Below are 57671 nucleotides of genomic sequence, written 5' to 3' on the forward strand. Positions count from 1 at the left end.
CCGGCCTTTCGGCCGGGCTTTCCCTCCTCCTCAGGATGAATATGCTTATTCAGCCGCAATCTGGGTTGCAGGCGCTGCATCCCGCACGTCGTGATCGACATGGCTTTCGAATTTCTCGAAATTGGCTACGAACATATCGACAAGCTTTTGGGCCTGTGCATCGTAAGCGGTTTTGTCGGCCCAGGTCGAACGTGGATTGAGAATGGATGTATCCACGCCTGGCACTTCAACCGGAACCGCAAAGCCGAAATTCGGATCGGTACGGAACTCCGCATTGTTAAGCGAACCGTCAAGCGCTGCCGCAAGAAGTGCGCGGGTTGCCTTGATTGGCATACGCTTGCCGGTGCCATAAGCGCCACCGGTCCAGCCGGTATTGACCAGCCAGCAATCGACCTTGTGTTCGGCGATCAGCTTGCGCAGCAGATTGCCGTATTCCGATGGATGGCGCGGCATGAACGGCGCGCCAAAGCAGGTCGAGAATGTTGCTTCCGGCTCGGTCACACCCTTCTCAGTACCGGCAACCTTGGCGGTATAGCCTGACAGGAAGTGATACATGGCCTGTGCTGGCGTCAGCTTGGCAATCGGAGGCATCACGCCGAAAGCATCAGCGGTGAGCATGATGATGTTCTTCGGCTGACCGCCCTTGCCGCTCGCAGAGGCATTCGGGATGAAGGGAAGCGGATAGGCGCAACGGGTGTTTTCGGTGAGTGAGCCGTCATTGAAATCCGGCTGGCGATTTTCATCCAGCACAACATTTTCCAGAACCGTGCCGAATCGCTGCGTGGTCGCATAAATTTCCGGCTCGGCTTCTGCCGAAAGACGAATCGTTTTTGCATAGCAGCCGCCTTCGAAATTGAAGACGCCATGCTCGCCCCAGCCATGTTCGTCATCGCCGATCAGCGTGCGGCTTGGATCGGCCGAAAGCGTGGTCTTGCCGGTGCCCGACAGGCCGAAGAACACAGCCGTGTCGCCGTTCGGGCCTTCATTGGCCGAGCAATGCATCGGCATGACGCCCTTGGCGGGCAGAAGATAGTTGAGAACGGTGAAGACGGATTTCTTCATTTCACCGGCATAAGACGTGCCGCCGATCAGAACGATCTTGCGGGTAAGATCGACCGCAATCACCGTTTCTGTACGCACACCATAGCGGGCAGGATCAGCCTTGAAGGAAGGCAGATCAATGATGGTCAGTTCAGGCACGTAAGATGCAAGCTCTGCTTCTTCCGGGCGGATCAGCAGATTGCGGATGAACAGCGAGTGCCATGCATATTCGGTGACAACACGGGCATTGATCTTATTGTCTTTGTCGGCGCCGCCAATCAAATCCTGTACGAAAAGCTCCTTGCCCTTCGCATGTTCGATGAAATCGGCATGAAGAAGCTCAAAAGCTTCCGGCGACATCGGCTTGTTGTTGTCCCACCACACCTGATCATCGGTGTTGGCATCGCGAACCACGAATTTGTCTTTTGGCGAGCGGCCTGTGTGCTGGCCGGTGCGTGCAACAAGCGCACCCTGCGCAGAAAGCTCTGCTTCGCCACGGCGAATGGTTTCTTCATAAAGCCGTGCGGGTCCAAAATTATAAAAGACTGCGGACAGTTCCTTCAATCCTGAAGTCGCAATGGAAGCGGCAGTGTTGTGAATGCCGGTCTCTTTCATGGTCTCTCCGCCATCTGGTTCGAAAGTTGGTTGGCCCCTTTGTCATCGGGATGGCAGTCAGAAGCAGATTAATTAAATTAAATCAAATATTTAATCGATTTAAAAAAATTGAAAATTTTTTAAATCGTTTAATTTTTCGGTTACGATGACGATCTCCAGTCTGAAAATGTTCGGCTCAGCATGAACCAAGCAACACGATTCGAAAGATCGCATTTCTGTGAAGTTAAGCGGCTGCCACATTTTGTACCTAATTTGTACTGCAAAAGCGGCGTGACTATAATAAGATCAACGCTGACAGGCGTTTGTAATTTCTACCGCCACCGTGATCGGGGCGGTTTAAAAAAGGAGAAGGTCCGCATGAAGGAAGCTTCGGCAACGCAGACAATCGCGCTGGTCGACGATGACCGCAACATTCTGACCTCCGTTTCCATTGCTCTGGAGTCGGAAGGCTATCGCGTGGAGACCTATACCGATGGAGCGTCCGCTCTCGATGGTTTGATGACGCGTCCGCCCAACCTTGCAATCTTTGATATCAAGATGCCGCGTATGGATGGCATGGAACTGCTGCGTCGCCTGCGCCAGAAGTCTGACCTCCCCGTCATATTCCTGACGTCTAAGGACGATGAGATCGATGAATTGTTCGGCCTGAAGATGGGCGCGGATGATTTTATTACCAAGCCGTTCTCGCAGCGTCTTCTGGTCGAGCGTGTAAAGGCTGTTCTGCGCCGTGTTGCGGCGCGTGACGGCACTGCAAAGCCATCCGGTCAGCAGGCCAAGTCGCTGGAACGTGGCCAGCTGGTCATGGATCAGGAACGCCACACCTGCACCTGGAAGGGCGAGCCGGTCACGCTCACTGTCACCGAGTTTCTCATCCTGCATTCGCTTGCCCAGCGTCCAGGTGTTGTGAAAAGCCGTGACGCGCTGATGGATGCGGCCTATGATGAGCAGGTCTATGTTGATGACCGCACCATCGACAGCCACATCAAGCGCCTGCGCAAGAAGTTTAAGGCGACAGACGATGATTTCGAAATGATCGAAACGCTTTATGGCGTTGGTTATCGTTTCCGCGAAGCATAATATAGTTTACGAGGTTGCCGGGCCTGTCTCAAAGACCCGGCAACTTTTGACAAAGCTACTATTGAGAAAGTTAGATTGAAGCGACATGGTCGCCGAAACCCGCAAAGACAGTGCGATTAGCATGAGAGAGCGCAGGGCGCGGCGGCAACGCTCGCTTTTTCTGCGCAGGCTTTTTGCGCCTTTGAGCCGGTTTCTCGGTCAGTTTCTGTTTTCGAGCCTGACGCGCCGCATCCTGTTTCTCAATCTTGCAGCGCTGGCCGTTCTGGTCTCCGGCATTCTTTATATGAACCAGTTCCGTGAGGGGCTGATCGACGCCAAGATTGAAAGCCTGCTCACGCAAGGCAAGATTATTGCCGCCGCCATTTCGTCATCAGCAACTGTTGATACCAATTCACTGATGATTGACCCGGAAAAACTGCTGGAATTGCAGGCGGGGCAAAGCATCACGCCCTCACCCGATTCGCCTGATAACTGGGAATTCCCGATTAATCCGGAAAAAGTGTCGCCGCTGCTGCGTCAGTTGATTTCACCCACCAGCACCCGCGCGCGCATCTATGATCATTACGCCAATCTGCTGCTGGATTCCCGTTCGCTCTATGCGCCGGCTTTTGCATCGGGCGGCCCGGTTTTCCGTTATGATCTTCCGGCGATTGAGGAAGATACGCCCAGTGTATGGGAACGCTTTACCGGCTGGTTTTCACGCCTTTTCTATGGGGGCGGTCTGCCGCTCTATCAGGAGCAGCCGGGTGGCAACGGCCTCGCCTATCAGGAAATCGTGCGCGCATTGAGCGGCTCACCGCAAACCGCACAGCGGCGCAACCAGCAAGGCGAGCTGGTTGTTTCGGTGGCCGTTCCCATCCAGCAATCACGTGCCATCCTTGGTGTTCTGCTGCTTTCCACAGAGGGCGACGATATTGATAAGATCGTGCAGGGCGAACGCATGGCCGTGTTCCGTGTGTTCGGCGTTGTCGCAGCTGTCATGGTGATTCTGTCGCTGTTTCTGGCCTCAACCATTGCAAGCCCGTTGAGAAAGCTCGCCGCGGCGGCTGACCGCGTGCGCCTTGGCGTGAAAAGCCGTGAGGAAATTCCCGATTTCTCCGAACGTCAGGATGAAGTCGGTCATTTGTCCACCTCCATTCGCGCGATGACCGATGCGCTTTATACGCGCATTGAAGCGATTGAGAGTTTTGCAGCCGACGTCAGCCATGAGCTGAAAAACCCCCTCACCTCGCTTCGTAGTGCGGTTGAAACGCTGCCACTGGCCAAGAATGATGATTCGCGCAAACGCCTGCTCGACGTCATTCAGCATGACGTGCGCCGCCTTGACCGCCTGATCACCGATATTTCGGACGCATCGCGTCTGGATGCGGAGCTGGCGCGCGAACATTCCGACCGTGTTGATATGCAATCACTGCTCAACAACATCGTGACCGCTGCGCGTGAAGTCCGCCGCAACAAGGTTGGCACAGAGATCGTTCTCAATACCGGCAAATTACCCGCTGGCAAGAAAGGCTTTTTCGTGGCCGGGCATGATTTGCGTCTGGGGCAGGTGGTCAGCAATCTTATTGAAAATGCACGGTCTTTCGTGCCGGAAGATACCGGACGTATTGTCGTCACCCTGAGGAGGGAAGGCAATCGCTTGCAAGTCTTGGTCGAAGATAACGGTCCCGGCATTCCGATTGAAAACATTGAACGTATTTTTGAGCGTTTCTATACTGATCGCCCGGCTTCAGAAGCGTTCGGCCAGAATTCCGGCCTGGGGCTGTCGATCAGTCGCCAGATTATTGAAGCCCATGGCGGTACGCTGAGCGCAGAAAACATCATGGATTTGGATAATCGATCTGAAATGAAGGGTGCGCGCTTCATCATCGATCTGCCAGCGATTTCGTGATGCCGACATGACGCCCGAACAGGAAAAAAGCGGCCTTCATGCAACAACGGTTCAGTTGCGTGGCCGCGGTGTCATGCTGATGGGAAAGTCTGGTGCAGGCAAGACGGAACTGGCCCTCACGCTTATCGAACGCGCCACGCTGCGTGGTGAGCAGGCCGCGCTTGTTGCCGATGACCGAACCTTGCTGCATGTTGAAGACGGCAGACTGATCGCCAGCGTTCCCGAAGCGCTTGCCGGTGGTGTCGAGATTCGCGGTGCCGGGCTTTTCACGGTTGCTTATGTGAAACACACACCTCTTGATCTGGTGGTGATGCTTGTCGGCCCGGACGAGGCAGAACGCTATCCGGGCGATAAAAAATGGCATTTTGAGGGGATCGGGCTCAAGCGCCTGTTGCTGCCCGCCCTGTCGTCGAATGGTGATTCTAACGCGCTTTCGCGCGCAATAGAGGCCACTTTGTTCTCCAAACCATGGCCGTGAGAATATTCGGCACTGATTTTTAACGCTCTTGCTAAAAAATCTGCCTAACGCTGCGGCATTTTGCTTTTTTCAAGGCATCGCTGAGATTTTTCACTTGCTATCAGGATTTGCCCTGCCAAGATGCACAACTCACCGGCGATGTCCGGTAGGGTTTTTGTGTCATTTGCACCCGGCAGCGGGGTGAAGCGGCGGGCACACGACAGGAGCTTTGAAAGTATGATCGGACTCGTGCTTGTTACGCACGGAAGGCTGGCCGAAGAGTTTCTCCATGCTGTTGAGCATGTGGTCGGCCCGCAAGACAATTTCGAGACCGTATGTATCGGTGCCGAAGATGACATGGAACAGCGTCGCCGTGACATTGTTGATGCGGTGGAACGTGCCGATACGGGCAGTGGTGTTATCGTTCTCACCGATATGTTTGGCGGTACACCGTCCAATCTGGCAATTTCAGTGATGGAAGAAGGCAAGATCGAAGTGATCGCAGGTGTGAATCTGCCGATGCTGATCAAGCTTTCCAGTGTGCGCATTGGTGGCGATATTAAAGCGGCCTTGCGCGAAGCGCAGGATGCGGGGCGCAAATATATCAATGTTGCAAGCCAGGTGCTGACAGGAAAATAATTCATGCATCCCACTGTGGCCGTGACTGGCGAATATGATGCGGAAAGCGCTGTGTTCCGGTCTTTTGAGATCGTCAACAAGCGCGGACTTCATGCGCGCGCATCTGCAAAATTTGTGCAGCTTGTCGATAGTTTTAATGCACATGTACGCGTCAGCAAGGACGGCATGACTGTGGGGGGAACCTCCATCATGGGCCTGATGATGCTTGCAGCCTCGCCCGGTTGCTGCATCGATGTCAGCGCATCGGGCGAACAGGCTGAGGCCGTGCTTGATGCGCTTGGCGGCCTGATTGCCGATAAGTTCGGCGAAGAGGCCTGAAAGACCAATCTCCGCGATAAGTTGATATGCACACATAAAGAACTCTTTATGTGGCATTGTGCTGCGCATGCTGATCTGCTAATCAGGTCGCCAGCCGAGGCCCGTTCCCTTTTCCGGATCCGGGCTTCTCAAGCATGTTTGGGAACAGGGGCAACCGGTTTTCCGAGAACGACATGCGCAAAAGCAAGAAGATAGAGCGAGCGTATCGGCTACGATTATGCGCGACACGCTCTAAGCAAATTTGATTGGAGCAGATGATGACCGCAAGTCAGGATTTTGTCGTCAAGGATCTCAGCCTCGCGGATTGGGGCCGCAAGGAACTTGATATTGCTGAAACCGAAATGCCGGGCCTGATGGCTGCGCGTGAAGAATTCGGTCCGACACAGCCGCTCAAGGGCGCGCGTATTTCCGGCTCGCTGCACATGACGATCCAGACCGCCGTGCTGATCGAAACGCTGAAGGCGTTGGGCGCGGATGTCCGCTGGGCTTCGTGCAACATTTTCTCGACACAGGATCATGCAGCCGCAGCAATTGCGGCCACCGGCACGCCGGTTTTCGCCATCAAGGGCGAAACGCTTGAAGAATACTGGACCTATACCGACAAGATCTTCCAATGGCCGGATGGCGAACCATCCAACATGATCCTCGATGATGGTGGCGATGCCACCATGTATATCCTGATCGGTGCGCGCGCTGAGGCTGGTGAAGACGTTCTTTCCAAGCCGGAAAGCGAAGAAGAAGAAGTTCTCTTCGCGCAGATCAAGAAGCGTATGGCTGAAACACCGGGCTTCTTCACGCGCCAGCGTGATGCGATCAAGGGTGTGACCGAAGAAACCACCACCGGCGTCAACCGTCTTTATCAGTTGCAGAAAAAGGGCCTCCTGCCCTTCCCGGCAATCAACGTCAATGACAGCGTGACCAAGTCGAAATTCGATAACAAATATGGCTGTAAGGAATCGCTGGTTGACGGCATTCGTCGCGGCACAGACGTCATGATGGCTGGCAAGGTTGCTGTTGTCTGCGGTTATGGCGATGTTGGCAAAGGCTCGGCAGCATCGCTCGCCGGTGCCGGTGCACGCGTGAAGGTCACGGAAGTTGATCCGATCTGCGCACTACAGGCTGCAATGGACGGCTTTGAAGTCGTAACGCTTGATGATGCGGCTTCGACTGCCGATATCGTGATTTCGACGACCGGTAACAAGGATGTCATCACGCTTGATCATATGCGCAAGCTCAAAGATATGGCGATTGTTGGCAATATCGGTCACTTTGACAATGAGATTCAGGTTGCAGGCCTGCGCAATCTCAAATGGACCAATGTGAAGCCACAGGTTGATCTGGTTGAATTCCCGGACGGCAAGCGCATCATTCTTCTGTCGGAAGGTCGTCTGCTGAACCTTGGCAATGCAACCGGTCATCCGAGCTTTGTTATGTCAGCCTCTTTCACCAATCAGGTGCTGGGTCAGATCGAACTCTTCACGCGCACCGATGCGTATAAGAACGAAGTCTATGTTCTGCCGAAACATCTTGATGAGAAGGTCGCGCGTCTGCATCTCGACAAGCTTGGTGCCAAGCTGACGGTTCTTTCCGAGGAACAAGCTGCTTATATTGGCGTCACTCCACAGGGCCCATTCAAGTCAGAACACTACAGGTATTAAGTATCTGTTAACCATACTGCTACATCTTGTAGGCCGGGCATCATAAAGTTGCCCGGCCTTTATTTTTACACCGAACACGCTTCACGTGGATTCACGGGGAGGGTATTGTGAAGACGAATCAATGTGTTTTGACGGGTGTTTGCGTTGGGCGTGTTTTGTCTGCAAAGACGAAAGACGGTCGACTTATTTATCCTCAAAACGGCTCTGGCTTTCAGCATTGTGGCGATGTGAGAGAGCCGGAATAAAGAATTTTGAAATACGGGGGCCCTCTTTTTGAGGGTGCTTCCGGGCGGCGGAGACAAGGGAAACATGCCAGAAGTCGGCTCAACGGGGAGCTTGCGGAGCAAATCCGCATTCAGCGCAGGCAGAGATCTGAAAGGCTCGCCTTCGCTTGGATTTCGCCCTCTCAAACGGGTCATCCTCAAGGCAACGGTTTCCTTTGCCGCACTGGTTGCGGCAGCGCCGGCTTTTGCGCAGGATGCGGAGCATTCCGCCCGTATCGCGCTGCCCTTTGGCGGCAGCGTCGGCGCTTTCGAAGTCATCCAGTTTTCCATCTTTCTGGGCGCAATGGGTGCAGCTCTTTTGTCGGCTGGCTGGCTCATTCGCGATCGGGCAAAAATTGCCCAAGAAAACAATGATTTGCGCTCGCGTCTCTCGGATATGGGGTTGATTGCGCAGCGCAATGACGCTCTGCTTAATCTCAAAGATCAGCGTATTGTTGTCTGGGACGCCCAGGGCACGCGGGCCGATGTTGTCGGCCAACTGCCCTTTGATTGCGGTGCACCGCAGGATCGTTCAACCTTTCTGGCTTTTGGACGCTGGTTGCGCCCGCAGGCCGTCACCGAGCTTGAACGTGCGGTTTCAGCCTTGCGCGAGCAGGCCCATGCCTTCGATCTGACGGTCGAAACTGTTAATGGCACGCTGCTTGATGTTTATGGACGCACGTCGGGCAGCTTTGCTGTGGTGCGTTTTCTGAGCCTTGAGGGGGTACAGGCCGAACGTGCCGCCCTTCAGTCGCAAAATCGCGAATTCTCCGAGAAGCTTGCACTTCTGCGTCATCTGCTTGATCGCATTGAACAGCCGGTCTGGGTGCGTGGCTCGGACGGGCATATCGAATGGGTCAATGGAGCCTATGCGCGCGCGGTCGATGCAGCAGATGGCACGCAGGCAAGTTCGGAAGGGCGCGAATTGTTTGGCGTTCAGGCGCGCCAGCGTCTGGAGCGTGATCGTTTTGCCGAGCCGGATCTTTATGAAAAACTGCCTGCCGTGGTGCGGGGCGACCGCCGCATCTACGATGTGACGGATGTGAGCACGGATGCAGGCTCCGCCGGTCTTGGCTTTGATCTGAGCGAAATCGAGCAGGTTCGCGAAGAATTGAGCCGCACGCTGAAAAGCCATGCTGAGACGCTCGATCAGCTTTCAACGGCAGTTGCCATTTTTGATCCTGATATGAAGCTGCAATTCTTCAATCAGGCTTTCGTTTCGCTGTGGTCGCTTGATACGGCCTGGCTCGAAACCCACCCAAGCAACACGTTGTTTCTTGATCGGCTCCGTTCCGAAGGCAAGCTTCCCGAGCAGCCGGAATGGCGCAAATGGAAGGATTCTCTGCTCGCAGCCTATCGCGCTGTCGAGCCGGAGGAACATATGTGGCACCTGCCGGATACGCGCATTCTGCGCGTGGTTGCCAATCCGCACCCGCAGGGCGGCGTGACATGGTTCTTTGAGAACATGACCGAGAAATTCGAGCTTGAAGGCCGTTACAACACGCTGATCAAGGTGCAGGGCGAAACGCTCGATCATCTGGCGGAAGCGGTTGCGGTGTTCGGCTCCGATGGCCGTCTGCGCCTTTCCAATCCGTCTTTTGCCGACCTCTGGGCGCTGCCAGCGGCCATTGCCGTTGAAGGCACACATATCTCGACCATTTCCAAGCTCTGCGGCCAGCGCGGCGGCGATGGCATCTGGGACGATTTTGTTTCTTCTGTCACCGGCTTTCTGGACGAGCGCAATGGGCGCATGGGGCAGGTGGAGCTGGATGACGGCATTATCCTGTCCTATGCTGTGGTGCCGCTGCCGAAAGGCCAGACCATGCTGACCTTTATCGATGTCAGTGATACCGTGCGCGTTGAGCGCGCGCTTAAGGAAAAGAACGAAGCGCTCTCACTTGCGCATCAGATCAAGAATGATTTCGTGCAGCATGTATCCTATGAGCTTCGCTCACCGCTGACCAATATTATCGGCTTTACCGAACTGCTGCAAACGCCTGCCTTCGGCTCGCTCAATGAGCGCCAGCTTGAATATCTGGATCACATCAGCACATCATCCGCAGTGCTTCTGACCATCGTCAACGACATTCTTGATCTTGCAACGGTGGATGCCGGTATCATGCAGCTCGATATTGATGATGTCGCCGTTATGACCGAGATTTCAGCTGCCGCGAAGCGGGTCAGCGAGCGCCTGCAGGAGCATGACATCGGGCTGAGCATCGATATTGCCGATGATGTCGAAACGTTCCGTGCTGATGCCAACCGCGTGCGTCAGGTGCTGTTTAATCTCCTGTCCAACGCCTCCAATTATGCACCGGAAGGTTCGACCGTTTCACTTGAGGTTAGACGTGATGGCACGGAGATCCTGTTTGCCGTGCATGATGATGGCCCCGGCATGCCAAATGATGTGCTGGATACGGTTTTCAAGCGTTTCCAGGCTTATCAGAATGGTGGTCGCAGACGCGGCGTAGGGCTTGGCCTTTCGATTGTGAAAAGTTTTGTCGAACTGCATGGCGGTCGCGTGGAAATCGAAACCGGCGCAGATATTGGCACGACTGTGATTTGCCGCTTCCCATCAGAAGCACGCAGCTTCCGTGTTGCTGCCGAATAGGGTAAATGGGGCTTTATGAGCACCCCCGTCTTTAACTTTGAATGTTTCCTGCCCGATGAGGCCGCCACCAGGCGCTTTGGCGAAGATTTCGCTTTGGCGCTGGTCAAGGGCGATCTTGTGACTTTATCGGGCGATCTGGGCGCGGGTAAATCTTCGCTCGCACGCGCGATCATTCGCGCGATTGCTGATGATGAGGGGCTTGAAGTTCCAAGCCCGACATTTACCCTTGTTCAAAGCTATGAGGGGCTGCGCTTGCCTGTCGCCCACGCCGATCTTTACCGGATTTCGCATGGCGAAGAGCTGGATGAGCTGGGGCTTGTCGAATTTCTCGACGATGGTGTTGTGCTGTCGGAATGGCCGGAGCAGGCAGAAGGCTTTTTGCCGGAGCCAAGCTTTGCCGTGACACTCACCCATGAAGGGGCAGGGCGGCGCATCGTAATCAGCGGACCAGAATCTGCCATTACGCGTCTAGAGCGCACGCTGAAAATCCGCGACTTTCTTGAAAAGAATGACCGGGTGGGGGCCATACGCCGCTATTTGCAGGGCGATGCTTCACCACGCAAATATGAGATCATCACAAGCGCGCATGGCGTGGAAATTTTAATGAATGCGCCCGCGATGCCCTATGATCCGCCATTGCGTGATGGAAAATCCTATCGACAGCTTGCGCATATTGCAGAGAATATTCAGGCCTTTGTTGCGATTGACGGTCTTCTTGCCAGTCATGGCCTGCGCGTGCCGCAAATGCGCGCCGTTGATATTGATGCGGGACTGCTGATCCTCGAAAATCTTGGGCTTGAAGGCATTCGCGCTTCATCGGGTGAGCCCGTGGCTGAACGCTATGAAGCGGCGGGACGGTTTCTCGCACATCTTCATGGGGTCAAGTGGCCTGATCATGCGCCGGTTGCAGGCTATCCAGATCACATCATTGCACCTTTTGATCGCGACGCGATGCTCATGGAAGTGAGCCTTGTCGGGCAATGGTATGCACCACGCATGATGGGCCGCAAGCTGACTGACAAAGAAGTGCAGGCCTATGAGGCGGCATGGCACAAGGTTCTCGACGCGATTGCCGATTGCGAGAAAAGTCTGCTGCTGCGCGATTATCATTCGCCAAACCTGTTCTGGTTTGAGACTGCGCAAGGCGCAAACAAAATTGGCACAATCGATTTTCAGGATGCGATGATCGGCCCTGCCGCCTATGACGTGGCTTCACTGGCGCTTGATGCCCGTGTGACGGTTACACCGGAGCTCGAAAAGGCAGTGGTGGAAGCCTATTTGGATGAACGCCGCAAGCTTGGCCATGTGCTCGACGAAACGGCTTTCCGCAAGGCCTATGCCGTTATGGGCGCACAGCGCAATTCGAAGCTTCTGGGTCTCTTCTTGCGGCTCGATGAGCGCGATGGTAAACCACATTATCTCGCGCATCTGCCCCGCATTCACGACTATCTTAGCCGTGTCTTAAAGCATCCGGTCATGGCGCCGGTCGCCAAATGGTTTGATGATCTCGCATTGCTGGAGAAACAATGACACGTCCTGACACAGCAATTATGCTTGCAGCCGGTCTTGGCAAGCGCATGCGCCCGATCACCGAAACCATGCCCAAGCCTTTGGTTAGGGTTTCGGGCAAGCTGCTGATCGACTGGGGTCTAGATGCGCTGGCAATAGCAGGCGTTGAGAATACAATCGTCAATGTTCATTATTTAGCCGACCAACTGATTGCCTATCTTGGCAGTCGCACAAAGCCGAAAATTACAATCTCTGACGAGCGTGATTTGCTGCTTGATTCCGCTGGCGGCATCATCAATGTGCTTCCGAAACTGGGCGGCAAGCCTTTCTATGTGCTCAATGCCGATACGTTCTGGGTGGGTGATGAAGCACAGCCGAATATTTCGGCGCTGGCGCATGTCTGGGACGATGCGCGCATGGACATTCTTCTCATGACCGCGCGGCTTGATCAGGCAACCGGCTTTGAAGGCAAGGGCGATTTCGTTGCCGATGATGAGGGCCGCTTGCGCCGTCTGCGGGATGTCGCGGGTGATCCCGTCATCTATGCCGGTGCTGCAATTCTGCATCCGCGTATTTTTGCAAAAGCTGAGCCGGGTGTTTCATCACTCAATCGCTATTTTGATGACGCCATTGCAGCCGGGCGCTTATATGGTATGCCCATGACTGGGCACTGGCTCACGGTGGGAACACCGGAAGCCATCGACGAGGCGGAGGCAGCACTTTCCGCTTTACGTATTTCTTGACGCGCATCTTTGTCCGAAAACAGTTTCACATTTTTCGGGACGCGCTCTGAATGGAGAACTGATTTGAGAGCACCAAAACTGTTTTCCATTCCATCCGGCACCGCATTTCTGCCAGCCTTTGCCAGAGCGCTTCTGGAAGGCCGTCTGGTGGAAGGTTTTCCGGGTGATGCCGCTGATCCGCTGGCGCTTGCCAACGCGACCATCTATGTGCCGACGCGGCGTGCAGCGCGTGCGCTCCGTTCCATTCTGGTCGATATGAATCCGGCTAAATCAGCGATCCTGCCCACCATCCGCCCGTTGGGTGACGTGGACGAGGATGCGGCTTTTTTCAACGCAGCCACAAGCGGCGCCTTCGATCTCAATCCACCAATCGGCAAGGCCGAGCGGCTGTTGCTGCTGGCACGGCTCATTCGTCCATGGCGTGAATCGCTGCCTGAACATGTGCGGGCGCTTTTTGGTGTTGAGGATGTGTCGGTTCCAGCCACCACTTCCGACGCGATCTGGCTGGCGCGTGATCTCGCAGGTCTGATGGATCAGGTCGAAACCGACAACGCCACATGGAGTGAGCTTGCAAGCATTGCACCCGATGATCTGGCCGACTGGTGGCAGGTCACGCTTGGCTTTCTCGATATTGTCACGAAACTCTGGCCGGAAATTCTGGACGAGCGCAAGCTGTCCAATCCGGCAGCGCACCGCAACGCGCTGATCTGGGGCGAGGTGCGGCGTTTGCAGGATCATCCGCCTCAAGGTCCTGTGATCGCGGCCGGTTCCACGGGTTCCATTCCTGCGACCGCCGAGCTTGTTTCAACGATTGCCAGACTGCCACAAGGGGCTGTGGTTCTGCCGGGGCTGGACCGTGATCTTGATGAAGGCGCGTGGAAGTTGCTGGGGGCATCGGATGATAATCCCTCCACCTTCGGCCACCCGCAATATGGTCTGCACAAGCTGTTGCAAGCCATCGGAATTTCACGCGACGATGTCGAGCATATCGAAGATATGCCGAAAGAGAAGCGCGTGCTGGAGCGTGTGGTCAGCGAAGCATTGCGCCCGGCGGAGACCACCGATGCATGGAGCCTGCTTAACCGCGATGCGGATATGCGCCCGCAAGCATTGCTGCACTCAGCACAGAAGATCGATCTGATTGAAACCGCCAATGAGCGTGAGGAAGCGCTGGCCGTGGCTCTGGCGTTGCGTGATGCGATCAGCGATGAAAACAAGACGGCGGCGCTCGTCACCGCGGATCGAAATCTTGCGCGCCGCGTGGTGGGCGAACTCGCGCGCTTTGGCATTGATGCCGATGATTCCGGCGGTCGGCATTTGCGGGATATTGAAACCGCAACGCTGATGCGTCTCATGGTCGAAACCGTGTTCAATCCCGGTGATCCGGTGGCACTCTTGGCACTGGTCAAGCACCCGATGTTACGGCTTGGTGGCAAGCGTATCGAGCGGCGACTGGCTGCGGAAACGCTCGAACTGGTGGCATTTCGCGGCGGCACGGGCAGGGCATCGATCATCGATCTGCCTTCATTTTTCGACCGCCGCATGGAAGAGAGTGCCAGCCAGTCATGGCGACCGGCATGGCACGCAACCGTCACGCCCGACATGATTGAAGCGGCGCGCGCGCTTTGCGTGAGCCTGTCAGAGGCTGTTGCGCCACTGGCACCATTTGCTGTGATTAACCGGCGAACAGATATCGGCGAGATCAGCCATGTAACTGTGGAAGCGCTTGAAAATCTGGCGCGTGACGAAAGTGGCAGTGTCACACGCTATTATTCCGGCGAGCATGGCGAGAAGCTGGCTTCGTTTTTGCGTCAGCTCGTATCGAGCGAAGCGGGACTTGATTTTGAGGCCATTGAATGGCCGGCAATTCTTGAAGCCCTGATGTCGGGCGAAACGGTCAAGCCACATCCGGGTGGCCATCCGCGTGTCTTCATCTGGGGTGCGCTGGAAGCGCGTTTGCAGACCATGGATACGCTGGTGATCGGTGGTTTGAACGAAGGCACATGGCCTGCCAAGACGCGCAATGATCCATTCATGTCGCGCCCGATGAAGGCGATGATCGCGCTTGATCCGCCTGAGCGCCGTACCGGCCTTGCCGCACACGATTTTCAGATGGCGCTCGGCATGGATCATGTGGTGCTGTCACGCTCGCAGCGCTCAGACAATGCACCGACCATTCCGTCGCGCTGGTTGCAGCGGCTTGAAACGGTGTTGGGTGCTGACGTGACAAAGGATATGCGCTCGCGTGGTCAGCGCTTCATCCATTGGGCGCGGGAGATTGATCAGGCACCCGATGTGCCGTTCGTCAAACGCCCGGAACCAAAGCCGCCTGTGAGCGCGCGGCCCAAGCATTTTTCGGTGACCGAAATTGAAACCCTGCGCCGTGATCCCTATGCGATCTTCGCCAAGAAAATTCTGAAGCTGCGTCCGTTGGAACCATTGATCCGTGATCCGGCAGCCGCAGAACGTGGAACGCTGTTTCACGATATTCTCGGACATTTTACAGAAGAAGGCATCGATCCGCTGGCAGCTGATGCGAGCGAACAGCTTGAAGAATTTGGCCGGCATTTCTTTGCAGATATGGATCTGCCCATTGAGATCGAAGCGGTCTGGTGGCCACGCTTTACCGCACTTATTCCGCAGTTTCTCGAATGGGAACGCGAACGCGCCTATAATGTTCAGACCCGCTTTGCCGAAATTGCATCGGATAAACGCGAGGTCGAAAGCCTTGGCATCACCTTGTCGGGCCGTGCTGATCGTATTGATCTGATGCGCGATGGCACGGCGGAAGTGATCGACTATAAGACCGGTTCCACGCCATCGCCAAGACAGGCGCATATCCTCTTGTCGCCGCAGCTTGCGCTTGAAGCAGCCCTTCTTGCGCGCGGGGCTTTCCGCGAATTGGGGTCGGTTCGTGCGTCCGATCTGACCTATGTGCGCTTGCGGGCAGGCGGAGAGGTGAAGCCGGAATCGATTTTGAAGATCGGTCGGCCGCCATCGGAAAAGACCGCACCCGCTCTTGGCGAAGAGGCATGGCAGCGTTTGGCGCAATTGCTCACAGAATATCAGAATCCGGCTAAGGGTTATCTTTCCCGCGCGTTGCCGTTCAAAGAAACGGAGCTTTCGGGCGATTACGATCATCTGGCGCGGGTGCTGGAGTGGTCGGCCGGTGGCGACGCAGGCGGCGAGGGCGGCGAATGAAAAAGCAACGTGTCATTCCACAGGAAACCATCGACGCGCAGGCCAGTGCCGCCAATCCTTTGGCATCCGTCTGGGTGTCGGCCAATGCAGGGTCCGGCAAGACCCACGTTCTGACCGAGCGCGTTATCCGGCTGTTGCTCGAAGGCACCGACCCGTCGAAAATCCTTTGCCTGACCTATACCAAGGCGGCAGCGGCCGTCATGCAGAACCGCGTCTTTGCGCGATTGTCCGAATGGGCGATGTTGCCGGATGCCGACCTTGCCGACAGGCTTATCAAGCTCGAAGGCAGGCGTCCGGGAGCGACACGGCTTGCCGTTGCACGCAGGCTTTTTGCGCGCGCACTTGAAACGCCGGGTGGGTTGAAAATCCAGACCATCCACGCATTCTGCGAAGCGATCCTGCATCAGTTTCCGCTTGAGGCGAATATTGCTGGTCACTTCGAAATGATGGACGATCTCATGCAGGTGGCGCTTGTCGGCGAAGCCCGCCGCACCCTGCTTGAGACTGCACATGGCGGCGGCGATGCCGAGCTTGCGAGCGCCTTTGCCGATGTGATGCAGGCGGCGGGCGAGATGGGCTTGCAGGCGCTGCTTGATGAGGCCGTGGGGCGACGCAATGGCTTGCAGCAATACATTGCAGCGCTTGGCAATGTGGACGAGCGCAGCGAGACTTTGCACCGGCATTTCGGTTTCAGGCCCGACACGCGCGAGTCCGATCTGCTGGATGATATGTGGCCTGTACCGGAATTTTCCGACGATACGCTTGATCTCATTTTGTCGATCCAGAAGGGTGCGGCGCGTGCGCATGATTTTGCGTTGCAGCTCAAGCAATATGACAAGGTCAAAAGCAGTTCGGATAAGCAAGCGGTATTGCGCGCAGCATTTCTGAAAGCGACGGGCGAGGCAAAATCCGGCTCCTATGTCGGCTCGGCTGCGGTCAAAAAGCTGCTGCCGGATTTCGAGGAAGATTTTAACTCAGCTGCTTCTCGTGTCGAACTTGGTCTTGATAAGATCAAGGAGCTGCGGCTTATAAGGCTTAATCTGAGCGCACTCACGCTGATTGATAATCTGCTGCAACGCTATCATGATTTAAAGCGCAGGCGCGGTCTGCTCGACTTTGAAGACCTGATTACCCGCACCGTGGCGCTACTGGCGCGCAATGGTGCAGGGCAGTGGGTGCAGTATAAGCTAGATCGCGGCATTGATCATATTCTCGTCGATGAAGCACAGGATACCAGCCCCGATCAGTGGCAGGTCATCCGCATGTTGTCGGAAGAGTTTTTCTCAGGCCTCGGTCAGCGCAACGTGCAGCGCACACTGTTTGCGGTGGGCGATGAAAAGCAGTCGATCTATTCGTTTCAGGGGGCGGTGCCAGAGGATTTTGCAGCGCAGGGCAGGGCGGTCAGCCTTCGTGCCGCTGATGCAGAGCTTAAATTCGAACGCGTCAGCCTCAACTTCTCGTTCCGTTCAGCGCCTGATGTGTTGCAGGCCGTGGATGAGGTGTTTGCACGCCCAGAAGCCAATCGCGGCTTGTCAGGTGCCACTGTTCACTCGGCCATTCGCGATCAAGAGCCGGGCGAGGTGGAAATCTGGGATATGCTGACGCCGGAAGAGGTGGAGGAGCCGGACGACTGGCGTGTGCCGGTCGATCATTTGCAGGCACCTGCCATAAAACTTGCCGAGCAGATTGCAGCAACCATTCGCACCTGGCTGGATCGCGGTGAAACCATTCCGGGCCAGAACCGCAAACTTGCGCCCAAAGACATTATGGTGCTGGTGCGCAAGCGCGATCAGTTCATGCCAGCACTCTCGCGTGCGCTCAAAGAGCGCCATGTGCCGGTGGCTGGTGCCGATCGCCTCAAGCTTACAAGCCATATCGCCATTCAGGATTTGATGGCGCTGGGGCGTTTCGTGTTGCAGCCGTCAGATGATTTGTCATTGGCCTCTCTTCTCAAAAGCCCTCTGTTTGGCTGGGATGATGACAGGCTGTTTGCGCTCGCTCATCCGCGCAAGAGCGGCGAAACGCTGTTTGAGCGCCTTTATCATGCGTCCCTTGAAGACCCGGCTTTGATCGGCGTGCATAAGACATTGAGCCGCTGGCGCAATATGGCCGATACCATGCCGATCTTCGAATTCTATGCGCGGATTCTGAGTGCGGATGGCGCAAGGCGTAAGCTTCTGGCGCGGCTTGGACCGGAAGCTGGCGATATTATCGATGAATTCCAGAACTACGCGCTTTCGGCCGAACGCGCAGGTCTGCCGGGCATGCAGGCCTTTCTCGAAACGCTCGATGCTGCCTCGCCGCAAATCAAGCGCGAGCTTGATCAGGGGCGCAATGAAGTGCGCATCATGACGGTTCATGCCGCCAAGGGGCTTGAGGGCGCTGTGGTGTTTCTGGTTGATCCGGGCAATGCTGTGTGGAGCGGGACGCGCGCGCCAAAGCTGATCCCGTTTGACCTCACCAATACTGGCCTGCAGGTGAAAGGCTATCTCTGGCAGCCCAACGCTGGCTATCAAACCGGCTTTCTTGCGTCACAGATTGACGGCCTCAAGGCCCGTGCCGAAGAAGAATACCGCCGCCTGCTCTATGTGGGCATGACGCGTGCGGAAGATAAGCTGATTGTCTGCGGTTATCGCGGATCGCGTGAAAGCGGCGAGACATGGCACAGGCTGGTCGAAGATGCGCTGACAACCAAGGCAGAAACCTTTGTGCATCCGGTATCTGGCGTTGCAGCGCGTCGCTATCGCAACACGCCGCGCGGTCTGACAGAAATTGCAGAGCCTGAAGTGGCGCAAGCAGCAGAGCTTCCACCGTTGCCGCTCGCCTATCTGAAGCCGATAAAGCCGGAACCGGGCCTGCCGCGTCCGCTTGCGCCATCGGGCGCATCGGCGCTGATTGAAGCAGATGAGGAGCCACCGCTCGATATCGTGTCGCCGGTTCTGGGGCAGAGCGGCGAGACGTCCGCCTTTGCTCTTCGCCGCGGGACGTTAATCCATATGCTTTTGCAATATCTGCCGGAAGTCGGGGCTGATGAACGCGAGACGCTTGCACAGGGCTATCTGGCACGCATCGCGAGCGATTGGCCGGAAATTGAACGTCAAAAGGCCTGGGCAAGTGTGGCAACCATTCTGGCCGATCCAAAACTCGGACCGGTCTTCGCGAGCGGATCGCGCGGTGAAGTGGCGGTCATGGGGACCATCAATCTCGGTGGCAAAGACCATGCCGTCTCGGGCCAGATTGATCGTATCAGCGTGGATGAAAACCGCGTGCTGATTGTCGATTATAAAACCAATCGCCCGCCGCCAAGGAGCATTGAGGCGGTGCCTTTCGCCTATCGCGCGCAGCTCGCACTTTATAGGGAACTGCTTGGCCCCCTTTATCCGGGAAGGGTTGTCGAAGCGGCGTTGCTCTTCACCGAAGGGCCATATCTGCTGCCTTTGCCGAAAGAGGCAATGGAAGAGGCGCTTAAGGCGCTGGGCGACTCTCAAGGAAAGGTGAGCAACCAGAACTTGACGAATGCGGACTGACGCGCCACATGATATGATCAAAGGAGCAGTTTCTCGATGAGTCTTATGCTCTCAAACAGATATGAGGATAGCCCTATGGCAACCGTAAAAGTCGATAACAGCAATTTTCAGTCGGACGTTCTTCAGTCGAGCGAGCCTGTCGTCGTTGATTTCTGGGCTGAATGGTGTGGTCCTTGCAAGATGATCGCCCCGGCTCTGGACGAAATCGCCGCTGAAATGGCCGGTCAGGTCAAGATCGCCAAGGTCAATATCGACGAAAACCCAGAACTCGCAGCACAGTTCGGCGTGCGTTCGATCCCGACGCTTTTGATGTTCAAGGATGGCGAACTTGCCGCCAACATGGTTGGCGCTGCTCCAAAGAGCCGCCTTGCTGACTGGATCAAGGCTTCTGCTGCTTAATCAGCAAGTCTTTGAGATATAAAAAACCCGGCCTTGATGCCGGGTTTTTTGTTAAACGGGCGGTGTTCCATTGTCGCGTAGGACTTCGCCCGCAAGATATAGTGAACCACCGATCAGGATGCGCGGCGGGGCTTCATCATGAGGCCATGTATCACGTAAAATCTTTAGTGCGTTTTCGACTGAATGCACAGGTTCAGCCGAAAGCCCGGCTTTCTGTGCGCTGACAGCAAGTTCGGTGTTTGGAATTGTCTTGTCGTTTGATTTTATTGATACAGTAAAGACATGGCGCGCAAGCCCTGCAAAGGCTTCAAAATAGCCTACCGGATCTTTGTCTTTGATCATCCCTGTAATCAGAAACAAAGGGCGTGTTGAGCGCTCCTCAAGCTCGCCAAGGGCCTCGGCGATTACAAGGCCTGCTCCGGGATTATGGCCGCCATCAAGCCAGATTTCAGACGCTGCTGGCGCCAGATCAACGAGTTTTCCGTGTGTGAGACGCTGCATACGTGCAGGCCAGTCCACAACCATCATGGCTTTTTCAATGGCCTTTTCGGTAATGGTGAAGCCTGCCATCTGCACGGCTTCTATGGCAGCGGCAGCATTGGCAAGCTGGTGACGCCCCGGCAGACGCGGCAGCGGCAGATCGATCAGCCCGCGCTCGTTCTGAAACACCATGCGGCCATGTTCCTCATAGGCAAGGAAATCCTGACCATAGATTGAAAGCGGGCAATCGAGCCTTTCTGCGGTCGAGATCAGCACCTCGCGTGCTGCTGCAAAGGGCTGAAAGCCGATAACGACAGGACAGTCTTGTTTAATAATCCCGGCTTTTTCGGCAGCTATGAGTTCAATACTATCGCCTAAGAATGCCTGATGATCAATCGAAACGGGCATGATCAGAGACACGGCTGGATCGACAATGACATTGGTCGCATCAAGCTTGCCGCCAAGACCCACTTCCATAATGACAGCATCCGCTGGATGTTCAGAAAACAGAACAAAAGCAACAGCAGTCATGATCTTGAAAACAGTGATTGGGCTGTCCCCATTCGCACGCTCTACCCGCTCGACTGCTTCGGCCAAAACGTCATCAGAGACAAACTTTGAGCCATTGGGCGAAGCAAGACGATAGCGCTCGTGCCAATTGACGAGATGCGGCGAGGTATGGACGTGAACACCGAAGCCGCCCGCTTCCAGAAGTGCGCGGCTGAAGGCGGTCGCAGATCCCTTACCGTTCGTTCCTGCAACATGGATCACAGGGGGCAATTTAAGGTGCGGATTGCCGAGTTTCTCCAACAGATCGCGAATACGATCCAGTGTGAAATCGAAACCCATTGGATGCAATTGCATCAGCCGTTCGATGACGGCATCAGCTTTTCCTGTCACGATTACGCTGCCTTGTTATCAGCCTGTTGCTTTTGCGGGGCCGGGGTCGTTCCAGGTTTGTCTGCATTGGCTGGTTGCTTGGTCATGATTTTGAGCAGGCTTGCAATGGTCGATTTCAGTTCAAGACGCGAAACCACCATGTCAACCATGCCGTGCTCCATCAGATATTCAGCACTCTGGAAGCCTTCCGGCAGCTTTTCGCGAATGGTCTGTTCGATCACGCGTGGACCGGCAAAGCCGATCAATGCACCCGGTTCTGCAATGTGGATATCACCCAGCATTGCATAGGAGGCAGTCACGCCACCTGTGGTCGGGTTGGTAAGAACGACGATATAAGGCAGGCCCGCTTCTTTGAGCATTTCCACAGCAACAGTGGTGCGCGGAAGCTGCATAAGCGAGAGAATGCCTTCCTGCATACGCGCGCCGCCCGAAGCAGCAAAAAGAACCAGCGGACGTTTGAGTTCAATGGCCTTTTCAAAGCCCTGAATGATCGCTTCACCGGCACCCATGCCGAGTGAGCCGCCCATGAAGCCGAAATCCTGAACGGTTGCGACAATCGGCAGACCTTCAATCGTGCCAAGACCATTGATGATCGCGTCTTCCATGCCGGTGCGCGAACGATAATCCTTGAGACGGTCGATATATTTCTTTTCGTCGCGGAATTTCAGCGGGTCGGTCGGAACCTTCGGGCTTTCCAGCGTCGTATATTCGCCATTGTCGAAGAAGAAACGCAGCCGGTCCTTGGCCTTGATGCGCATGTGATGGCCCGAGCCGGGAATCACGAACTGATTGCTCTCAAGATCCTTATGGAACACCATTTCGCCGGTCGATGGATCCTTGATCCAAAGATTTTCCGGCATCTCGCGACGTCCGAGCATCGAATTGATCTTTGGACGAACGTAGTTGGTGATCCAGTTCATGACGTTTGATTCCGTTTCTTCTTCTTCAAAACTAACTAAATGTCTAAATGGACGATTTATTGGGCAGCTTCAAGGCGTGTTGCTCGAACACTTGCAGCCAATGCACTGACAAGTTTGGTAACCGCTGTTACCGGATCACCCTTAACCTTGCCATTTTCATCGAGTTCGTCCGCGACTGCTTTGACGATTGCAGTGCCAACAACAACGCCGTCCGCAGCTTCGGCAATGGCGGCAGCTTGCTCCGGCGTCTTCACGCCAAAGCCAACGCAGATCGGCAGATCGGTGCTCTTCTTGATGTGGCGCACAGCATCGGCAACCCGTGTTGTGTCGGCAATGGCCGAGCCGGTAATACCGTTCATTGAGACGTAATAGACAAAGCCCGACGAATTATGCAGCACTTTTGGCAGGCGCTTGTCGTCGGTGGTGGGCGTGGTCAGCCGGATGAAATTAAGACCTGCATTCGTGGCCGGAATGCACAGTTCCTTGTCCATTTCGGATGGCAGATCGACAACGATAAAACCGTCAACGCCGGACGTCTTGGCATCAGCAAGGAAGCGCTCAACGCCATAAATATAGATCGGGTTGTAATAGCCCATCAAAACGATTGGCGTCGTGTTGTCTTCTTTGCGGAAATCCGCTGCCAGTTGCAGCGTTTTCTTCAGTGTCTGGCCCGCTTCAAGCGAACGAAGACCGGCTGCCTGAATGGCCGGACCATCGGCCATCGGATCAGAAAAAGGCATCCCAAGCTCGATCACATCGGAACCGGCTTTGGGAAGCGCCTTCATGACGGCAAGCGATGTCGCATAATCCGGGTCGCCGCCCATGAAATAAGTGACCAGTGCCGGACGTCCTTCGGACTTGAGCGCTGCAAATTTGGTGTCAATGCGTGTGGTCATACCGTGCCCCGTGGCAAAATGCGCGTAAGATAATCGGCGGTGGATTGGCCGGACATAGCCGTCTCCATCCAGGCACGCCGTTCAAAGTCGATGATTCCCAGTTCCCAGACACAGGCCATCAGCAAAGGCTGCGCTGGTTCAAATTCGATCTCGTCGCCGAGGTCCGATTGCCAGAGAATCTGCGTTGCGATGCCGCCTTCCAGCCACCAGTGCAGCAACAGCCACAGGCTTTCTTCGCCCTGATGCAGAATGGCAAAGCCAGCACCCAGATGCGGCGTATGCTCAAGCCTGTCTGCTGCGGCTGCAATCTGCCTGCGGGCGATGCCAACAGCTGCCTCTGCAAGCGGATTGGACGGATCGGCTTCAATGATGTTGAGCTTGATCGTCGCCGAACCACACGCCGTCAACCCGTCGAACCATGCGGCGCGCGGTCTGTAGATGTTGGTGTCGGCGACAGTATCGCTCATACGATCCTCACATTTCCATGCCGAGCAACTGCCCGACCGTGTGAACATCCTTGTCACCGCGACCGGAAAGATTGATGATCATCACCTGATCTTTGCCCATGGTGGGTGCCATCTTCACAGCTTGCGCAATCGCATGGGCTGATTCAAGTGCCGGAATAATGCCTTCAACGCGGGTGCAAAGCTGGAAAGCTTCCAGCGCTTCATCATCAAGGATCGGCACATAGTCAACGCGGCCACTATCCTTGAGCCATGAATGTTCAGGACCAACGCCCGGATAATCAAGACCGGCGGAAACCGAATGGCCTTCGAGAATCTGGCCGTCTTCATTTTGCAGAAGATAGGTGCGGTTGCCATGCAGAACGCCGGGGCTGCCTGCATTCATTGATGCGCAATGCTCAACGCCGTCGAGACCGCGACCGCCCGCTTCAACACCGACAATCTTGACCGACGTGTCGTCAAGGAACGGATGGAACAGACCGATTGCGTTCGATCCGCCGCCGACAGCTGCGATAATCACATCTGGCAGACGGCCTTCCTGTTCAAGAATCTGCTTGCGCGCTTCGGTACCGATCACCGACTGGAAATCGCGCACGAGTTCCGGATAAGGATGCGGACCGGCAGCAGTGCCGATCAGATAATAGGTGTCTTCGACATTGGTGACCCAATCACGAAGCGCTTCGTTCATGGCATCTTTGAGAGTGCCATTGCCAGCCGTGACCGGCTTGACTTCGGCACCCAACAGCTTCATGCGGAAAACATTCGGCTTCTGACGTTCAACGTCGGTGGCGCCCATATAGACCACGCAAGGCAGGCCGAAACGGGCGGCAACAGTTGCCGATGCAACGCCGTGCTGACCAGCGCCGGTTTCAGCGATGATGCGGGTTTTGCCCATGCGCTTGGCAAGCAGAATCTGGCCAAGGCAATTGTTGATCTTGTGGCTGCCGGTGTGGTTCAGGTCTTCGCGCTTGAAGTAAATTTTTGCGCCGCCCAAATGCTTGGTTAAGCCTTCAGCATAATAAAGTTTTGACGGACGACCGGCATAATAGGTCGAGAGATTGGAAAGCTCGGCCTGAAATTCAGGATCGTTCTTTGCCGTCTCATAGGCTTCCTGCAATTCGAGGATAAGCGGCATCAGCGTTTCGGCGACAAAGCGTCCGCCAAAAATGCCGAACATGCCTTCTTCATCCGGGCCTGTTTTATAGGAATTGGGTTCAACCGGCTTGTTCACTGCTGCCACTCCGTCATGTGCAGGCTAAAGTCTTGTATCAGACGCAGCCTGAAAGAATTCCATAATGAGACGCACGTCCTTTTCACCGGGCGCACGCTCTACACCGGACGATACATCAATACCCGGCGCATGCGTTTTTTGCAGCGCCTCGGCAATGTTGCCCGCATTTAGTCCACCGGAAAGCATGTAATCGACGTCCGCGTCAAGCGCATCGAGCAATGCCCAGTCAAACGATACACCATTGCCGCCCGGAAGCTCTGATCCTTTTGGCGGTTTGGCGTCAAAAAGAAAACGATCCGCAATGCCTTTATAAGGCGCAATCACGTCAAAATCTGACGCCTCACGCACAGCAAAAGCCTTGATCACCGGCAGGCCATAGCGCTTTTTTACATCCGCCACACGTTCCGGCGTCTCGTGGCCGTGCAGTTGCAGCATGTCAGGCTTTGAGGCACGAACGATTTCATCCAGCGTTTCGTCGTCCGCATCAACGCTCACAGCAACCACTTTGGCGCGGCCTTTTGCTGCTTCACGCAGGAGACCGGCATCGGCGGGTGTGAGATGCCGCGGGCTTTTGGGAAAGAAGATAAAGCCAATATGCGTCGCTCCGCCGTTGAGCGCAGCATCAACTGCTTCAGGCGTTTTGAGGCCGCATATTTTTATATCAAAAACCATGGCGTTTCCGTCGCACATATTGCGGCGCGACTCAAGCTGTTCCGGCTTCACTGCGAAGACCCGCGTCATCATAGCCCTCAGCAATCAGGGTATCATACGCTTCCATGACCGCAAGGGGAACTGCCTGCGCAATCTGAAATCCCAGAGCCGGATATTCCAGAATGCGTCTGAGATCGCCTGTCATTTCGCGCACCAGCTTTTCAAAATCATGGCCCGCTGTCGGCTGATCTTCAAAAGAGGTCGGCGGTGCGGTCACAAAAGACTTGGCTTCCGGCCACTGTCGGTCAACCGTTGCACGCACCCGGCGTTGTGTTTGTGGCTTGGTGACAAAAATCGCGCTGATGGCACCGGCCACCATTCTGTCGCGTGCGAAGCGAATATTCTCGCCAATATTTGTGGCATTCGGTTCGATGATGATCGCGCTTTGCGGCACACCTTCAGCAAGCGCGATTTCTGCAAAAGCCTCGGCTTCCGATGCCTTGTAAAGCCCTTTGGTCCAGTTGCCGCTATGGCCTGTGAACATGAGCCATGTGCCAAGGCCCTGCTTGAAGAGTTCTGCTGCATGTTTTGCAACGCGGCTATCATAGCTGCCCAATCCGATGATAACATCGGCCGGCTGAAGTTCATCGCAGAGGCAATGGTAATCCCATAGCATACGTGCTGCATTTTGAATGTTTGATGTCATGTAAAATCGATAGCCTGTAATGCGCTGCCATTGCGCTTGAGCCATGCTTTGCAGCGCTCGGTATCGGGGCAAAGCTCCTGGCAGAGTTTCCAGAATTTTGGCCCGTGGTTCATCTCGATGAGATGCGCCACTTCATGGGCGACGAGATAATTGATCACAGGCGAAGGCGCCATGCCGATGCGCCATGAAAAGGAAAGCACGCCGTCAGAGGTACACGATCCCCATCGGCTTTTGGTATCCTTGAAACGCACCGCTTTGGCTTTTCGGCCTACGGTTGCCGTGTGGCGGGCCACCAGTTGCTCGATGTCACGTTTGACTTCGCGCTTGAGGTAATCGCTGACACGCCGCGCAAGATGTGCGGGATCGCCATGAACAAGCAGAATATTGCCTTCCAGCAAATCCACAGTGCCACGTCCGGGCTGATGGGTGATGAGGTGCGGCACACCGCGAATGGGTATTTTCACACCTGCACGAACACCAGCCTGATCTGGAATTTTTGCAATGCGGCTTTCGATCCAGCCTTCATGACGGATTAAAAAACTCTGCACCTCGCGGTCGGGCAAACCCGGTGGAATGGTGACGCGCAGCCCTTTGCCGCCGGTTTCAATGCGCAGGGTCAAACGTTTGGCGCGCGGGTTTTCCAGCACGCGCAAAGGCAATTCACGTCCCGCGACCGCATGAATGCGTTCGCTTCTGACAGTCGCCGACTTTTTGGCCGGGGAGGAACGAAATAAGGAAAAGCCCATCGCTTAGAGATAAGTGATTCGCGAAAAAAGCCAGAATTTTTTCTACAACTCGACAAAAACGGCACGGAGAAACCGCGCCGTTTGAGATAATGACTGTTTAGATATCCGTGACATCATTGCTGTTGTTCTTCGCTGGCGTGCGTTTGCCATTGGCGCGACGCTCATTCATGAAGCGGTCAAACTCTTCCTTGTCGCGGGCACGGCGAAGTTCCTGCGCATAGGCTTCGAAATCGGCGCGGGCTTCTTCAAGCTTGCGACGTTCTTCCGCCAGGCGCTCAAGTTCTTCACGACGCCAGTCATCGAAAGCAGCGTTGCCGGTTGAACCGCCAAAGCCGAAGCTTTCACTTTTGCCGCAGTTTCTGAAAGAGCCAAACATCGAGTCGGTCTTTTCGTTCACTTGGCGTTTGAAATCACCAAGGCGATCGCCCCAGATGATATAGGCGAGCATGGCAAGGCCAAGCGGCCAGAAGAAGATAAAACCCAGCACCATCAGCGCAATCGTCGCTGGTGTCCATGCGGGGCGGAGCAATGCAGAATTGGTCATGGTCTACTCCGTGAATTCCGGGCCGTTTGCTGATCTCGCGGCTTGAAATGGACGTGGTGAACCAATTGCGGCTTTTCAAGAATATCCTCGGCTCAATCGCGCTTAGTGGGTGCTAACCAATGTGATTATCTCGGAATTTTTTTGCGCAAATGTTCGAGTGTTGCCACACCAAGCCCTGCCAGCAATGCCCAGAAGGCGGATCCGACACCGAAAAAAGCGATGCCGGAAGCCGTCACAGCAAATGTTATGACCGCAGCAAGCCGCTCTTCTTCATGTTTGAGGGCGAGCGCCATGGCATTGATGAAGGGGCCAGTCAGCGCAAGGCCCGCCACAAGGGCAATCAGTGTTGCAGGCAGCACGGCGAAGATTGCAACCAGTGACGCGCCGAACAGGGCAAACAACACATAAAGAGCGGCATAGACAGGACCCGTCATCCAGCGTTTTTTGGGGTCGGGATGCGCATCGGGGCCGGTGCAGAGCGCTGCGGAGATTGCTGCGAGATTGCTTGTTGCAGCACCAAATGGAGCAGAAATCAGCGAGAAAAGCCCGGTCACTTGCAAGGCCGGGCCTGTTGGCGGCTCATAGCCGGAAGCGCGCAAAACGGCAAAACCCGGCAGGTTCTGCGAGGCCATTGTCACGATATAAAGCGGCAGCGCCAGCCCGATGATCGCGCCCATGTGAAATTCCGGCCAGATCATCGTGAGCGTCGAAATTTCCGGCGCAGGCAATTGCGGTGCGCGCCCTGATATCAAGGCATAGGCCATACCGAGCACAAGCACGGCAATAACGGCAAGCGACGGGTTAAACAGGCGCACGACAAAGAACAGAACCACCATCGGCAAAACGAACGAAGGGTCGAGCGGTACGGCTTTGGCTGCCGCAATGACAAAGCTGAGAAGAACGCCTGCCAGCATACCCGATGCGATGGAAGACGGAATGCGGGAGACAAGCGTGGAAAGCTGGCGGATAAGCCCGGTTGCAATCAATGCGATGGATGTAACGATAAACGCGCCCACGGCCTCCGGCATGGTGAAGCCAACACTTGCACCGATCAAAGCCAGTCCTGGCGTGGACCATGCCGCGATAATCGGCATTTTGTAACGCACACTGAGCCATGCGGAAGAGCCGGCAATGGCAAGGCAGGCCGCCGTCACCCAGCTTGCGGTTTCGGCCTGGGTTGCACCAAGCACCTTTGCTGCCGCAATAATAAGCGCCAGCGTGCCGCCAAAGCCGACAATCGCCGCCACGGTCGAAGAAGCAAAAACCGAAAAGCGCATCGCTATGCCCCTGTCGATAAGCGTTCGGCAAGGCCGGAAACCGTGCGGATCAGCAGCTCAAGGTCCTGCGGGCGCGACAGACGATGATCACCATCGCGCACGAGCGTCAGCGTCACATCATCCACCGGCAGATGTTCAACGAGTTTCAGCGCATGTTGATAGGGCACGGCCTCATCCTGCATCCCTTGCAGAATATGCACCGGACAACCTGTTTCGATAATGCCCTTGAGTACGAGATTGTTGCGTCCGTCTTCCATCAGCGCACGGGTATAGATGTAGGGATTTGGCGAATATTCCGAAGGCTCTTCAAAATAGCCTTGTGCGATCAGGTCTTTCTTCTGTGCGTCGGTCAGCGATGGTTCGACAAGTTCGGCGGTAAAGTCGGGCGCAGGCGCAATCAGAATGATTCCTGCCGGAGACTTGCCAGCCTTTTTAAGCTCTTGCGCCATGCGCAATGCGATCCAGCCGCCCATGGAGGATCCGACGAGGATCTGCGGCCCCTTCGCATATTTGTCCAACACGCTGAGGCTTTCATTCAGCCAGCGTGAGATTGTACCCTGATTGAAGTCGCCGCCCGAAGAGCCATGGCCTGAATAATCAAACCGCAAAGCGGAGCGCCCGGTCTTTTCTGCCCATTCATCAAGAGCAATGGCCTTGGTTCCAAGCATGTCGGAACGGTAGCCGCCAAGCCAGACGACACCCGGTGCATGATGTCCGACACGGTTGCGAACGGCAATGTCTGCACCATCGATATCAATAAAGTCCGGCTGTGCTTCGCTCATTTTGTGCCTCCTGATTAGAGCAATCGCGATCCCATGATTTTCATTTGCCATTTATGAGAGCCTTAGAAAACCTCATTGCCTTGAAATATTGAGCAATGTGACCGATATGTCGCTCAACGCTCCCGAAATACTTCTTTATTTGTCGGGGGTGATTTTCCCTGTCAAAGATGCTATTGACTTTACCGCTCGCTTGACCACATTTCCGCGTTAAACAGGGGTTTGATGGGAAAAGGCCGTCGCGGGCCATGAAGTTAAGCCGCCTATGACGTTAATAATCAGGAGATAACGACCATTCGCCGACCGTTCAGAGCGACGCCGGTCCAGAAAGACGGACCGCGCTCCAACCGTGATATCCGGGTTCCCCGGGTCCAGCTTATCGATGCCGAAGGCCTTAACCACGGCAGCATCCCGACGCAAGACGCTATTGCGATGGCAGAAGAAGCGGGTCTCGATCTTGTCGAGATCGTGCCCAATGCCGAGCCGCCGGTATGTAAGATCGTGGATCTCGGTAAGCTGAAGTATCAGAATCAGAAAAAAGCCTCCGAAGCACGCAAGAAGCAGAAAACGGTCGAAATCAAAGAAATTAAGATGCGACCGAACATCGACACGCATGATTATGAAGTGAAGATGAAGGCTGCGCTGCGTTTCTTTGAAGAGGGCGATAAGGTCAAGGTAACTCTTCGTTTCCGTGGCCGTGAAATGGCCCACCAGGAGCTTGGTATGAAGCTTCTGTTGCGCGTGAAGGAAGATACTGTTGACATCGCCAAGGTGGAGTCCGAGCCAAAGCTCGAAGGCCGCCAGATGATGATGGTTCTGGCTCCGCGCTAAATTTAAAACTCTGCCTTTGAAAAGCCGCCTTTGGGCGGCTTTTCGTTGCTCCAACATTTCAGCAGTTAGAGATTAACATGAAAACTTTGGGCGAACTGGGCAAGTATCAGCAAAGACGCCGTCTTGCGATTGCCATTGTTATAGGGCTTCTTGTCGTGGCCCTTCTGTTTGTGAGTTCCCAATCCGATGGGTATTTGCATGAATATATCGAAGCTTTCGGCATAAGCCTCATCGTTGCGGCCATTCTCGGTCGTATGTGGTGCACGCTTTATATCGGTGGGCGCAAAAGCGCGGAAATCGTGCAGACCGGTCCTTATTCGCTCACCCGCAACCCGCTTTATGTGTTCAGCAGCATCGGCGCGATCGGCATCGGCGCTCAGACAGGCAGCTTCATTATTGCTCTGGCCTTTGGCGTGCTGTGTTATCTGGCTTTTTCGATTGTCATCCGCACGGAAGAGAAGTTTCTCAAAGCCAATTTCGGAAAGCCTTACGCGGATTATTGCGCACGTGTACCGCGATTCTTTCCGCGCTTTTCCGCATTCCGCGACGAGGATGCGCTGCTGGTAAAACCGGACCGGCTTTATCGGACATTTACCGATGGACTGGTGTTCTTTGTGGCTTATCCGTTCTTTGAGCTTATCGAATATCTGCAAAACATCCACGCATTGCCGATTTTGCTGCGTCTTTATTGAAAATCAGGCGCGATTGCGTGCAATTCGGGCTGATTCAGGCATTGCGTTTTCTGGCCTTTAAGCCTATAAGGCCGCGTTCGAACCGCCCGGCAGGGCATGCCGTGGCGGTTTCGTATGCTTTTCGGACTTGGTCGGTCCGGGAGTCAAACAAGGTTCCGGTCTTTTGCAGGACGGACGCCGCTCAATACAAGAGACGTCGAGTGCCGAATGGCACGAGGGGGATCGCAAATATTAAGAGGCGTGAAGTGCTGAAAGCACGACGGGGACTAAACAAAGGAGTAGCAAAATGCCCAAGATGAAGACCAAATCGGCTGCTAAGAAGCGGTTCAAAATCACTGGCACTGGCAAGGTTGTAGCTGCGGCTGCAGGCAAGCGCCATGGCATGATCAAGCGCTCGAACAAGTTCATTCGCGATGCACGCGGCACCATGGTGCTCTCGGAAGCAGATGCGAAGATCGTAAAACAGTTCCTGCCTAACGGCCTCTAAGCCGTCTATCCTCTAAGGAGATCATAACATGGCACGTGTAAAACGCGGCGTAACTTCCCACGCCAAGCACAAAAAAGTTCTCGAGCAGGCTTCCGGTTTCCGCGGCCGTCGTAAAAATACGATTCGCACCGCTAAGGCTGCTGTTGATCGTTCGAAGCAATATGCTTACCGCGATCGCAAGAATCGCAAGCGCACGTTCCGCGCTCTGTGGATTCAGCGTATCAACGCTGCTGTCCGCGAACAGGGCCTGACCTATGGCCGTTTCATCGATGGTCTTGCAAAGGCTGGTATCGAAATCGACCGTAAGGTTCTTTCCGACATCGCAATCCATGAACCTGATGCGTTCGGTGCGCTGGTTGCTTCTGCAAAGAAGGCTCTTGAGTACCTCAAGAACACCGAGACACCAAACGCTTTTGAAGGCGCTGTTCGCTAAGCCAGCCGCCTTCCCGAAGCGATATTGTTAATTTTGGGAACCCGCGCTGGCTCGGCTGGCGCGGGTTTTTCTTTCGTATCTGATGCCAGCGGCGCGACAGTGAAGCTAAAACAAGAGGCGTGGAGTGCTGCAAGCACGACAGGGACGTAAATAAACAAGAGGCGTGGAGTGCCGCAGGCACGACAGGGACGTAAATAAACAAGAGGCGTGGAGTGCCGCAGGCACGACAGGGACGCAAATAAACAAGAGGCGTGGAGTGCCGCAGGCACGACAGGGACGTAAATAAACAAGAGGCGTGGAGTGCCGCAGGCACGACAGGGACGCAAATAAACAAGAGGCGTGGAGTGCCGCAAGCACGACAGGGACGTAAATAGATGAGCGATCTTGAACAACTCGAACAAACGATCATGGGTGAAATCGCTGCGGCCAGCGACGAGCCTTCGATTGAAGCGGTGCGCGTGGCTAGCCTTGGCAAAAAAGGCACGATTTCTGAAAAGCTGAAGACGCTGGGTTCGATGACGCCGGAAGAGCGTCAGGCGCAGGGACCTGCCATCAACGGTCTGAAGAACCGCGTCACAGAAGCACTTAACGAGCGCAAAACAGAGCTGCGCAAACAAGCGATTGCTGCGCGCCTTGAGCGTGAAAAACTCGATGTGACACTTCCTGTTCGCGAAAGTGCAGTCTCGCGTGGCCGCATCCATCCAATCTCTCAGGTTGTCGATGAAATCACGGCGATTTTCGCGGATATGGGGTTTTCGATTGCCGAAGGCCCGGATATCGAGACCGACTATTATAATTTCACGGCGCTGAACTTTCCCGAAGGTCATCCGGCGCGCGAAATGCACGACACGTTCTTCTTCAATCCAGACGAGAAGGGTGAGCGCAAATTGTTGCGCACGCATACTTCGCCCGTGCAGGTGCACACGATGGAGAAGTTTGCGGCGATTCGCGATAAGGAAGGCCGCGACGAGCCGATCCGCATCGTCATTCCGGGCAAAACCTATCGCATGGATTCGGACGCCACCCATTCGCCGATGTTCCATCAGGTCGAAGGTCTGGTCGTCGATAAATCGGCCAATGTCGCCAATATGAAATGGGTGCTGGAAGAGTTCTGCAAAGCTTTCTTCGAAGTGCCTAATGTCACGATGCGCATGCGCCCGAGCTTCTTCCCCTTCACCGAGCCATCGGTGGAAGTGGATATTCAGTGCGACCGTTCCGGCCCGCATGTGAAGTTTGGCGAAGGCAATGACTGGCTCGAAATTCTGGGCTGCGGCATGGTGCATCCGAATGTGCTGCGCGCTTCGGGCTATGATCCTGATGTCTATCAGGGCTTTGCATGGGGCATGGGGATCGACCGTATCGCTATGCTGAAATACGGCATGCCTGATCTGCGCGCCTTCTTCGATGCTGATGTGCGCTGGCTCAACCATTACGGTTTCCGTCCACTCGATTTGCCGACGCTGTTCGGCGGTCTGAGCGCATAAAGACAGGAAGGAACAGACACATGAAATTCACACTTTCCTGGCTCAAGGATCACCTTGACACGCAAGCAACGCTCGACCAGATCGTCGAAAAACTGACCGATATTGGTCTGGAAGTGGATGGGGTCGATGACCGCGCCGCTTTCAAAGCTTTCAAAATCGCCAAGGTGGTGAGCGCGGTTCAGCACCCGGATGCTGACAAGCTGCGCGTTCTCTCGGTTGATACGGGCGAGGGCCAGCCAGTTCAGGTCGTTTGCGGCGCACCCAATGCGCGTGCTGGTCTGGTCGGTGTTCTGGGTCGTCCGGGCGATTATGTGCCGGGCCTTGATGTTACGCTGTCGGTTGGCAAAATCCGGGGCGTTGAAAGCTTCGGCATGATGTGTTCCGAGCGCGAGCTGGAATTGTCTGACGAGCATAATGGCATTATCGATCTGCCCGAAGATGCGCCAGTTGGCACAAGCTTCGCAAGCTATCTCGGCATTGACGATCCGATTATCGAAATCGGCCTGACGCCGAACCGTGCGGATTGCACCGGCATTCGCGGCATTGCACGCGATTTGGCAGCCGCTGGTCTTGGCACGCTCAAGAACACCCTGCCGGAAGCTGTCAAAGGCGAAGGCGAAACGCCGGTTAAGATCATTCTTGATCAGGATGCGGAAAATCCGTTCTGCACAGGTTTTGCACTGCGCATGGTCAAGGGCGTGAAGAATGGCCCAAGCCCGAAATGGATGCAGCAGCGCCTGAAAGACATTGGCCTGCGCCCGATCAATGCGCTGGTGGACATCACCAATTATGTCACATTCGATCAAGGCCGTCCGTTGCATGTGTTTGATGCGGCCAAGGTCAAGGGCAACCTGACAGTGCGCGCGGCAAAGGATGGCGAAACCATTCTCGGTCTCGACCAGCGAGACTATAAGTTCAAGCCGGGCATGTATGTGATCGCCGATGATAACGGTCCTGAATCGATTGCCGGTATCATGGGCGGTGAGCATTCCGGCTGCGATGAAAATACTGTCGATGTGCTGATTGAGTCGGCCCTTTGGGATCCGCGCATGATTGCGCGCACGGGTCGTGAGCTGGGCATCGTCACCGATGCACGTTATCGTTTTGAGCGCGGTGTTGATCCGGAAATGATGGTTCCGGGCGCAGAACTGGCAACGAAGCTCGTGCTTGAACTGTGCGGCGGTCAGCCAACGGTTCTCGACGTGGTTGGTTATAAGGCTCCAAGCGCACGGGTGATTGATTTCCCGGTTTCGGAAGTCAAGCGCCTGACCGGTATCGACGTTTCCTATGACGCATCTTTTGACATTTTGAAGCGCCTTGGATTTGGCGTTGAAGGCGATGGCAAACTCATCAAGGCAACCGTGCCAACATGGCGCGGTGACGTGGAAGGCAAGGCCGATCTCGTTGAAGAAGTCATGCGTATTCATGGCATCAACCAGATTGCACCGCAGCCGCTGCCGGGCCTTGGCACGGTTAATGGCCGTATTCTGACGACGCTGCAAATCCGCACGCGTCTGGCACGCCGCACGCTTGCTTCGCGCGGCATGATGGAAGCTGTGACCTATTCCTTCATTTCCGAAGCACAGGCCAAAGCCTTTGGCGGAGGCAAGCCGGAATTGAAGCTGGCCAACCCGATTGCAGCCGATATGTCGGATATGCGTCCTTCGCTTTTGCCGGGCCTGCTTGCAGCCGCACAGCGCAACGCGGATCGTGGCTTTGGCGATACGGCCTTGTTTGAAGTCTCGGGCATCTATGAAGGCGACAAGCCGGAACAGCAGCGCCGTGTGGCAGGCGGTATCCGTCGCGGCACGGCTGGTGTTGAAGGCTCGGGCCGTTTCTGGTCAGGCAATGCAGCACCTGTTGGTGTGTTTGATGCGAAAGCCGATGCACTCGCAGCCCTTGAAGCAGCCGGTGCACCGGTTGACCGCATCCAGATCGAAGCCGGTGGGCCAGCATGGTTCCATCCCGGTCGTTCGGGCACGTTGAAGCTCGGCCCCAAGGTGGTTTTGGGCTATTTTGGCGAGTTCCATCCCGATACGCTGGAAGCGCTTGATGTTTCGGGCGCACTGTGCGGCTTTGAAATCTATATCGATGCGATCCCTGAGCCGAAAGCCAAGGCAACCCGCACCAAGCCAGCCTTGAACCTCTCGCAGTTCCAGAGCCTCAAGCGTGACTACGCTTTCGTGGTGGATGCAAGCGTTGAAGCAGGCAGCGTGATGAAGGCCGTTTCTTCGGCTGACAAGAAGCTGATCGTTGGCGTTCAGGTCTTTGACATCTTCACCGGCGCTTCGCTGGGTGAAGGTAAGAAGTCGATTGCGGTTGAAGTGGTGTTGCAGCCACAGGACCGCACGCTGACCGACGAAGATCTGGAAACCTTGTCAAAGCAGGTGATCGCAAGTGTCACCAAACAGACCGGCGGCGTTCTTCGCGGATAAGCATAAAATAAAAAGCCCGGCTTCAAGCCGGGCTTTTGCTTTAAACCGGTTCATGCTTTTGGGCGGCGTGCCGTATAGGCATGGCGAGCATTGCCATATCGATGATCTTTTGAACGGCGGCGCGCGAATTGCCATCGCGTGCTTCAAAGGAAATGCTTTGCTGGATCATGTGATAAAATTCGCTCATTTGCGTCAGGTCAGTGCTTGCAGGCAGATCTTTATCGGCAACAGCGCGTTCAAGGCGATGGGACAGCCGCTCATGATTGCTATGGCGCACAGCTTTCAGAAATTCCTTTACCGGCACGTTTTCCGGCTTGCACTGGATGGAACTGACACTGATCATGCAGCCGCCAGCCGGACATTCAAAGGCGCTGTCAGCGCTCAATTCCAGCCATTGCCGCATACCATCCTGAATGGTTGACGCGTTTTCAAGCGCCTCAAAAGGGGCGGCACCAATGGTACGGCGATAATAGTCCACAGCTTCGCGAAACGCCTGCTCCTTGTTGCCAAAGGCCGCGTAAAAGCTCGGCGGCGTGATGCCTATCGCGGCTGTGAAGTCGTTGATCTGGGCACATTCATAACCTTTGCTCCAGAAAACCTTCATGACTTTTTCCAATGCAGCATCGCGGTCGAAGCTGCGTGGACGCCCTCGCGGAACCATTTTTCTCCCTTTCTATAGTTGGTTATATATAATTCCCTTGACGCGCCGTAGCAAGGCGTTATGCATTATGTAGTACCGACTATATAAATAGGATTCGTCCCATGAACGAAGTGTGTGATTCTGCCCTTGCGGCGGAAGGGGTTTCTACGTCCTCAAATCAGGCGCGCGCCATTCCTCTGGTGGTCTATTGCTTGACGCTGGGCATTTTTGCGCTGACAACGTCCGAACTGATGATTTCGGGCATGATGCCCGCCCTTCAGCAAGCCTTCGGACGTTCCATCTCCGATATCGGCAACTTGATTTCAGTCTATGCTCTGGGCATGACGATTGGCGGTCCACTGGTGACGGTGCTGTTTTTAGCGCTGAAAATCGAGAACAAGCGTGGTCTGCTGTTCCTTTTGATTTTTTACGCTGTGGCGCAAAGTATTGCTGCTTTAACAAGTAATTTTCATGTGATGCTGGTGGCGCGTGTTCTCACCGGCATGGCGGCGGCGACCAGTTTCGGTCTGATGCTGGCAATCACCGCGAAGCTGGTGGTGCCTGAACTGCGCGGTCGTGCATCCTCGCTGGTCTTTGCGGGGCTGATGCTTTGCACGGTTTTGGGCGTGCCGCTCGCAACCGCCATCACCAACAGCTTTGGCTGGCGGGCCAGTTTCTGGGCGATTGTGGTGCTGGTTTTGTTCTGTGCGCTGGTGATTGCGCTCAAAATTGAAGCGAGGCCAGACAATGCCGAGGTCAACTTACGCTCCGAACTCAACGAAATGCGCAAGCCGAAACTCTGGGGCGCTTATGCAACCAGCGCGCTGGTGATTGGCGCATCATTTTCGGTCTATAGCTACCTGTCGCCGATCACGGCGCAGCTTGCAGGCTTTGAGGAAGCGCAATTGCCACTCCTGCTGGCGGTCTACGGCGCGGCCAATATTATCGGCAATTATGTCATCGGGCGCTTTGCGGACCGCCATACGATTGCAACTATTTTCATTGGCATTCTGATCATGCTGGCTGCGATGGTGATCTTTGCACTGTTTGCCGAGCTGAAATTTGCCACGGTGCTGGCAATTGTCATGATTGGTCTGACGGGTATTGCGCTCAATCCGGCTTTCATTGCCCGTGTGATGCGAATCGCGCATCCGGGTGCACTGGTCAATGCCATGCATGCATCGGTCATCAATATCGGACTGGCGCTTGGCCCATGGGCGGGTGGCTTTGCACTGTCGTCAGGTTACAGCCTGTATGCGCCGCTTTGGGTAGGCGTAATCATGACGCTTCTTGGCCTGTTAACCCTTGCACCGCGTGCGCTGCGGAAGATGTAAGCGTATTTTTTATATGGAAAATAAAGGACTCTGCTATTTGCAGGGTCTTTTTATTATGTCATTTTTTAAGTCAGGAGATTTCATTGAAACATTTGCGTCATTCCTGTCTAGAACCAAACGCGCAAGAGGAACTTTTCATAAAGATCATTTTGAATGATCCGCTTTTGAGAGATGCCTTGCATCGAGCTCGTGACTTGAAATTACCCGATTGTTGGATCGTGTCGGGAGCACTTTATAATACGGTATGGAATGCATTGACGGAGCGGTCGTCGGGATATGGCATCAAAGATATCGATATAGCCTATTTTGATGCCGGTGATTGTTCATGGGGAGCTGAGAGTGAGTTTATCGATAGAGGTGCCATACGATTCGAAGATTTTCCTCTGCCCGTAGAAATACGGAACCAGGCTCGGGTTCATTTGTGGTTTGAGCAACATTTTGGCCAGCCTTATGAACCGCTTTATTCCGCTACGCAATCAATCGAACGATATCCCGCAATTGCACAATGTGTGGGCGCAAGGCTTGAAACAGACGGAACGGTATGTGTTCACGCGCCTTTCGGTCTCAAAGACATTTTTTCATTCCTCTTACGCCCCAATCGTGTCATCGATAACCGCAATACATACAATGTTAAAGCTCAACGCGCGCTTGAGTACTGGCCGGAACTGGTTGTCGAACCATGGGGGATACGAGCGATGAACTTCAAAGAGAGGAATAGCATGTTTCGTTGGGGTATTCTTTCCACCGCTAAGATTGGCGTCACACAGGTTATTCCGGCACTTTGTGTATCTGACAATGGTGTTGTTCATGCAATCGCCAGCCGCGATCTGGCGCGTGCCCGCGCTGTGGCGGACCGTTTTGGGGCACCGCTGGCCTTCGGTTCCTATGAAGAGTTGTTGGCAAGCGATGAAGTGGATGGCGTTTATATCCCGTTGCCTACCTCGCAGCACATCGAATGGACACTCAAAGCTGCGCAGGCTGGCAAACACGTGCTTTGCGAAAAGCCGATTGCGCTGAAAGCCGACGACATTGATCAGCTGATTGCAGCCCGCAACAAGCACAAAGTGACAATAGCCGAAGCCTTCATGGTTTATTACCATCCACAATGGATCAAGTTGCGTCATCTTCTCACAGACGGCGCGATTGGCACGCTGCGCCATGTCCAGGGAGCTTTTAGCTATTTCAACAATGATCCGACCAATATGCGCAATCAGCCGGAACTGGGCGGCGGTGTGCTGCCGGATATTGGTGTTTATCCAACCGTTGTGACGCGCATGGTGACAGAGAAAGAGCCGCTCTCGGTTCAGGCGACGGTCGAGTTCGATCCGAAGTTTGGTACGGATCGTTATGCCAATGTGTCGGCACGCTTTGATGGTTTTGATCTAAGCTTTTATGTTGCCACGCAGCTTGCCGGTCGTCAGACCATGGTTTTTCACGGTGACAAAGGCTTTATCGAAGTGCATGCGCCCTTCAACACCGGCAAATATGGTCATGGCCGCATCACACTTCATAATGCCGGGCATACGGAGGCGACAGAATGGTCATTTTCCGATATAAATCACTATCAGCTTCAGGCCGAAAACTTTGTGCGTGCCACGAAAGGGGAAAGCGTGATGCTGTTTTCTCTGGAAAACTCGAAGGCTAATCAGAAATTTATCGATGCAATATATCGCGCTGGTAAAAGCGACGGCTTTGTGAACGTCTGATTTGTGTGACTGGAACAATTGTCAGGAAGAAATCTTTCTTTGTCAGGCCGCTTGTGACTTGCAGTGAAAAAGACCCTTTCTTATATACGCCTCACACAGGCTTTGATAAAAGGCGGGCGGCTTGAAAAACACTTCCCGACATCACACCTTGAAGCAGGCATTGTGAAATTGATAGGAACCGCTCATGGAACGCTCGGTAGAGGTTTTGGCGGTTTGCTGAATGGAGAGAAATATGGCTAAAGTTATTGGTATCGATCTGGGAACGACCAACTCCTGCGTCGCCGTCATGGACGGAAAAAGCGCGAAGGTCATTGAAAATGCCGAAGGTGCGCGCACCACGCCTTCGATTATCGCTTTCAGCGATAGTGACGAACGCCTCGCTGGTCAGCCTGCGAAGCGTCAGGCGGTCACGAACCCTGAAGGTACTCTGTTTGCCGTAAAGCGCCTGATTGGCCGCCGCTTTGATGACCCAATGGTCACCAAGGACAAGGATCTTGTGCCTTACAAGATCGTCAAGGGCGACAATGGCGATGCCTGGGTTGAAGTTCACGGCAAGAAATATTCCCCATCGCAGGTTTCCGCGATGATCCTTCAGAAGATGAAGGAAACCGCTGAATCTTACCTCGGTGAAACTGTTACGCAGGCCGTTATCACGGTTCCGGCTTACTTCAACGATGCGCAGCGTCAGGCAACCAAGGATGCCGGCAAGATCGCTGGTCTTGAAGTTCTGCGTATCATCAACGAACCAACCGCTGCAGCTCTCGCCTATGGTCTCGACAAGAGCGAAGGCAAGACGATTGCTGTTTACGATCTTGGTGGTGGTACGTTCGACGTGTCGGTTCTCGAAATCGGCGACGGCGTATTTGAAGTGAAGTCCACCAATGGTGATACCTTCCTCGGTGGTGAAGACTTTGACATGCGTCTGGTCGAATACCTCGTTGCTGAGTTCAAGAAGGAAAGCGGCATCGATCTGAAGAACGACAAGCTTGCTCTGCAGCGCCTGAAGGAAGCTGCTGAAAAGGCAAAGATCGAACTTTCGTCGGCACAGCAGACCGAAATCAACCTGCCGTTCATCACCGCTGACCAGACTGGTCCGAAGCACCTTGCCATCAAGCTTTCGCGTTCGAAGTTCGAAAGCCTGGTTGATGATCTCGTGCAGCGCACGGTCGAGCCATGCAAGGCAGCGCTCAAGGATGCAGGCCTCAAGGCTGGCGACATTGATGAAGTGGTTCTGGTTGGCGGTATGACCCGTATGCCGAAGATCCAGGAAGTCGTGAAGCAGTTCTTCGGTAAGGAACCGCACAAGGGCGTGAACCCGGACGAAGTTGTTGCCATGGGTGCAGCCATTCAGGGCGGCGTTCTGCAGGGCGACGTCAAGGACGTTCTGCTGCTCGACGTAACTCCGCTTTCGCTCGGCATTGAAACGCTCGGTGGCGTGTTCACACGCTTGATCGAACGCAACACCACGATCCCGACCAAGAAGTCGCAGACTTTCTCGACCGCTGAAGACAATCAGTCGGCTGTGACGATCCGCGTCTTCCAGGGCGAACGAGAAATGGCTGCCGACAACAAGATTCTCGGCCAGTTCGACCTCGTTGGCATTCCTCCGGCACCACGCGGCGTTCCGCAGATCGAAGTCACCTTCGATATCGACGCCAACGGTATTGTGAACGTGTCTGCCAAGGATAAGGGCACCGGCAAGGAACACCAGATCCGCATTCAGGCATCGGGTGGTCTTTCGGACGCCGACATCGAAAAGATGGTCAAGGACGCGGAAGCAAACGCGGAAGCTGACAAGCAGCGTCGCGATGCTGTTGAAGCCAAGAACCAGGGTGAAAGCCTCGTTCATTCGTCTGAAAAGTCACTGAAGGAATATGGTGACAAGGTTTCGGCAGAAGACAAGCAGGCAATCGAAAGCGCAATTGCAGCGCTGAAGACCGCGCTTGAAGGCGACAATGCTGAAGATATCAAGGCGAAGACCCAGACTCTTGCCGAAGCTTCGATGAAGCTTGGTCAGGCCATGTACGAAGCAGCACAGGCTGCGGAAGAAGGTGGTGCTGCCGGTGCTGAGCAGGCTTCTTCAAACGACGATGTCGTTGACGCCGATTATGAAGAAATCGACGACGACAAGAAAAAGTCGTAAGCCTTGTCCGTAAACGCTCAAGCCCGGGTCATTCCCGGGCTTTTGCGGCCTTTCGGGACGGTTGCACCGGACGGACAAAATTGACAACAGTCCAGCAGATCCGCTTTGAGCGATCTGCGCCAAATGGGACCGTGGAGCCGCATTTCTTGCGCTCGCTCCTGCCGTCGGGATAACGAACGATGAAGATCGATTATTACGAAGCTCTGGGTGTGGAGCGAACAGCAGACGATAAGGTGCTCAAAAGCGCTTTTCGCAAGCTGGCTATGGAATATCATCCGGATCGCAATCCGAATAATCCGGATGCTGAACGCAAGTTCAAGGAAATCGGCGAAGCCTATGAAACGCTCAAAGATCCGCAGAAGCGTGCAGCCTATGACCGTTACGGTCATGCAGCCTTTGAAAATGGCGGTATGGGCAATGGTTTTGGCGGTGGCGGCTTTGGTGGCGCTGGTGGTTTCTCCGATATTTTCGAAGATATTTTTGGCGAGATGATGGGTGGCGGTCGCCGCCGCTCCAATGGCGGCCGCGAACGTGGTGCCGATCTTCGCTACAATATGGAAGTCAGCCTGGAAGAAGCCTATTCCGGCAAGGCCGCACAGATTCGTGTGCCGACTTCCATTACCTGTGATGAATGTTCCGGCTCTGGCGCCAAGGCTGGCTCACAGCCGACCACCTGTAGCATGTGCTCCGGCTCTGGCCGTGTGCGCGCATCGCAGGGCTTCTTCTCGGTTGAACGCACCTGCCCAACCTGTAATGGTCGTGGCCAGATCATCAAGGACCCATGCGGCAAGTGTCACGGTCAGGGCCGTGTGACGCAGGAGCGCTCACTTTCGGTCAATATTCCGGCAGGCATTGAAGACGGAACGCGCATTCGTCTGGCGGGAGAAGGTGAAGCGGGAACGCGCGGCGGACCGTCGGGCGATCTTTATATTTTCCTGTCAGTCAAACCGCATGAATTCTTCCAGCGCGATGGTGCCGATCTTTATTGCAAAGTGCCAATCTCAATGACCACGGCTGCTCTTGGCGGTGACTTTGAGGTTTCCACGCTGGATGGCACACAAACACGCGTGAAAGTGCCGGAAGGCACACAGAACGCCAAGCAATTCCGCCTCAAGGGCAAGGGCATGCCGGTTCTGCGCCAGCAGGCCGTGGGTGATCTTTATATCCAGATCGACATTGAGACGCCGCAGAATCTGTCCAAGCGGCAGCGCGAGCTGCTTGAGGAGTTTGAACAGCTCTCATCCAAAGAGAATAGCCCCAAATCGTCAGGCTTCTTCTCGCGGATGAAGGAGTTTTTCGAAGGTATAGGTGAGTAAAAAAAAGGGAGCCGAATGGCTCCCTTTTTTTACGCCTCGCCCTGATCCTGTCCTGCTTAAATAATTTAAGAGGGTAGTCTGGCCGCAAATAGGATGATCTCTGCGGTCTTTTAACCGTATAAACGCACTATAACGGCTAAAAGTATTGCCGTTTGGCATTTTGGCCGCACAAATGACACTCTGCTCGTTGAAAATGCCGCATCGCGCTTTCCAAAAATAAGTTTTGATTTTCGGGCCGATACGGTAACTTGTCTGATAACGACAGTGGGAGCAATTGGAATGGCAGTGCAGCTCGGCAGGAAACTGGCCGCTAAGTTCGATGAGGAAATCCGTTTTTTCAAAGGCTGGATAGACGGACCGAAAGCGGTCGGCGCGATATTGCCGACAAGCTCGATTACGGCGCGACGCATGGCGAGCGTCATTGATACCAAATCAGGCCTGCCTGTTCTTGAACTCGGACCGGGCACCGGTGTTATCACCAAAGCCATTCTTGCGCATGGCGTGAAGCCGGCCGATCTTTACTGCGTTGAATATTCGTCGGATTTTGTCGAGCATCTCAGCAAGACTTACCCTGATGTAAACATCATTCATGGCGATGTGTTTGATCTTGACCTGGCGCTTGGCGAGATGAAAGATCAGAAATTCGACAGTATTGTTTCCGCTGTTCCCATGCTGAATTTTCCTATGGAAAGCCGCATTCGGCTGATGGAAAGCCTGTTGTCGCGTCTGCCGCGCGGCCGTCCGCTCATACAGATTACCTATGGCCCGCGTCCGCCGGTGCCAGCGGGCAAGGGCAATTACATCGTGCAGCATTACGACTTTGTCGTGCGCAATGTGCCGCCTGCGCAGCTCTGGGTCTATCGCAGCCCGCTCGTCTGAATTCCCACGGAGCAAGCAATTCTATGACAGCAAAAATTCTGGTTTTTGCCGGTTCTATTCGCAAGGGAGCCTTTTCGGGCCATATGGCAGATGCGGCTGAAAAAGAACTCGAAAAACAGGGTGCGAAGGTCACACATCTTTCGCTGGCCGATTATCCGCTGCCGATGATGAATGAGGATCTGGAAGCCGAAGAAGGCATTCCCGAAAATGCCATGAAACTTGGCCGCCTCTTGGCCGAGCATGACGGGCTGATGATCTGTTCGCCGGAATATAATGCATCGATCCCGCCGCTTCTTAAAAACACAATCGACTGGATCAGCCGCATTTCAAAGGATGGCGACAAGCCGCTCAAGCCTTATGCGGGGTTGACGGTCGGGCTTTGCTCAACCTCCAACGGCGCTTTTGCGGGAATGCGCGGACTCTATCATTTGCGCGCCGTGTTGATGGCTGTTGGAACGCAGGTTGTCACCGAACAATGTTCGGTCAGTGGTGCTGCCGATGCCTTCCATGATGATGGGACGCTCAAAAACGAACGTCAGGCACAGATGCTGAGCGCTGTTTGCAAAAGTCTGATCAAGCATTCGGTTCATCCGGGCCGCTGATAATCCGTACTATCCGCATATTTCAGGGCGCGGTATCTTTCGTACCGCGCCCTGTTGTGCGAATAAATCAGAAATCACAGCGGAGAATAGCATGACGACGAAAGATTTGCGGGATCGCCTGATCGTGGGCCTCGATGTGCCGACCATTGCTGAAGCGGAGACAGTGGTCGAAGAACTCGGCGATGCAGTCACTTTCTATAAGATCGGCTATCAGCTTGTGTTTGCTGGCGGGCTTGATTTCGCAAAAAGCCTGATTGCGGCAAAGAAAAAAGTCTTTCTCGACATGAAGCTCTTGGACATCGACAACACCATCGCCAAGGGCGTGGAAAATGTTGCGAAGATGGGCGTTTCGATGCTCACGCTGCATGCTTATCCAAAAGCCATGCGCTCGGCTGTGCAAGCGGCGAAAGGCTCTGATCTCTGCCTGCTTGGCGTGACGGTCCTGACCTCGATGGATGAGGGGGATCTCAAAGAAGCGGGCTATTCCGATACACCGGAAGCGCTGGTTTTGAAGCGTGCCGAGCAAGCGCGTGATGCGGGCATGGGCGGGATTGTGGCTTCGGCCGCCGAAGCTTTTGCGATCCGCCAGGCGATCGGCTCTGAGATGGCTGTTGTCACACCGGGCATTCGCCCGGCAGGCAGCGACAAGGGCGACCAGAAGCGCGTCATGACGCCTGCCGATGCGCTGAAAGCCGGTGCAAGCCATCTCGTCGTTGGGCGCCCGATCGTGAACGCCAGTGATCGCCGGGCTTCAGCCCTTGCCATTTTGGAAGAGATGAAGTCGGCTCTATAAGTTGCTGGAGGAGAAAACAATGACCAAAGCCTATTGGATTGCCCGTGTGGATGCCCGTGATACGGAGCGCTACAAGGATTATGTTTCCACTGCCAAGCCAGCTTTTGAGCGCTATGGCGCGAAGTTTATCGCGCGCGGCGGTAAGGCTGAAGCCGTCGAAGGACCGGGCCGGGCCCGCAATGTCATCATCGAATTTGAAACGATGCAGCACGCACTCGATTGTTATAATTCGCCCGAATATCAGGCGGCAAAAGCCATCCGCCAGACTGTGGCGGATGGCGAAATCGTCATTGTTGAAGGGGTTTGACCTTCAAAGCCTGACCGGTGGGTCGTGACGACCACTGACTGACAGATCAAGCAAAAGGACTTTGCCCGCATGCGGATCCGCATTGCGGGCATTTTCATTCATGCCCTCATATGCGCTGGTGACAATCAGCACAGAGGCGTCCGCACCGATAAAGGCCGGGCAGGTCGGCTGCGTAACCGGCAATTTTATTGAGCGGATCAGACGCCCTTGCGGCGAATAGGCATTGAGCGCACTCCCACCCCAGCAGGCATTCCACAGCGTGCCTTCCGCGTCCACCACCGAGCCATCAACCCCACCATCTTCTACGCGATGATGAAACACGCTCTTTTCAGAAGTGGGCAGACCGGTTTCGGGATCGGTATCAACCCGCCAGATAATATTGCGGTCGGTATCTGCAAAATAGGCGATCCTGCCATCGGGTGAAAAGCAGATCGAATTGGTGATCGTGATGCCGGAGAAAAGCTTTTTTACCTGCCCTTCGCGATACCACCAGATTGCACCCGCATCTTTCTCGGCTTTCTTGCCCATGGTTCCGATCCAGAAGGAACCGGATGGGTGCACACGCGCATCATTGGAGCGCGTTATGTCATTCTCAGCTTCCAGCGGGTGATGCAGCGTCAGGCGTCCATTTGCGCGCTCGCGTACGAACAGGCCATGTTCGCTGACAATCAGCTGGCGTTGACGATCAATGACCGCAAGCGCACTGGCTTTCATACCAAGATCATGCGCGCGCACTTCACCGCTGTCGTCTCTCTCAATAAGCCGCTGCCCCAGAATATCGAACCACCAGCATTGCGCGGTCAGTGGATCATAACCCGGACCTTCGCCCAACTCTGCAATATGGTCGGCAAATATGGTTGTCTTGACTGCGCTCACCTGCTCCTCCCGATTTTGGTGACCGTCAGCATAATCAAGCGCAGGGCTGCGATCCAGCTACAAATATTTGTGTAAGCAGAAAGGACTATATTGCTTGTTGAATCCGTTTTAAGTTCCGGCAACTAAGAATCGCGAGGAAATCATGTCGCTAAAAGTTGCGGTCCAGATGGACCATATCAGCACGGTCAATATTGCAGGTGACACCACCTTTGCTCTGTCGCTTGAAGCGCAGAAGCGCGGCCACGAACTCTATCACTATACACCTGACCGGCTTTCCATGCGTGACGGCGTTGTTTCGGCGCGACTTGAGACGCTGGAAGTGCGCGACATCAAGGGCGATCATTTCACGCTTGGCGAGCCTGTGCGCCGTGACATGACTGATATGGATGTGGTGCTGCTGCGTCAGGACCCGCCATTCGACATGAATTACATCACCAATACGCATCTGTTGGAGCGTATCCATCCAAAGACGCTGGTGGTGAATGACCCGGCATGGGTGCGCAACAGCCCGGAAAAGATTTTCGTCACCGAGTTTCCGGATCTGATGCCGGAAACACTGATCACCAAAGACCCGCAAGAGGTTATGGATTTTCGCCGCGAGTTTGGCGACATTATTTTGAAGCCGCTTTATGGCAATGGCGGTGCAGGCGTGTTCCATCTGGCCGATGGCGACCGCAACCTCACTTCGCTTCTCGAAATGTTCGGCCAGCTCTTCAAAGAGCCGTTCATTGCGCAGCGTTATCTCAAGGATGTGCGCTCAGGCGACAAGCGCATCATTTTGATTGACGGCGAGCCGGTGGGTGCAATCAACCGTGTGCCTTCGGAAAGCGACGCACGTTCCAACATGCATGTTGGTGGCCGTGCAGAGCAAAGCAAGCTGACTGCGCGCGAGCAGGAAATCTGCGCGCGCATTGGCCCGTCGCTCAAGGAACGTGGATTTATTCTCGTCGGCATCGACGTGATCGGGGATTACATGACCGAGATCAATGTGACCTCGCCAACAGGCATTCGCGAAATTGAGCGCTTTGACGGCACCAATATTGCAGCGCTCTTCTGGGACGCTGTTGAAGCCAAGCGTAAATAAGATCACATCTTAAAGATGATAATGATAGGGCCGGTCTGACACAATCAGACTGGCCCTTTCTCTTGATTGCATTCACTGAAAATGCTTAAATCTTTTGGTTGTATTTAAGCACTTGCTCACTTTATAGCTGTGCTGCGTGTTATGCGGGGGCATATGGTAGCGCGCGTTGGAACGGTTGCCTTTCAAGGCATAGAGGCGGTGCCTGTCGATGTGCAGGTGATGGTGGCGCCGGGAAAAATGGGCATGTCGATTGTCGGCCTGCCCGATAAGGCCGTGGCGGAAAGCCGGGAGCGGGTGCAGGCAGCACTCCATGCCTCAGGCCTCTCCATGCCGACCAAACGGGTGACGGTTAATCTGGCGCCTGCCGATCTGCCGAAAGAGGGTTCGCATTACGATCTTCCCATAGCAGTGGGGCTGATGGCGGCCATCGGTGCGATTCCTGCCGATGCCATTCAATCTTACATGATGCTGGGCGAGCTGTCGCTTGACGGTACGATTACCGCTGTTGCGGGTGTTCTTCCCGCAGCAATCAGCGCCAATCGTGAGGATAAGGGGCTGATCTGTCCCCATGCCTGCGGATCGGAGGCGGCATGGGCCGGCGCTGATATTGATATCCTTGCACCGCGCAGCCTGATCGCGCTGGCAAATCATTTCAAAGGCTCGCAGGTGCTGACCCGGCCTGAGCCTTCCATGCGCGTTTCAATCGATGTGCCGCCCGATCTGGCTGACATCAAAGGGCAGGAGACGGCCAAACGTGCGCTGGAGATTGCCGCCGCAGGCAATCACAATCTGCTGCTGGTCGGCCCACCCGGATCAGGCAAATCCATGCTGGCGCAACGCTTGCCTTCCATTTTGCCACGACTTAGCCCCCGCGAGCTTTTGGATGTTTCGATGATTGCCTCTATTGCGGGCGAGCTTTCCGGCGGAAAACTCTCCGATCGAAGACCGTTCCGCGACCCGCATCATTCGGCGTCTATGGCGGCCATGGTCGGCGGTGGCTTGCGTGCGCGCCCGGGCGAGGTCTCACTTGCGCATAATGGCGTATTGTTTCTCGACGAATTTCCCGAGTTTACACCGCAGGTGCTCGATTCCTTGCGCCAGCCGCTTGAGACCGGTGAGTGCATGATTGCGCGCGTCAATCACCGCACCAGCTATCCGGCGCGTTTTCAACTGATTGCCGCAATGAACCCCTGCCGTTGCGGCATGGCAGGGGAACCGGGGCATACTTGCGCACGCGGGCCGCGGTGCCAGAGCGATTATCAGGCGCGCATTTCTGGTCCATTGCTGGATCGCATTGATCTGCGCGTTGATATGCCTGCCGTTTCAGCACTGGATCTCATTCAGCCATCGCAATCAGAGCGAAGCGAGAGCGTTGCCAAGCGTGTGGCGCGTGCGCGCGCCATCCAAAGCGCACGCTATTCGGCCCTTGGGCTCGATTCATCAATGACCAATGCCCATGCTTCGGCAAATCTGATTGAGGACGTGGCGAAGCCTGATGCTGCCGGTATCAAACTGTTGCGCGATGCCAGTGAACAGATGCGTTTTTCCGCCCGCGCGTATCATCGCATTTTGAAAGTGGCGCGTACTCTCGCTGATCTCGACGGTGTCGATCAGATCAGCCGGATACACCTCGCCGGTGCGATTTCCTATCGGATGGGAGCGGAAAGGCTGATCGCTTCTGCCTGAATTTATTTAACCGATCCAACCAGCAGATTGTCCGGGCTTTCGATGCTGACCCAGCGGCCTGTATTGTTGGCGGCCTGACGCTTGAGATAGGTGTAGTCGGTTTCATCCCAGCGCAAAACTTCGTCGGTCAGATTGTCGAGAACAAAGTCGCCACGATCCGTGCGAACGGTCAGAACGGCATGGCCTTCGCCGTCCGGCTTGCGCACGACGGTGATCAGCAGGTCGGTCATCGGAATGCCAGCCTTGGCCAGCTCACGCTGCTTGAGCAGAGCGTAATCTTCACAATCGCCAACCGTGGTCGGGTAAGCCCAATATTCCTCAACGCCGTAGATTTCCATGTCGGTCATCGGCCTGATGCGTTCATTGATCGAAAGATTGACCGCCTGAATGTGCTGCCAATTGTTGTTGTTGAGCGAAAGCGCGCGTGTATCGCGGCTCACGATGCTGCATTCAGCGGCTTCGCGCTTGCAGAATTCGTAATGGCCGATTGGCTGTGATGTGAGCTTGCCCGTCTGCATGAAAGGGCCGGAGGCAGCCTGCGCACCAAAGCTGAGCGTGAGAGCGGCAATGCCAATGCTGGCAGCAGCGATAAGTTTCAAGCTGGAGCGAACTACACAAAACATACTCAACGCCCTTTTCACAGCCCGCAACGGGCATTTATTAACGAAAAGTTAAAATATGAAACATGGCCTGAGTCAATTAAGACTGTGGCGCCTTCGCCCAACTTCTTAATTAATGGTTAACACGGGTGGTGTGGATTATATACATCTTTTGCGTGTGTAAATGCATACAAAAAAACCGCTATGGCGGCCATAGCGGTTTCAATATAATTTATTAAATCAAGTAGTTAGAGCGGTGTGAAACACACATTGGTGTGGCCTGCGCTCACGAAACCAAGGCGCTGAGCCGCGCCCTTGGAGAGATCAAGCACGCGTCCTTTGATAAAAGGGCCGCGGTCATTGATGCGCACGACAAGCGATTTGCCATTGCGCTGGTTGGTCACTTTAACCTTGGTGCCCAGTGGCAATGTTTTGTGCGCTGCAGTCAAACCGGCTGGGTTCATGCGTTCGCCCGATGCCGTGCGGGAGGTCAGCGCATACCAGGAAGCACCGCCACAGCGCGCAGCCTGAGCTTCCATTGCGGTGATCGAGAACAGACCGGTTGTCGCAACGGCGAGCATAGCCATACGGATTTTGAAGTTCATTGTGATTCCAATAGTCGTTTCGAAAGGCCTTCACAGTCATGACTGATAAAGACCGGTGCCAACTGGAATCTAAATGTGGCGATGGCGTGATGTTATTGAGAGTATAATGAGGGGATAGAATCGATTATCTCAGCGGAATATCATCCTATACTGGACGTTGTTTATTTAGATTATCAAGAAGAAATCAGGAATATTTGGGATTGAATCGCATTATCTCTGTAAATCTGCTTACGATTCGTTAGGATTTGGAGGATGACGGCCTTGAGTCATGTTTTTAAGCGTAATCCTCAAGAAAATCTGCTTGCGACAGGGCGATGGCTTAGCCAAGCCAATACAATTTTTATTTGTATGGCTAGTTTTCCATCGGAATCCATAAGATGACAAAATCCGGCCTTTTTCGCGAAAACTGCAACCTGTGGATGCTTTTTTGATGATCAAGTTTGGAGTCCTTGCTGTAACTTTTGTTGAAACCCTGCGTGATGACGCAGATTTGTCCACGCCTCCTATGCATGCAAAAGCCAAAATCCTGCTATAAGCGCTCATCTTCAGAATGGAATATCATGCAGGATAATACGCAACAGGACGATGCCGATAAAGAATTGCCGCCGGTCTCGGCGGGCAAGCGTATTGTTTATCTCTGCCTCGGTTTGCTGATGCTGGCTCTTGGTATCGTCGGTGCCATTCTGCCGGTGATGCCAACAACGATCTTCATCATTCTTGCTGCATGGTTTTTTGCGCGCTCCTCGCCGAAGTTCGAGGCGCGTCTGCTGGCCGATCCGCGTTTTGGTCCGATGATCATCAAATGGCGTGAGCGTGGCGCGATTCCCACCAAAGCAAAACTATATGCATGCCTTGGCATGGCATTCGGCTATGGCATGTTCTGGTGGGGTGCGCAGCCGGGGCCATGGCTCGCGATAGGCGTTGCAATCTTCATGCTGGGCTCCGCCGCTTATGTTCTTTCTCGCCCCAATGCGTGAGTCATATATTATTATGTTTGCATATATAGGCATGAAACCGCACCCATGCTTGAATGATACAAAGCTGTTACACAGCTGTCATATGACTGTTATATAGAGCGCGTAGATGGCTGTTGACGCTTTTTCGTCATGTGTCTTTTACAACAGGGGCTGGTGCTCATGAACAAGATGATTTCCTCGACCGCAGCGCTCGCAATTGCTGCCGTATTGTCGGTTTCCGCAGCAAACGCGCGCGAACAGATTCAGGTTTCCGGTTCCTCGACCGTTTTGCCTTATGCCAAGATCGTTGCCGAAACCTTTGGTGAAACCTATCCGAACTTCAAGACGCCGGTTGTTGAATCGGGCGGCTCTGGCGCAGGCATCAAAGAATTCTGCAAGGGCGTTGGTGAAAACACCATCGATATTGCAAACGCATCGCGTCCGATGAAGGAAACGGAACTCAAGTCCTGCATCGACGCAGGCGTCAAGGACGTTCAGGAAGTCCGTTTCGGTTATGACGGTATCGTCTTTGCAACAGATGTAAACGGCCCGGACTGGAAGCTTACCCCGGTTGACCTTTATAAGGCACTTGCTGCCAAGGTTATTGTTGACGGCAAGCTCGTAGACAATCCAAACACCAAGTGGAATCAGGTCAATGCAGACCTGCCGGATTGGGACATTGCGGCTTATATCCCTGGCGAAAAGCATGGCACCCGTGAAGTTTTTGAAGAAAAGCTTCTTGCTGACGGCTGCAAAGAATCGGGCGCTCTTGAAGAAATCAAGAAGACCGGTCTTGATGACAAGGCCGCCGCTTCCGCCTGTATCGCTGTCCGCAAGGACGGCAGGGCTGTTGATATTGATGGCGATTACAGCGAAACGCTGGCACGTATCGGTTCCAACAAGCAGGGCGTTGGCGTTTTCGGCCTCTATTTCTTCGAAAACAATGCTGACAAGCTCAAGGTTGCCACTGTCAATGGCGTAACGCCATCGGCTGACACCGTTGCCTCGGGTGAATATCCGGTTTCGCGTCCGCTGTTCTTCTATGTGAAGAAGGCGCATCTGGGCGTCATTCCGGGCCTCAAGGAATATGTAGACTTCTTCCTGTCTGAACAGATGGTCGGCCCGGACGGCCCGCTTGCTGAATACGGTCTGGTTCCTGCGCCAGATGCAGAACGTGAAGCACAGCGCACTGCCTTCACTGAAGGCAAGGTTCTGGCAGTTAAGTAAGCTTTGAGCTGTGGAACGTGGGGATCATTGGCCCCCACGTTCTTTCTCTTTGGCGCTGGTTGGGTATGACAAGCGTATTCGCGTGGAAATAAGCTGGCTGTTTTATTGTATCGGTAAGCTGTTTCTGCATTTTTTGGGGTAACCGGGGAAATTGAATGTCCTTCTTTCTGGTTCTCGTCAGTGTCGTTGCAATCGGACTGATCGGATTCTTCATAGGTCGTCAGCGCGCCGTTGCAATTGACAAGGCGCAGCCTGCCAGGTCCGCAGGTGCAAATGCAGAGAAAATGCATTCCCGCCCGCTTTATCATGGCTGGTGGGTTTTCCTCGTTTCCGCGTTACCGGCAGTGCTGTTTCTGGCGGTTTGGGCGATCGGCACATCCGTTTATCTTGATCACACCGCGACAGCACAAATGCCTGCTGCCGTTGAGGACGGCTCTTATTCCGAGCGCAGTCTGCAGCTCAGCATGATCCGCAGTCTCTCCGATGGCATGCAGAAGCTGACGCCTGCTGAAATCGACAGTTTCCCGCAGACTTACAAGGAAGCGCGCGACGTGCTCGGCTCGAAGGGCGTGGCGCTTGCGACCGAAGGTCAGGACTATATGGTCCCGGTTGCTCTGTTCCTTGATAAGGCAAACAAGGTTTCCCATACGCTTGGCAGCGCAATTGCTCTGGTTATCGCGGTTGCTGGCCTGATTTTCGGTCTTTCCGGCATCAAGCGCCGCACACGGGCGCGCAACAATGTCGAGCGCATCGTCTTGTGGGGGCTGATTGCTGCGTCCGGCATCGCAATTCTCACAACCATCGGCATCGTTTTCTCTGTGCTGTTTCAGACTGTGAGCTTCTTCCAGTCGGTTGCTCCGATGGACTTCTTCTTTGGCACCGTGTGGGACCCACGCTTTGCAGCCGCAGGTTCGGGTGGTGAAGTCGGGCAGTTCGGTCTGATCCCGCTTCTGGCCGGTACACTCTATATTGCTTTTGTTGCCATGCTGTTTGCTGTGCCGGTTGGCCTGTTCTCGGCGATCTATATGGCTGAATATGCCTCACCGCGTGTGCGTACTGTGGTCAAGCCGGTGCTAGAACTTCTGGCCGGTATCCCGACCATTGTTTATGGCTTCTTCGCTCTGATTACGGTTGGCCCGTTCCTGCGTGATCTCTCGGCGGCCATTGCGGGCGGTCAGGGCTTCATCATGGCGCAGAGTGTGCTGACCGCTGGTCTGGTCATGGGCGTGATGCTGATCCCGTTCGTGTCATCGCTTTCCGATGATATTATCACCGCGGTGCCGCGCTCGCTGCGTGATGGCTCGCTTGGCCTTGGTGCCACGCGCTCCGAGACAATCAAGCGTGTCGTTCTGCCAGCAGCGCTTCCCGGTATTGTCGGCGCCCTTTTGATGACAGCCTCGCGTGCGATCGGTGAAACCATGATCGTGGTGCTTGCAGCCGGTGTTGCCGCACGTCTCTCCGCCAATCCTTTTGAAGCCATGACGACGATCACTGTCAAAATCGTCAGTCAGCTCACGGGCGATCTTGAATTCGATTCGCCGCAGACGCTGGTTGCCTTTGCGCTGGGTATTACCCTCTTTGTCCTGACGCTGATCATGAACATCTTTGCGCTCTACATCGTTCGCAAGTACCGGGAGCAGTACGAATAATGACCGATTCAACTCTCAATGCCGGCACTGCGGTAACAAAGCCCCAGCGCCGCGATATCGGGATCAAGCGTCGCTACGCTGCCGAACGCCGCTTCCGCCTCTATGGCATCCTCGCCATTGCGATTGGCGTGTTCTTCCTCTTCGCGCTTTTGTTCTCGGTTTTCTCGAAGGGCTATACAGCGTTTGGACAGACGACGATTTACCTGCCCGTTAAGCTTGATGCGCAGGTTATCGATCCGGGTAACAAACTGGCAACCGATCCGAATGTGCTGATCACGGCCAATTATCCGCTTCTGGTGCGCAATGCATTGGCGGAAAAACTCGGTGTGGCATCCACAAATCGCGCAGAAATGCGCGAAGTCGGACGCTTCTTCTCCGATGGTGTCCGCGTTCAGCTTCGCCAGATGGTGATGGATAATCCGTCGCTGATTGGCACAACGCAGACCGTTCCGGTTCTGGCTGCTGCGGACATTGACTCGGCCTATAAGGGCCAGATTGATCTCTCGGTGCCTGAGGCAAACCGCAAGGTTTCCGACCGTCAGTTTGCATGGATCAAGAAGCTGAGCGATGAAGGGATCATGAGCGAGGCTTTCAACTGGGGCCTGTTCACCAATGGTGCGTCCAGCCGTCCGGAAACTTCGGGTCTGGGTGTTGCGCTGGTCGGTTCCTTCTACATGATGATGATCGTGCTGGTGCTCGCACTGCCCATCGGTGTGGCTGCGTCGATTTATCTCGAAGAATATGCCAAGAAGAACCGCCTGACCGACCTTATTGAAGTCAACATCAACAATCTGGCGGCTGTGCCATCGATTGTCTTCGGTCTGCTCGGTCTTGCAGTCTTCATCAACTTCTTCAATCTGCCGCGTTCGGCGTCGATTGTGGGTGGTCTGGTGCTCACATTGATGACGCTTCCAACCATCATCATTGCAACGCGCTCAGCCCTTCGTGCCGTGCCGCCATCGATCCGCTCTGCTGCGCTTGGTCTTGGTGCATCCAAGACACAGATGGTGTTCCATCATGTGCTGCCGCTTGCCGCGCCCGGCATTTTGACCGGTACAATTATCGGCCTTGCGCAGGCACTGGGTGAAACAGCTCCGCTGCTGCTGATCGGTATGGTGGCTTTCGTTGCCAATATGCCAGCAACCCCAATGGATCCTGCAACGGCGCTGCCTGTGCAGATTTTCATGTGGGCCAATGAAGCCGAGCGTGCCTTTGTAGAACGGACATCAGGCGCTATTATCGTCCTGCTCCTGTTCCTCGCCGTCATGAACATTGCAGCAATTATTCTGCGCCGCCGCTTCGAGCGCCGCTGGTAAACGGGAGAGAAATGATGAATCTCATGACTGAACGATCTCTCGAAAAAGTCGTAGGAGAAAAAATGAACACCAACGCCCCTTCGATTAAAATGCGTGGCGACAAGGTCTGTGTGTTCTATGGCGAAAAACAGGCACTGTTCGAAGTCGATTTGGACGTGCCCGAAAAGATGGTCACTGCGCTGATCGGCCCATCGGGCTGTGGCAAGTCGACCTTCCTGCGTTCGCTCAACCGCATGAACGATACGATCGAAGGCTGCCGCATTGCTGGCAAGATCACGCTGGACAACGAGGATATTTACGATCCTAAGATCGACGTTGTTGAATTGCGCGCCCGCGTCGGCATGGTGTTCCAGAAGCCCAATCCGTTTCCGAAATCGATCTTTGAAAACGTTGCCTATGGTCCGCGTATCCATGGCCTTGCCCGCAACAAGACCGATCTCGAAGAAATCGTGGTCACAAGCCTCAAGAAGGCCAGCCTTTTTGAAGAGGTCAAAGATCGTCTGCATGATGCAGGCACTGGTCTTTCCGGTGGTCAGCAGCAGCGTCTGTGCATTGCACGCGCCATTGCTGTGAGCCCTGAAGTGATCCTGATGGACGAGCCGTGCTCGGCCCTTGATCCGATTGCAACCGCCAAGGTAGAAGAGCTGATCGACGAATTGCGCCAGAACTACACCATCGTCATCGTGACCCATTCCATGCAGCAGGCAGCACGCGTTTCGCAGCGCACTGCCATGTTCCATCTGGGCAATCTGGTGGAAGTGGGCGACACGGATGTGATGTTCACCGCACCGACCGAAAAACGCACCCAGGACTATATCACCGGTCGTTTTGGCTAAGGAATATTTCAGCAAAAGCGAGAGCCGGTTCGGTTCCGCTTCCCTGCCACCTTTACTTTGAGGTCTATTATGGCGTCCCAGCACACCGTTAGCGCATATGACGAAGAACTTCAGTTCCTGACCCACAAGATTGCGGAAATGGGCGGTCATGCCGAACGCATGGTCGAGCAGTCCGTTGCAGCGATTGTCAATGCCGACAACGCGCTGGCACAGCGCGTCATTTCCGATGATCTTATTCTCGATGCCAGCGAACGCGAGATCGACGACAAGGCTGTGATGATCATTGCCAAGCGTCAGCCAATGGCGGTGGATCTGCGCGAAATCATCGGCTCAATCCGCATCTCTGCCGATCTGGAGCGCGTGGGCGATCTGGGCAAGAATATTGCTAAGCGTGTTGCCGCTGTTTCGGAATCGCGCCAGCCGGGCAAGCTTTATCGCGGCCTCGAAACCCTGGCTGAACTGGCGCTCACGCAGCTCAAAGACGTGCTTGATGCCTATGCAACGCGTTCGGTCCAGCAGATCAATATCGTGCGTGATCGCGATGACGAAATTGACGCGATGTACACCTCGCTGTTCCGCGAATTGCTGACTTATATGATGGAAGATCCGCGCAACATTTCTGCCTGCACGCATCTTCTGTTCTGCGCCAAAAATATCGAGCGCATTGGCGATCATGCGACCAATATTGCGGAGACGGTCTATTATATCGTGACTGGCCTGCAAATGCCTGCGGAACGCCCGAAAGAAGATCTGAGCCACGGCATTGTCGTGGATGAGGCGCGTAAATCCTGAAAACGTGGCTTGCCGTAGCAATGCGACGAGCCATTTCAAATATGTATGAAGGCGCGGCGGCACGCGGTCGAACGGGGGAATTGCATTTGTCGCCACGCTTAACCCGATAGGAAACTCTGCATGTCACAGGCACCCAAGATTGCTGTGGTCGAAGACGAAGAAGCGCTGAGCGTGCTGTTGCGCTATAATCTCGAAGCCGAAGGCTACCACGTCGATACAATATTGCGTGGCGATGAAGCCGAGATTGCACTGCGTGAAAACGTACCGGATCTGCTTATTCTTGATTGGATGCTGCCGGGCGTATCCGGCATTGAACTGTGCCGCCGTCTGCGCCAGTGGCCAGAGACGGAGCGCCTGCCGGTCATCATGTTGACGGCGCGCGGCGAAGAAAGCGAACGCGTTCGGGGCTTGAGTGTGGGT

Annotated in this window: 52 protein-coding genes and 1 pseudogene (1 of these 53 running past the window's edge); 37 read left to right on the top strand and 16 right to left on the bottom strand. The window is 54.7% G+C overall.

The window, feature by feature from the left end; all coding sequences use genetic code 11:
• Nucleotides 1-45: 45 nt before the first annotated feature.
• The gene (locus OPR82_RS00885; protein WP_265982463.1) at nt 46-1656 is read right to left on the bottom strand and encodes a phosphoenolpyruvate carboxykinase; all 1611 of its coding nucleotides are present in this window, start codon (nt 1654-1656) and stop codon (nt 46-48) included.
• Between the two features lie 357 nt (nt 1657-2013).
• Here OPR82_RS00885 and OPR82_RS00890 point away from each other — a divergent pair, with 357 nt between their 5' ends.
• The 12 genes from OPR82_RS00890 (at nt 2014) to trxA (ending at nt 19949) form a co-directional block, all read left to right on the top strand.
• Nucleotides 2014-2733: a response regulator transcription factor gene (locus OPR82_RS00890; RefSeq protein WP_265982464.1), complete on the top strand. Its 720-nt coding sequence runs from the start codon at nt 2014-2016 to the stop codon at nt 2731-2733.
• Nucleotides 2734-2818: 85 nt separating this feature from the next.
• Nucleotides 2819-4624: a sensor histidine kinase gene (locus OPR82_RS00895; RefSeq protein ID WP_265982465.1), complete on the top strand. Its 1806-nt coding sequence runs from the start codon at nt 2819-2821 to the stop codon at nt 4622-4624.
• A 7-nt stretch (nt 4625-4631) separates the two neighbouring features.
• Complete coding sequence (locus OPR82_RS00900) at nt 4632-5102, top strand: HPr kinase/phosphorylase (RefSeq protein WP_265982466.1); 471 nt, start codon at nt 4632-4634, stop codon at nt 5100-5102.
• Nucleotides 5103-5318: 216 nt separating this feature from the next.
• A complete protein-coding gene (locus tag OPR82_RS00905) occupies nt 5319-5720 on the top strand; it encodes a PTS sugar transporter subunit IIA (protein ID WP_265982467.1) in 402 nt (133 codons plus the stop codon).
• Between the two features lie 3 nt (nt 5721-5723).
• Entirely contained in the window at nt 5724-6038 is a 315-nt protein-coding gene (locus OPR82_RS00910) for an HPr family phosphocarrier protein (protein ID WP_265982468.1), read from the top strand.
• A 257-nt stretch (nt 6039-6295) separates the two neighbouring features.
• Entirely contained in the window at nt 6296-7696 is a 1401-nt protein-coding gene (gene ahcY, locus OPR82_RS00915; protein WP_265982469.1) for an adenosylhomocysteinase, read from the top strand.
• A 309-nt stretch (nt 7697-8005) separates the two neighbouring features.
• On the top strand, nt 8006-10570 hold the full coding sequence (locus OPR82_RS00920) for a sensor histidine kinase (RefSeq protein ID WP_265982470.1): 2565 nt from the start codon (nt 8006-8008) through the stop codon (nt 10568-10570).
• Nucleotides 10571-10585: 15 nt separating this feature from the next.
• Nucleotides 10586-12100: a tRNA (adenosine(37)-N6)-threonylcarbamoyltransferase complex ATPase subunit type 1 TsaE gene (gene tsaE, locus OPR82_RS00925; protein WP_265982471.1), complete on the top strand. Its 1515-nt coding sequence runs from the start codon at nt 10586-10588 to the stop codon at nt 12098-12100.
• A complete protein-coding gene (locus OPR82_RS00930; RefSeq protein ID WP_265982472.1) occupies nt 12097-12822 on the top strand; it encodes a nucleotidyltransferase family protein in 726 nt (241 codons plus the stop codon). Before tsaE ends, OPR82_RS00930 begins: the two co-directional genes overlap by 4 nt.
• A 63-nt stretch (nt 12823-12885) precedes the next feature.
• Nucleotides 12886-16023, top strand: coding sequence for a double-strand break repair protein AddB (addB, locus tag OPR82_RS00935; protein ID WP_265982473.1), 3138 nt, complete (start codon nt 12886-12888; stop codon nt 16021-16023).
• Nucleotides 16020-19550, top strand: a complete 3531-nt coding sequence (gene addA, locus OPR82_RS00940; protein ID WP_265982475.1) for a double-strand break repair helicase AddA — start codon at nt 16020-16022, stop codon at nt 19548-19550. Before addB ends, addA begins: the two co-directional genes overlap by 4 nt.
• Nucleotides 19551-19625: 75 nt before the next feature.
• The gene (trxA, locus tag OPR82_RS00945; RefSeq protein WP_007872546.1) at nt 19626-19949 is read left to right on the top strand and encodes a thioredoxin; all 324 of its coding nucleotides are present in this window, start codon (nt 19626-19628) and stop codon (nt 19947-19949) included.
• A gap of 51 nt (nt 19950-20000) precedes the next feature.
• Here the strand turns inward: trxA and OPR82_RS00950 are convergent, their stop codons facing one another.
• The 11 genes from OPR82_RS00950 to OPR82_RS01000 form a co-directional block, all read right to left on the bottom strand.
• Nucleotides 20001-21293, bottom strand: coding sequence for a bifunctional folylpolyglutamate synthase/dihydrofolate synthase (locus OPR82_RS00950; RefSeq protein WP_265983808.1), 1293 nt, complete (start codon nt 21291-21293; stop codon nt 20001-20003).
• Nucleotides 21294-21331: 38 nt separating this feature from the next.
• Nucleotides 21332-22249 (bottom strand): acetyl-CoA carboxylase, carboxyltransferase subunit beta, encoded by a 918-nt coding sequence (accD, locus tag OPR82_RS00955; RefSeq protein ID WP_265982480.1) that lies wholly within the window; start codon nt 22247-22249, stop codon nt 21332-21334.
• Between the two features lie 56 nt (nt 22250-22305).
• A complete protein-coding gene (gene trpA / locus OPR82_RS00960; RefSeq protein WP_265982481.1) occupies nt 22306-23145 on the bottom strand; it encodes a tryptophan synthase subunit alpha in 840 nt (279 codons plus the stop codon).
• On the bottom strand, nt 23142-23612 hold the full coding sequence (locus tag OPR82_RS00965) for a hypothetical protein (RefSeq protein WP_265982482.1): 471 nt from the start codon (nt 23610-23612) through the stop codon (nt 23142-23144). Before OPR82_RS00965 ends, trpA begins: the two co-directional genes overlap by 4 nt.
• A gap of 7 nt (nt 23613-23619) precedes the next feature.
• Nucleotides 23620-24840 carry a tryptophan synthase subunit beta gene (gene trpB / locus OPR82_RS00970; protein WP_265982483.1) on the bottom strand — a complete coding sequence of 407 codons (1221 nt, stop codon included), beginning with the start codon at nt 24838-24840 and terminating at the stop codon, nt 23620-23622.
• 24 nt (nt 24841-24864) lie between these two features.
• Nucleotides 24865-25512 carry a phosphoribosylanthranilate isomerase gene (locus OPR82_RS00975; RefSeq protein ID WP_265982484.1) on the bottom strand — a complete coding sequence of 216 codons (648 nt, stop codon included), beginning with the start codon at nt 25510-25512 and terminating at the stop codon, nt 24865-24867.
• A gap of 31 nt (nt 25513-25543) precedes the next feature.
• Nucleotides 25544-26197: a YdcF family protein gene (locus OPR82_RS00980; RefSeq protein ID WP_265982485.1), complete on the bottom strand. Its 654-nt coding sequence runs from the start codon at nt 26195-26197 to the stop codon at nt 25544-25546.
• On the bottom strand, nt 26194-26943 hold the full coding sequence (locus OPR82_RS00985) for a M48 family metallopeptidase (protein WP_265982486.1): 750 nt from the start codon (nt 26941-26943) through the stop codon (nt 26194-26196). Before OPR82_RS00985 ends, OPR82_RS00980 begins: the two co-directional genes overlap by 4 nt.
• A gap of 97 nt (nt 26944-27040) precedes the next feature.
• Nucleotides 27041-27487, bottom strand: a complete 447-nt coding sequence (locus tag OPR82_RS00990; protein WP_265982488.1) for a DUF2852 domain-containing protein — start codon at nt 27485-27487, stop codon at nt 27041-27043.
• A gap of 125 nt (nt 27488-27612) precedes the next feature.
• A complete protein-coding gene (locus OPR82_RS00995; RefSeq protein WP_265982489.1) occupies nt 27613-28764 on the bottom strand; it encodes a benzoate/H(+) symporter BenE family transporter in 1152 nt (383 codons plus the stop codon).
• Nucleotides 28765-28766: 2 nt separating this feature from the next.
• Nucleotides 28767-29546, bottom strand: a complete 780-nt coding sequence (locus tag OPR82_RS01000) for an alpha/beta hydrolase (protein ID WP_265982490.1) — start codon at nt 29544-29546, stop codon at nt 28767-28769.
• A 291-nt stretch (nt 29547-29837) separates the two neighbouring features.
• Between OPR82_RS01000 and infC the strand changes: the two genes are divergently transcribed.
• From infC to pheT, 6 genes are all read left to right on the top strand, one after another.
• The gene (gene infC / locus OPR82_RS01005) at nt 29838-30374 is read left to right on the top strand and encodes a translation initiation factor IF-3 (protein ID WP_265983809.1); all 537 of its coding nucleotides are present in this window, start codon (nt 29838-29840) and stop codon (nt 30372-30374) included.
• A gap of 77 nt (nt 30375-30451) precedes the next feature.
• Complete coding sequence (locus OPR82_RS01010) at nt 30452-31066, top strand: methyltransferase family protein (RefSeq protein ID WP_265982492.1); 615 nt, start codon at nt 30452-30454, stop codon at nt 31064-31066.
• A gap of 286 nt (nt 31067-31352) precedes the next feature.
• Nucleotides 31353-31553, top strand: coding sequence for a 50S ribosomal protein L35 (rpmI, locus tag OPR82_RS01015; RefSeq protein ID WP_024898386.1), 201 nt, complete (start codon nt 31353-31355; stop codon nt 31551-31553).
• A gap of 28 nt (nt 31554-31581) precedes the next feature.
• On the top strand, nt 31582-31986 hold the full coding sequence (gene rplT, locus OPR82_RS01020) for a 50S ribosomal protein L20 (protein WP_265982496.1): 405 nt from the start codon (nt 31582-31584) through the stop codon (nt 31984-31986).
• Between the two features lie 374 nt (nt 31987-32360).
• Entirely contained in the window at nt 32361-33470 is a 1110-nt protein-coding gene (gene pheS, locus OPR82_RS01025) for a phenylalanine--tRNA ligase subunit alpha (RefSeq protein WP_265982498.1), read from the top strand.
• Nucleotides 33471-33490: 20 nt separating this feature from the next.
• Nucleotides 33491-35905: a phenylalanine--tRNA ligase subunit beta gene (pheT, locus tag OPR82_RS01030; protein ID WP_265982499.1), complete on the top strand. Its 2415-nt coding sequence runs from the start codon at nt 33491-33493 to the stop codon at nt 35903-35905.
• Nucleotides 35906-35945: 40 nt separating this feature from the next.
• On the opposite strand, the gene OPR82_RS01035 is transcribed toward pheT, so the two are convergent.
• Entirely contained in the window at nt 35946-36566 is a 621-nt protein-coding gene (locus OPR82_RS01035) for a TetR/AcrR family transcriptional regulator (protein ID WP_265982500.1), read from the bottom strand.
• Between the two features lie 101 nt (nt 36567-36667).
• Here OPR82_RS01035 and OPR82_RS01040 point away from each other — a divergent pair, with 101 nt between their 5' ends.
• The 10 genes and pseudogenes from OPR82_RS01040 (at nt 36668) to OPR82_RS01085 (ending at nt 45625) form a co-directional block, all read left to right on the top strand.
• Complete coding sequence (locus OPR82_RS01040) at nt 36668-37879, top strand: MFS transporter (RefSeq protein ID WP_265982501.1); 1212 nt, start codon at nt 36668-36670, stop codon at nt 37877-37879.
• 194 nt (nt 37880-38073) lie between these two features.
• Nucleotides 38074-38541 (top strand): annotated as a pseudogene (locus OPR82_RS01045) (nucleotidyltransferase family protein); the annotation flags it as partial.
• Between the two features lie 57 nt (nt 38542-38598).
• The gene (locus tag OPR82_RS01050) at nt 38599-39585 is read left to right on the top strand and encodes a Gfo/Idh/MocA family protein (RefSeq protein WP_265983810.1); all 987 of its coding nucleotides are present in this window, start codon (nt 38599-38601) and stop codon (nt 39583-39585) included.
• A gap of 63 nt (nt 39586-39648) precedes the next feature.
• Nucleotides 39649-39825 carry a hypothetical protein gene (locus tag OPR82_RS01055; protein ID WP_265982502.1) on the top strand — a complete coding sequence of 59 codons (177 nt, stop codon included), beginning with the start codon at nt 39649-39651 and terminating at the stop codon, nt 39823-39825.
• Nucleotides 39818-41728: a molecular chaperone DnaK gene (dnaK, locus tag OPR82_RS01060; protein ID WP_265982503.1), complete on the top strand. Its 1911-nt coding sequence runs from the start codon at nt 39818-39820 to the stop codon at nt 41726-41728. Before OPR82_RS01055 ends, dnaK begins: the two co-directional genes overlap by 8 nt.
• Nucleotides 41729-41907: 179 nt before the next feature.
• Nucleotides 41908-43044: a molecular chaperone DnaJ gene (gene dnaJ, locus OPR82_RS01065; RefSeq protein ID WP_265982505.1), complete on the top strand. Its 1137-nt coding sequence runs from the start codon at nt 41908-41910 to the stop codon at nt 43042-43044.
• Between the two features lie 279 nt (nt 43045-43323).
• Nucleotides 43324-43923 (top strand): phospholipid N-methyltransferase PmtA, encoded by a 600-nt coding sequence (gene pmtA, locus OPR82_RS01070; protein WP_265982506.1) that lies wholly within the window; start codon nt 43324-43326, stop codon nt 43921-43923.
• A gap of 23 nt (nt 43924-43946) precedes the next feature.
• On the top strand, nt 43947-44525 hold the full coding sequence (locus OPR82_RS01075) for an NADPH-dependent FMN reductase (protein WP_265982507.1): 579 nt from the start codon (nt 43947-43949) through the stop codon (nt 44523-44525).
• 91 nt (nt 44526-44616) lie between these two features.
• Nucleotides 44617-45318, top strand: coding sequence for an orotidine-5'-phosphate decarboxylase (gene pyrF, locus OPR82_RS01080; protein ID WP_265982508.1), 702 nt, complete (start codon nt 44617-44619; stop codon nt 45316-45318).
• A 19-nt stretch (nt 45319-45337) separates the two neighbouring features.
• Nucleotides 45338-45625, top strand: coding sequence for a DUF1330 domain-containing protein (locus OPR82_RS01085; RefSeq protein WP_007872716.1), 288 nt, complete (start codon nt 45338-45340; stop codon nt 45623-45625).
• A gap of 3 nt (nt 45626-45628) precedes the next feature.
• Here the strand turns inward: OPR82_RS01085 and OPR82_RS01090 are convergent, their stop codons facing one another.
• Nucleotides 45629-46501 carry an SMP-30/gluconolactonase/LRE family protein gene (locus OPR82_RS01090; RefSeq protein ID WP_265982513.1) on the bottom strand — a complete coding sequence of 291 codons (873 nt, stop codon included), beginning with the start codon at nt 46499-46501 and terminating at the stop codon, nt 45629-45631.
• 142 nt (nt 46502-46643) lie between these two features.
• Here OPR82_RS01090 and gshB point away from each other — a divergent pair, with 142 nt between their 5' ends.
• Together gshB and OPR82_RS01100 are read left to right on the top strand one after the other, a co-directional pair.
• Complete coding sequence (gene gshB / locus OPR82_RS01095; protein WP_265982515.1) at nt 46644-47585, top strand: glutathione synthase; 942 nt, start codon at nt 46644-46646, stop codon at nt 47583-47585.
• A gap of 153 nt (nt 47586-47738) precedes the next feature.
• The gene (locus tag OPR82_RS01100) at nt 47739-49271 is read left to right on the top strand and encodes a YifB family Mg chelatase-like AAA ATPase (protein WP_265982517.1); all 1533 of its coding nucleotides are present in this window, start codon (nt 47739-47741) and stop codon (nt 49269-49271) included.
• Between the two features lie 2 nt (nt 49272-49273).
• On the opposite strand, the gene OPR82_RS01105 is transcribed toward OPR82_RS01100, so the two are convergent.
• Both OPR82_RS01105 and OPR82_RS01110 read right to left on the bottom strand, forming a co-directional pair.
• A complete protein-coding gene (locus OPR82_RS01105) occupies nt 49274-49894 on the bottom strand; it encodes a transglutaminase-like cysteine peptidase (protein ID WP_265982519.1) in 621 nt (206 codons plus the stop codon).
• A gap of 224 nt (nt 49895-50118) precedes the next feature.
• Nucleotides 50119-50475 (bottom strand): septal ring lytic transglycosylase RlpA family protein, encoded by a 357-nt coding sequence (locus OPR82_RS01110; protein ID WP_187543663.1) that lies wholly within the window; start codon nt 50473-50475, stop codon nt 50119-50121.
• A gap of 560 nt (nt 50476-51035) precedes the next feature.
• On the opposite strand from OPR82_RS01110, the gene OPR82_RS01115 reads away from it, so the two are divergent.
• The 7 genes from OPR82_RS01115 to phoB form a co-directional block, all read left to right on the top strand.
• Entirely contained in the window at nt 51036-51452 is a 417-nt protein-coding gene (locus tag OPR82_RS01115; protein WP_265982520.1) for a YbaN family protein, read from the top strand.
• A gap of 159 nt (nt 51453-51611) precedes the next feature.
• Nucleotides 51612-52658, top strand: coding sequence for a PstS family phosphate ABC transporter substrate-binding protein (locus OPR82_RS01120; protein WP_265982522.1), 1047 nt, complete (start codon nt 51612-51614; stop codon nt 52656-52658).
• 155 nt (nt 52659-52813) lie between these two features.
• Entirely contained in the window at nt 52814-54307 is a 1494-nt protein-coding gene (pstC, locus tag OPR82_RS01125) for a phosphate ABC transporter permease subunit PstC (RefSeq protein ID WP_265982524.1), read from the top strand.
• Nucleotides 54307-55623: a phosphate ABC transporter permease PstA gene (gene pstA / locus OPR82_RS01130; RefSeq protein WP_265982526.1), complete on the top strand. Its 1317-nt coding sequence runs from the start codon at nt 54307-54309 to the stop codon at nt 55621-55623. Before pstC ends, pstA begins: the two co-directional genes overlap by 1 nt.
• 62 nt (nt 55624-55685) lie before the next feature.
• Nucleotides 55686-56459: a phosphate ABC transporter ATP-binding protein PstB gene (pstB, locus tag OPR82_RS01135; RefSeq protein ID WP_250039376.1), complete on the top strand. Its 774-nt coding sequence runs from the start codon at nt 55686-55688 to the stop codon at nt 56457-56459.
• A 69-nt stretch (nt 56460-56528) separates the two neighbouring features.
• Nucleotides 56529-57251, top strand: a complete 723-nt coding sequence (phoU, locus tag OPR82_RS01140; RefSeq protein WP_187543658.1) for a phosphate signaling complex protein PhoU — start codon at nt 56529-56531, stop codon at nt 57249-57251.
• Nucleotides 57252-57371: 120 nt separating this feature from the next.
• Nucleotides 57372-57671: the start of a phosphate regulon transcriptional regulator PhoB gene (gene phoB, locus OPR82_RS01145; protein WP_094505949.1), read on the top strand. 387 nt of this gene lie beyond the right edge of the window; the window shows 300 of its 687 coding nt (coding positions 1-300); its start codon is at nt 57372-57374; its stop codon lies off the right edge, out of view.

Source organism: Ochrobactrum chromiisoli, assembly GCF_026241335.1.
Taxonomy (GTDB): Bacteria; Pseudomonadota; Alphaproteobacteria; order Rhizobiales; family Rhizobiaceae; genus Brucella; species Brucella chromiisoli.

Excerpts from the sequence above, each read along its gene's own strand:
- OPR82_RS00885 (WP_265982463.1), bottom strand. The coding sequence starts at position 1,656 with ATGAAAGAGACCGGCATTCACAACACTGCCGCTTCCATTGCGACTTCA.
- OPR82_RS00890 (WP_265982464.1), top strand. The coding sequence starts at position 2,014 with ATGAAGGAAGCTTCGGCAACGCAGACAATCGCGCTGGTCGACGATGAC.
- OPR82_RS00895 (WP_265982465.1), top strand. The coding sequence starts at position 2,819 with ATGGTCGCCGAAACCCGCAAAGACAGTGCGATTAGCATGAGAGAGCGC.
- OPR82_RS00900 (WP_265982466.1), top strand. The coding sequence starts at position 4,632 with ATGACGCCCGAACAGGAAAAAAGCGGCCTTCATGCAACAACGGTTCAG.
- OPR82_RS00905 (WP_265982467.1), top strand. The coding sequence starts at position 5,319 with ATGATCGGACTCGTGCTTGTTACGCACGGAAGGCTGGCCGAAGAGTTT.
- OPR82_RS00910 (WP_265982468.1), top strand. The coding sequence starts at position 5,724 with ATGCATCCCACTGTGGCCGTGACTGGCGAATATGATGCGGAAAGCGCT.
- ahcY (WP_265982469.1), top strand. The coding sequence starts at position 6,296 with ATGACCGCAAGTCAGGATTTTGTCGTCAAGGATCTCAGCCTCGCGGAT.
- OPR82_RS00920 (WP_265982470.1), top strand. The coding sequence starts at position 8,006 with ATGCCAGAAGTCGGCTCAACGGGGAGCTTGCGGAGCAAATCCGCATTC.
- tsaE (WP_265982471.1), top strand. The coding sequence starts at position 10,586 with ATGAGCACCCCCGTCTTTAACTTTGAATGTTTCCTGCCCGATGAGGCC.
- OPR82_RS00930 (WP_265982472.1), top strand. The coding sequence starts at position 12,097 with ATGACACGTCCTGACACAGCAATTATGCTTGCAGCCGGTCTTGGCAAG.
- addA (WP_265982475.1), top strand. The coding sequence starts at position 16,020 with ATGAAAAAGCAACGTGTCATTCCACAGGAAACCATCGACGCGCAGGCC.
- trxA (WP_007872546.1), top strand. The coding sequence starts at position 19,626 with ATGGCAACCGTAAAAGTCGATAACAGCAATTTTCAGTCGGACGTTCTT.
- OPR82_RS00950 (WP_265983808.1), bottom strand. The coding sequence starts at position 21,293 with ATGCAATTGCATCCAATGGGTTTCGATTTCACACTGGATCGTATTCGC.
- accD (WP_265982480.1), bottom strand. The coding sequence starts at position 22,249 with ATGAACTGGATCACCAACTACGTTCGTCCAAAGATCAATTCGATGCTC.
- trpA (WP_265982481.1), bottom strand. The coding sequence starts at position 23,145 with ATGACCACACGCATTGACACCAAATTTGCAGCGCTCAAGTCCGAAGGA.
- OPR82_RS00965 (WP_265982482.1), bottom strand. The coding sequence starts at position 23,612 with ATGAGCGATACTGTCGCCGACACCAACATCTACAGACCGCGCGCCGCA.
- OPR82_RS00975 (WP_265982484.1), bottom strand. The coding sequence starts at position 25,512 with ATGGTTTTTGATATAAAAATATGCGGCCTCAAAACGCCTGAAGCAGTT.
- OPR82_RS00980 (WP_265982485.1), bottom strand. The coding sequence starts at position 26,197 with ATGACATCAAACATTCAAAATGCAGCACGTATGCTATGGGATTACCAT.
- OPR82_RS00985 (WP_265982486.1), bottom strand. The coding sequence starts at position 26,943 with ATGGGCTTTTCCTTATTTCGTTCCTCCCCGGCCAAAAAGTCGGCGACT.
- OPR82_RS00990 (WP_265982488.1), bottom strand. The coding sequence starts at position 27,487 with ATGACCAATTCTGCATTGCTCCGCCCCGCATGGACACCAGCGACGATT.
- OPR82_RS00995 (WP_265982489.1), bottom strand. The coding sequence starts at position 28,764 with ATGCGCTTTTCGGTTTTTGCTTCTTCGACCGTGGCGGCGATTGTCGGC.
- OPR82_RS01000 (WP_265982490.1), bottom strand. The coding sequence starts at position 29,546 with ATGAGCGAAGCACAGCCGGACTTTATTGATATCGATGGTGCAGACATT.
- OPR82_RS01010 (WP_265982492.1), top strand. The coding sequence starts at position 30,452 with ATGAAAACTTTGGGCGAACTGGGCAAGTATCAGCAAAGACGCCGTCTT.
- rpmI (WP_024898386.1), top strand. The coding sequence starts at position 31,353 with ATGCCCAAGATGAAGACCAAATCGGCTGCTAAGAAGCGGTTCAAAATC.
- rplT (WP_265982496.1), top strand. The coding sequence starts at position 31,582 with ATGGCACGTGTAAAACGCGGCGTAACTTCCCACGCCAAGCACAAAAAA.
- pheS (WP_265982498.1), top strand. The coding sequence starts at position 32,361 with ATGAGCGATCTTGAACAACTCGAACAAACGATCATGGGTGAAATCGCT.
- pheT (WP_265982499.1), top strand. The coding sequence starts at position 33,491 with ATGAAATTCACACTTTCCTGGCTCAAGGATCACCTTGACACGCAAGCA.
- OPR82_RS01035 (WP_265982500.1), bottom strand. The coding sequence starts at position 36,566 with ATGGTTCCGCGAGGGCGTCCACGCAGCTTCGACCGCGATGCTGCATTG.
- OPR82_RS01040 (WP_265982501.1), top strand. The coding sequence starts at position 36,668 with ATGAACGAAGTGTGTGATTCTGCCCTTGCGGCGGAAGGGGTTTCTACG.
- OPR82_RS01050 (WP_265983810.1), top strand. The coding sequence starts at position 38,599 with ATGTTTCGTTGGGGTATTCTTTCCACCGCTAAGATTGGCGTCACACAG.
- dnaK (WP_265982503.1), top strand. The coding sequence starts at position 39,818 with ATGGCTAAAGTTATTGGTATCGATCTGGGAACGACCAACTCCTGCGTC.
- dnaJ (WP_265982505.1), top strand. The coding sequence starts at position 41,908 with ATGAAGATCGATTATTACGAAGCTCTGGGTGTGGAGCGAACAGCAGAC.
- pmtA (WP_265982506.1), top strand. The coding sequence starts at position 43,324 with ATGGCAGTGCAGCTCGGCAGGAAACTGGCCGCTAAGTTCGATGAGGAA.
- OPR82_RS01075 (WP_265982507.1), top strand. The coding sequence starts at position 43,947 with ATGACAGCAAAAATTCTGGTTTTTGCCGGTTCTATTCGCAAGGGAGCC.
- pyrF (WP_265982508.1), top strand. The coding sequence starts at position 44,617 with ATGACGACGAAAGATTTGCGGGATCGCCTGATCGTGGGCCTCGATGTG.
- OPR82_RS01085 (WP_007872716.1), top strand. The coding sequence starts at position 45,338 with ATGACCAAAGCCTATTGGATTGCCCGTGTGGATGCCCGTGATACGGAG.
- gshB (WP_265982515.1), top strand. The coding sequence starts at position 46,644 with ATGTCGCTAAAAGTTGCGGTCCAGATGGACCATATCAGCACGGTCAAT.
- OPR82_RS01100 (WP_265982517.1), top strand. The coding sequence starts at position 47,739 with ATGGTAGCGCGCGTTGGAACGGTTGCCTTTCAAGGCATAGAGGCGGTG.
- OPR82_RS01105 (WP_265982519.1), bottom strand. The coding sequence starts at position 49,894 with ATGTTTTGTGTAGTTCGCTCCAGCTTGAAACTTATCGCTGCTGCCAGC.
- OPR82_RS01110 (WP_187543663.1), bottom strand. The coding sequence starts at position 50,475 with ATGAACTTCAAAATCCGTATGGCTATGCTCGCCGTTGCGACAACCGGT.
- OPR82_RS01115 (WP_265982520.1), top strand. The coding sequence starts at position 51,036 with ATGCAGGATAATACGCAACAGGACGATGCCGATAAAGAATTGCCGCCG.
- OPR82_RS01120 (WP_265982522.1), top strand. The coding sequence starts at position 51,612 with ATGAACAAGATGATTTCCTCGACCGCAGCGCTCGCAATTGCTGCCGTA.
- pstC (WP_265982524.1), top strand. The coding sequence starts at position 52,814 with ATGTCCTTCTTTCTGGTTCTCGTCAGTGTCGTTGCAATCGGACTGATC.
- pstA (WP_265982526.1), top strand. The coding sequence starts at position 54,307 with ATGACCGATTCAACTCTCAATGCCGGCACTGCGGTAACAAAGCCCCAG.
- pstB (WP_250039376.1), top strand. The coding sequence starts at position 55,686 with ATGAACACCAACGCCCCTTCGATTAAAATGCGTGGCGACAAGGTCTGT.
- phoU (WP_187543658.1), top strand. The coding sequence starts at position 56,529 with ATGGCGTCCCAGCACACCGTTAGCGCATATGACGAAGAACTTCAGTTC.